Source organism: Bacteroidales bacterium, from assembly GCA_016709865.1.
GTDB lineage: Bacteria > Bacteroidota > Bacteroidia > Bacteroidales > VadinHA17 > LD21.
This window is the reverse complement of record JADJLX010000001.1, coordinates 346,029-403,699: the sequence shown is the minus strand read 5'-3', so window position 1 is coordinate 403,699 and position 57,671 is coordinate 346,029. Positions and strand designations below refer to the sequence as shown.

57 protein-coding genes (2 of these 57 cut by a window edge) are annotated in these 57,671 nt (G+C 39.5%); 22 read left to right on the top strand and 35 right to left on the bottom strand.

Going from position 1 to position 57,671, the window contains the following annotated elements; genetic code table 11:
- A protein-coding gene (locus IPJ16_01855; protein MBK7625941.1) for a peptidylprolyl isomerase crosses the window boundary here: on the bottom strand, positions 1–599 show its 5' portion. It extends 220 nt beyond the left edge of the window; 599 of the gene's 819 nt are visible here — the first part of the coding sequence; its start codon is at positions 597–599; its stop codon lies off the left edge, out of view.
- Positions 600–767: 168 nt separating this feature from the next.
- Here IPJ16_01855 and IPJ16_01850 point away from each other — a divergent pair, with 168 nt between their 5' ends.
- From IPJ16_01850 to IPJ16_01810, 9 genes are all read left to right on the top strand, one after another.
- Positions 768–2,246 (top strand): oligosaccharide flippase family protein, encoded by a 1,479-nt coding sequence (locus IPJ16_01850; GenBank protein MBK7625940.1) that lies wholly within the window; start codon positions 768–770, stop codon positions 2,244–2,246.
- 2 nt (positions 2,247–2,248) lie between these two features.
- A complete protein-coding gene (locus IPJ16_01845; GenBank protein ID MBK7625939.1) occupies positions 2,249–3,967 on the top strand; it encodes a tetratricopeptide repeat protein in 1,719 nt (572 codons plus the stop codon).
- Entirely contained in the window at positions 3,955–4,710 is a 756-nt protein-coding gene (locus IPJ16_01840; protein ID MBK7625938.1) for a DUF4292 domain-containing protein, read from the top strand. The genes IPJ16_01845 and IPJ16_01840 overlap by 13 nt, the downstream gene beginning before the upstream one ends.
- On the top strand, positions 4,707–5,882 hold the full coding sequence (locus tag IPJ16_01835; protein MBK7625937.1) for a peptidoglycan DD-metalloendopeptidase family protein: 1,176 nt from the start codon (positions 4,707–4,709) through the stop codon (positions 5,880–5,882). Before IPJ16_01840 ends, IPJ16_01835 begins: the two co-directional genes overlap by 4 nt.
- Before the next feature lie 76 nt (positions 5,883–5,958).
- A complete protein-coding gene (locus IPJ16_01830) occupies positions 5,959–6,345 on the top strand; it encodes an ATP-binding protein (GenBank protein MBK7625936.1) in 387 nt (128 codons plus the stop codon).
- Positions 6,342–6,776 (top strand): rRNA maturation RNase YbeY, encoded by a 435-nt coding sequence (ybeY, locus tag IPJ16_01825; protein ID MBK7625935.1) that lies wholly within the window; start codon positions 6,342–6,344, stop codon positions 6,774–6,776. The genes IPJ16_01830 and ybeY overlap by 4 nt, the downstream gene beginning before the upstream one ends.
- A complete protein-coding gene (mnmG, locus tag IPJ16_01820) occupies positions 6,766–8,640 on the top strand; it encodes a tRNA uridine-5-carboxymethylaminomethyl(34) synthesis enzyme MnmG (GenBank protein ID MBK7625934.1) in 1,875 nt (624 codons plus the stop codon). Before ybeY ends, mnmG begins: the two co-directional genes overlap by 11 nt.
- Positions 8,641–8,687: 47 nt before the next feature.
- The gene (gene ade / locus IPJ16_01815) at positions 8,688–10,304 is read left to right on the top strand and encodes an adenine deaminase (protein MBK7625933.1); all 1,617 of its coding nucleotides are present in this window, start codon (positions 8,688–8,690) and stop codon (positions 10,302–10,304) included.
- A gap of 231 nt (positions 10,305–10,535) precedes the next feature.
- The gene (locus IPJ16_01810; GenBank protein MBK7625932.1) at positions 10,536–12,329 is read left to right on the top strand and encodes an excinuclease ABC subunit C; all 1,794 of its coding nucleotides are present in this window, start codon (positions 10,536–10,538) and stop codon (positions 12,327–12,329) included.
- A gap of 280 nt (positions 12,330–12,609) precedes the next feature.
- Here IPJ16_01810 and IPJ16_01805 read toward each other — a convergent pair whose 3' ends face one another.
- The 8 genes from IPJ16_01805 to IPJ16_01770 all read right to left on the bottom strand — a co-directional run bounded on the left by IPJ16_01805 (position 12,610) and on the right by IPJ16_01770 (position 20,142).
- The gene (locus IPJ16_01805; GenBank protein MBK7625931.1) at positions 12,610–14,982 is read right to left on the bottom strand and encodes a TonB-dependent receptor; all 2,373 of its coding nucleotides are present in this window, start codon (positions 14,980–14,982) and stop codon (positions 12,610–12,612) included.
- A 47-nt stretch (positions 14,983–15,029) separates the two neighbouring features.
- Positions 15,030–15,641: an HAD family phosphatase gene (locus IPJ16_01800; protein ID MBK7625930.1), complete on the bottom strand. Its 612-nt coding sequence runs from the start codon at positions 15,639–15,641 to the stop codon at positions 15,030–15,032.
- A gap of 1 nt (position 15,642) precedes the next feature.
- The gene (locus IPJ16_01795; GenBank protein MBK7625929.1) at positions 15,643–16,968 is read right to left on the bottom strand and encodes an ATP-dependent 6-phosphofructokinase; all 1,326 of its coding nucleotides are present in this window, start codon (positions 16,966–16,968) and stop codon (positions 15,643–15,645) included.
- Positions 16,969–17,071: 103 nt separating this feature from the next.
- Positions 17,072–17,263 (bottom strand): YwbE family protein, encoded by a 192-nt coding sequence (locus tag IPJ16_01790; protein MBK7625928.1) that lies wholly within the window; start codon positions 17,261–17,263, stop codon positions 17,072–17,074.
- An 85-nt stretch (positions 17,264–17,348) separates the two neighbouring features.
- The gene (locus IPJ16_01785) at positions 17,349–18,251 is read right to left on the bottom strand and encodes an SMP-30/gluconolactonase/LRE family protein (protein ID MBK7625927.1); all 903 of its coding nucleotides are present in this window, start codon (positions 18,249–18,251) and stop codon (positions 17,349–17,351) included.
- A gap of 21 nt (positions 18,252–18,272) precedes the next feature.
- Entirely contained in the window at positions 18,273–19,184 is a 912-nt protein-coding gene (locus IPJ16_01780) for an aldo/keto reductase (protein ID MBK7625926.1), read from the bottom strand.
- 78 nt (positions 19,185–19,262) lie between these two features.
- Positions 19,263–19,682, bottom strand: coding sequence for an acyl-CoA thioesterase (locus tag IPJ16_01775; protein ID MBK7625925.1), 420 nt, complete (start codon positions 19,680–19,682; stop codon positions 19,263–19,265).
- 10 nt (positions 19,683–19,692) lie between these two features.
- Complete coding sequence (locus tag IPJ16_01770) at positions 19,693–20,142, bottom strand: CoA-binding protein (protein MBK7625924.1); 450 nt, start codon at positions 20,140–20,142, stop codon at positions 19,693–19,695.
- Positions 20,143–20,357: 215 nt separating this feature from the next.
- On the opposite strand from IPJ16_01770, the gene IPJ16_01765 reads away from it, so the two are divergent.
- Positions 20,358–21,644 (top strand): MFS transporter, encoded by a 1,287-nt coding sequence (locus IPJ16_01765; GenBank protein MBK7625923.1) that lies wholly within the window; start codon positions 20,358–20,360, stop codon positions 21,642–21,644.
- A gap of 5 nt (positions 21,645–21,649) precedes the next feature.
- Here IPJ16_01765 and IPJ16_01760 read toward each other — a convergent pair whose 3' ends face one another.
- Entirely contained in the window at positions 21,650–22,624 is a 975-nt protein-coding gene (locus IPJ16_01760; protein ID MBK7625922.1) for a polyprenyl synthetase family protein, read from the bottom strand.
- A 134-nt stretch (positions 22,625–22,758) separates the two neighbouring features.
- Here IPJ16_01760 and IPJ16_01755 point away from each other — a divergent pair, with 134 nt between their 5' ends.
- Positions 22,759–23,058, top strand: a complete 300-nt coding sequence (locus IPJ16_01755; GenBank protein MBK7625921.1) for a helix-turn-helix transcriptional regulator — start codon at positions 22,759–22,761, stop codon at positions 23,056–23,058.
- A gap of 3 nt (positions 23,059–23,061) precedes the next feature.
- On the opposite strand, the gene IPJ16_01750 is transcribed toward IPJ16_01755, so the two are convergent.
- From IPJ16_01750 to IPJ16_01675, 16 genes are all read right to left on the bottom strand, one after another.
- Positions 23,062–23,670, bottom strand: coding sequence for a lipoprotein signal peptidase (locus IPJ16_01750; protein ID MBK7625920.1), 609 nt, complete (start codon positions 23,668–23,670; stop codon positions 23,062–23,064).
- Positions 23,671–23,724: 54 nt separating this feature from the next.
- Positions 23,725–25,023, bottom strand: coding sequence for a cell envelope integrity protein CreD (gene creD, locus IPJ16_01745; protein ID MBK7625919.1), 1,299 nt, complete (start codon positions 25,021–25,023; stop codon positions 23,725–23,727).
- A 56-nt stretch (positions 25,024–25,079) separates the two neighbouring features.
- Complete coding sequence (locus tag IPJ16_01740; protein ID MBK7625918.1) at positions 25,080–25,376, bottom strand: transcriptional regulator; 297 nt, start codon at positions 25,374–25,376, stop codon at positions 25,080–25,082.
- Entirely contained in the window at positions 25,373–26,008 is a 636-nt protein-coding gene (locus tag IPJ16_01735; GenBank protein ID MBK7625917.1) for a hypothetical protein, read from the bottom strand. The genes IPJ16_01740 and IPJ16_01735 overlap by 4 nt, the downstream gene beginning before the upstream one ends.
- A gap of 147 nt (positions 26,009–26,155) precedes the next feature.
- Positions 26,156–26,959 (bottom strand): hypothetical protein, encoded by an 804-nt coding sequence (locus IPJ16_01730; protein ID MBK7625916.1) that lies wholly within the window; start codon positions 26,957–26,959, stop codon positions 26,156–26,158.
- Between the two features lie 111 nt (positions 26,960–27,070).
- Complete coding sequence (locus tag IPJ16_01725) at positions 27,071–27,934, bottom strand: UbiA family prenyltransferase (protein ID MBK7625915.1); 864 nt, start codon at positions 27,932–27,934, stop codon at positions 27,071–27,073.
- A 1-nt stretch (position 27,935) separates the two neighbouring features.
- On the bottom strand, positions 27,936–28,862 hold the full coding sequence (gene coxB / locus IPJ16_01720) for a cytochrome c oxidase subunit II (GenBank protein MBK7625914.1): 927 nt from the start codon (positions 28,860–28,862) through the stop codon (positions 27,936–27,938).
- Positions 28,863–28,870: 8 nt separating this feature from the next.
- A complete protein-coding gene (locus tag IPJ16_01715) occupies positions 28,871–29,155 on the bottom strand; it encodes a cytochrome C oxidase subunit IV family protein (GenBank protein MBK7625913.1) in 285 nt (94 codons plus the stop codon).
- Positions 29,156–29,170: 15 nt separating this feature from the next.
- Positions 29,171–29,785: a cytochrome c oxidase subunit 3 family protein gene (locus IPJ16_01710; protein MBK7625912.1), complete on the bottom strand. Its 615-nt coding sequence runs from the start codon at positions 29,783–29,785 to the stop codon at positions 29,171–29,173.
- Positions 29,786–29,790: 5 nt separating this feature from the next.
- On the bottom strand, positions 29,791–31,422 hold the full coding sequence (locus IPJ16_01705; GenBank protein MBK7625911.1) for a cbb3-type cytochrome c oxidase subunit I: 1,632 nt from the start codon (positions 31,420–31,422) through the stop codon (positions 29,791–29,793).
- A gap of 13 nt (positions 31,423–31,435) precedes the next feature.
- Positions 31,436–32,212: an SCO family protein gene (locus IPJ16_01700; protein ID MBK7625910.1), complete on the bottom strand. Its 777-nt coding sequence runs from the start codon at positions 32,210–32,212 to the stop codon at positions 31,436–31,438.
- Between the two features lie 5 nt (positions 32,213–32,217).
- Positions 32,218–32,601: a DoxX family protein gene (locus IPJ16_01695; protein MBK7625909.1), complete on the bottom strand. Its 384-nt coding sequence runs from the start codon at positions 32,599–32,601 to the stop codon at positions 32,218–32,220.
- A 36-nt stretch (positions 32,602–32,637) separates the two neighbouring features.
- Complete coding sequence (locus tag IPJ16_01690) at positions 32,638–33,555, bottom strand: c-type cytochrome (protein MBK7625908.1); 918 nt, start codon at positions 33,553–33,555, stop codon at positions 32,638–32,640.
- A gap of 4 nt (positions 33,556–33,559) precedes the next feature.
- On the bottom strand, positions 33,560–34,912 hold the full coding sequence (nrfD, locus tag IPJ16_01685) for a polysulfide reductase NrfD (protein ID MBK7625907.1): 1,353 nt from the start codon (positions 34,910–34,912) through the stop codon (positions 33,560–33,562).
- An 11-nt stretch (positions 34,913–34,923) separates the two neighbouring features.
- Positions 34,924–35,898, bottom strand: coding sequence for a 4Fe-4S dicluster domain-containing protein (locus IPJ16_01680; protein MBK7625906.1), 975 nt, complete (start codon positions 35,896–35,898; stop codon positions 34,924–34,926).
- Positions 35,899–35,940: 42 nt separating this feature from the next.
- Positions 35,941–36,297 (bottom strand): heavy-metal-associated domain-containing protein, encoded by a 357-nt coding sequence (locus tag IPJ16_01675; GenBank protein MBK7625905.1) that lies wholly within the window; start codon positions 36,295–36,297, stop codon positions 35,941–35,943.
- A gap of 171 nt (positions 36,298–36,468) precedes the next feature.
- On the opposite strand from IPJ16_01675, the gene IPJ16_01670 reads away from it, so the two are divergent.
- The gene (locus IPJ16_01670) at positions 36,469–37,194 is read left to right on the top strand and encodes a superoxide dismutase (GenBank protein MBK7625904.1); all 726 of its coding nucleotides are present in this window, start codon (positions 36,469–36,471) and stop codon (positions 37,192–37,194) included.
- Between the two features lie 143 nt (positions 37,195–37,337).
- On the opposite strand, the gene IPJ16_01665 is transcribed toward IPJ16_01670, so the two are convergent.
- On the bottom strand, positions 37,338–38,963 hold the full coding sequence (locus IPJ16_01665; protein MBK7625903.1) for an AMP-binding protein: 1,626 nt from the start codon (positions 38,961–38,963) through the stop codon (positions 37,338–37,340).
- A 187-nt stretch (positions 38,964–39,150) separates the two neighbouring features.
- Between IPJ16_01665 and IPJ16_01660 the strand changes: the two genes are divergently transcribed.
- From IPJ16_01660 to IPJ16_01645, 4 genes are all read left to right on the top strand, one after another.
- Positions 39,151–39,630 carry a 6-carboxytetrahydropterin synthase gene (locus IPJ16_01660; protein ID MBK7625902.1) on the top strand — a complete coding sequence of 160 codons (480 nt, stop codon included), beginning with the start codon at positions 39,151–39,153 and terminating at the stop codon, positions 39,628–39,630.
- A gap of 101 nt (positions 39,631–39,731) precedes the next feature.
- Positions 39,732–42,533, top strand: a complete 2,802-nt coding sequence (gene polA, locus IPJ16_01655) for a DNA polymerase I (protein MBK7625901.1) — start codon at positions 39,732–39,734, stop codon at positions 42,531–42,533.
- Between the two features lie 62 nt (positions 42,534–42,595).
- Positions 42,596–42,829: a MoaD/ThiS family protein gene (locus IPJ16_01650; protein ID MBK7625900.1), complete on the top strand. Its 234-nt coding sequence runs from the start codon at positions 42,596–42,598 to the stop codon at positions 42,827–42,829.
- 27 nt (positions 42,830–42,856) lie between these two features.
- Entirely contained in the window at positions 42,857–43,291 is a 435-nt protein-coding gene (locus IPJ16_01645) for a molybdenum cofactor biosynthesis protein MoaE (protein ID MBK7625899.1), read from the top strand.
- A 2-nt stretch (positions 43,292–43,293) separates the two neighbouring features.
- Here the strand turns inward: IPJ16_01645 and IPJ16_01640 are convergent, their stop codons facing one another.
- From IPJ16_01640 to deoC, 5 genes are all read right to left on the bottom strand, one after another.
- A complete protein-coding gene (locus IPJ16_01640) occupies positions 43,294–45,039 on the bottom strand; it encodes a S41 family peptidase (protein MBK7625898.1) in 1,746 nt (581 codons plus the stop codon).
- Positions 45,040–45,183: 144 nt separating this feature from the next.
- Complete coding sequence (rnpA, locus tag IPJ16_01635) at positions 45,184–45,606, bottom strand: ribonuclease P protein component (GenBank protein MBK7625897.1); 423 nt, start codon at positions 45,604–45,606, stop codon at positions 45,184–45,186.
- 73 nt (positions 45,607–45,679) lie between these two features.
- Positions 45,680–46,432 (bottom strand): uroporphyrinogen-III synthase, encoded by a 753-nt coding sequence (locus tag IPJ16_01630; protein ID MBK7625896.1) that lies wholly within the window; start codon positions 46,430–46,432, stop codon positions 45,680–45,682.
- A gap of 44 nt (positions 46,433–46,476) precedes the next feature.
- Positions 46,477–47,355, bottom strand: a complete 879-nt coding sequence (locus tag IPJ16_01625) for a DUF4271 domain-containing protein (protein ID MBK7625895.1) — start codon at positions 47,353–47,355, stop codon at positions 46,477–46,479.
- Between the two features lie 37 nt (positions 47,356–47,392).
- Positions 47,393–48,265: a deoxyribose-phosphate aldolase gene (gene deoC, locus IPJ16_01620; protein ID MBK7625894.1), complete on the bottom strand. Its 873-nt coding sequence runs from the start codon at positions 48,263–48,265 to the stop codon at positions 47,393–47,395.
- Between the two features lie 36 nt (positions 48,266–48,301).
- Between deoC and IPJ16_01615 the strand changes: the two genes are divergently transcribed.
- On the top strand, positions 48,302–48,769 hold the full coding sequence (locus tag IPJ16_01615; GenBank protein ID MBK7625893.1) for a DUF4440 domain-containing protein: 468 nt from the start codon (positions 48,302–48,304) through the stop codon (positions 48,767–48,769).
- Here IPJ16_01615 and IPJ16_01610 read toward each other — a convergent pair.
- Positions 48,766–50,172: an MFS transporter gene (locus IPJ16_01610; protein ID MBK7625892.1), complete on the bottom strand. Its 1,407-nt coding sequence runs from the start codon at positions 50,170–50,172 to the stop codon at positions 48,766–48,768. The genes IPJ16_01615 and IPJ16_01610 overlap by 4 nt on opposite strands.
- A gap of 143 nt (positions 50,173–50,315) precedes the next feature.
- Complete coding sequence (locus IPJ16_01605; GenBank protein MBK7625891.1) at positions 50,316–50,768, bottom strand: D-tyrosyl-tRNA(Tyr) deacylase; 453 nt, start codon at positions 50,766–50,768, stop codon at positions 50,316–50,318.
- Between the two features lie 59 nt (positions 50,769–50,827).
- On the opposite strand from IPJ16_01605, the gene IPJ16_01600 reads away from it, so the two are divergent.
- On the top strand, positions 50,828–51,388 hold the full coding sequence (locus IPJ16_01600; protein MBK7625890.1) for a manganese efflux pump: 561 nt from the start codon (positions 50,828–50,830) through the stop codon (positions 51,386–51,388).
- A 180-nt stretch (positions 51,389–51,568) separates the two neighbouring features.
- On the opposite strand, the gene IPJ16_01595 is transcribed toward IPJ16_01600, so the two are convergent.
- Positions 51,569–52,354, bottom strand: coding sequence for a histidinol-phosphatase (locus IPJ16_01595; protein MBK7625889.1), 786 nt, complete (start codon positions 52,352–52,354; stop codon positions 51,569–51,571).
- 107 nt (positions 52,355–52,461) lie between these two features.
- Here IPJ16_01595 and IPJ16_01590 point away from each other — a divergent pair, with 107 nt between their 5' ends.
- The 4 genes in view from IPJ16_01590 to IPJ16_01575 are tightly spaced (at most 58 nt apart) and all read left to right on the top strand, a layout consistent with a single transcriptional unit that may run on beyond the window.
- On the top strand, positions 52,462–53,172 hold the full coding sequence (locus IPJ16_01590) for a Crp/Fnr family transcriptional regulator (protein ID MBK7625888.1): 711 nt from the start codon (positions 52,462–52,464) through the stop codon (positions 53,170–53,172).
- Positions 53,173–53,230: 58 nt separating this feature from the next.
- Entirely contained in the window at positions 53,231–55,156 is a 1,926-nt protein-coding gene (locus IPJ16_01585) for a peptidase (protein MBK7625887.1), read from the top strand.
- 39 nt (positions 55,157–55,195) lie between these two features.
- On the top strand, positions 55,196–56,728 hold the full coding sequence (locus IPJ16_01580) for a TldD/PmbA family protein (GenBank protein ID MBK7625886.1): 1,533 nt from the start codon (positions 55,196–55,198) through the stop codon (positions 56,726–56,728).
- A 23-nt stretch (positions 56,729–56,751) separates the two neighbouring features.
- On the top strand, positions 56,752–57,671 hold the 5' portion of the coding sequence (locus IPJ16_01575) for a TldD/PmbA family protein (GenBank protein ID MBK7625885.1). The gene runs 415 nt beyond the window's last position; only the first 920 of its 1,335 coding nucleotides appear in the window; the start codon lies at positions 56,752–56,754; its stop codon lies beyond the right edge, outside the window.

Genomic DNA, 57,671 nt, shown 5'->3' with positions numbered 1-57,671 from the left:
TCAAACATTTTAACCGAAGCAATTTCCTGAATTTCTCCTTCTGTTACAATTTTTCCTGCCGATTTAAGGCTGTCTGATGTTGCCCTTAACAGTCTGTTGAATAGTCCCTGTTTAATATTATTATTAATTCTTTGTTCGGCAGCATTAAGTTCATCATCAGTGAATTTTACACCCTGAACAATATAAAACTGAGTACCGGAGGATCTCATTTCAGGATTTACATCGTTGCCTTCTCTTGCTGCAGCAAGTGCCCCTTTTTTATGAAAATACTGTGTTGTGAATTCTGCCGGAATACTATATTCCTTGAGAGAATCAGGTAGTGCCGTAGAATTGGCTGGTCTTGTTTCCGGATCACCTGCCTGTATCATAAAATCTTTAATTACCCTGTGAAAAGAAATTCCTTCATATACACCGCTGTTTATCAGCTTTATGAAATTGTCACGGTGAATAGGTGTTCCGTCATATAGCCTTATTTTAATGTTCCCAAGGGTTGTCTGCATAACGAACACAGTGTTTTCATTACTGCCCCCTGGCGCATTGCATGATAGAAGAAAAGCTAGTATACTGAAGAGTATTGTTTTCTTAAATAATCTGTTCATGAAATTAATATTTTGGTTAATAACGTTCTGCAAATGTGAATGCAAAGATATTTAACTTTGCCCGATACACGAAAATATTGGTTTTCAAATTGCAATATTTTAACCAAAACAAGTTATGAGATTAGAGGATTAACCCTTTAGCGGTATATTTGTCAGCAAAATTAAGAGGTGAAGGAAGTCAGGAAACTAGCGGGTCAGACTGTAATTTATGGAATGGGTACCATTGTGCCCAGGTTCCTGCATTATGCTGTCTTAACACCATTTTATACCCGTATTTTTATTGAAAAGAGTGATTATGGAATAGTCACTGAACTTTATGCCTGGATGGTACTTCTCCTGGTCATTCTTACATACGGAATGGAGACTGGTTTTTTCAGGTTTGTTCAGAAGAAGGAGGAAGCTGATAAGGTCTATAGTACTTCATTGATAAGTCTTTTTATAACATCAGCTTTGTTTGTTGTTCTTGTTAACGTTTTTATTGTACCGGTCTCTGCTGCAATGAATTATAGTAATAATCATGACTATATCAGAATGTTTGCAGCTATTCTTGCAGTTGACGCTTTTACTGCAATACCATTTGCAAGATTAAGGAAGGAAAACAGACCGATTCTTTTTAGTGCAATTAAGATTATAAACGTATTTGTTACTCTTGGTCTTGTAATTTTTCTGCTAAAAATAGCTCCGGGAATTTATGAGAGAAGTACCGGCTGGTTTAGAACTGTATATAATCCTGATTATAAAGTCGGTTATATTTTCGTGGCAAACCTTATTTCAAGCCTCACCACCCTCCTGATGCTAACTCCATATATATTCAGGATTAAGTTTGTATTTGATACTGCTATTTGGAAGAAGATGATTTTATATTCATTTCCTCTTCTGCTGGCAGGAGTGAGCGGCTCGATAAACGATGCTCTTGATAAAGTTCTTCTGCGAAGGCTGATTGGAGGAGATGAAGGATTGTCTGTTGTCGGAGAATATGGCGCTGCTTACAAAATTGCAGTACTTATGGCTTTGTTTATTCAGATGTTCCGGTTCGCTGCAGAACCCTTTTTCTTTGAGAGAGCCAGACATACAGATGCGAAAGAAACTTATGCTTTCGTGATGAAATACTTTATTATAATAATGCTGATAGTTTATCTCGGTATTAATTTGTATATATCAGGTATACAGTATATTGTGGGAAGAAACTATCGTGATGCAATGAATATTGTACCGATAATCAGTATGGCATATTTGTTTTATGGTATATATATAAATCATAGCATCTGGTATAAACTTACCGACATGACCCGTTTTGCTGTTTATATAACACTCATTGGTGCAGTAATAACTGTAGCAATGAATGTACTGCTTATTCCAAAGTTTGGATATATGGCTTCAGCATGGGCACATATTGGTTCTTATGGGACAATGATTATTATGTCTTTTGTATTTGCTGAAAAAAGGTACAAGGTAAATTACAATATGGCTGGCTTTATTCCGTATTTCATTATTGCGGTAGGGATGGTTCTTTTCAGTTGCTTTTTTAATTATCCCAATCTTATTACAGAACTTTCAGTAAATACGGTTTTGTTATTGTTTTTTATTGCGTTTGCTGAATATAAGGACAAAGTATTAACGATATTCTTTAGAAGGCAGAAGGTGTGAATATGAAAAGGTTACTATTATATATCGTACTGATTGCAACAGTTCTCATACCTGGTACTTCCTGTAGCAGGAAGATTTTACCTGTTGATGTTTCCGGGAAAAAGTATGATGAGGCCGCATTTAATTTTGTTTTTGTGGAAGCCTTAAAGCAGAAATTGCTGGGTAACGGAGGAGACGCATTAAAATATCTTGAACAATGCGTCAAGATTAATCCGGAAAGTGATGCCGCTTATTATCAGATGGCTCAGATAGTAGTTGCCGGAGGCGACCTGACAAACGGTAAAAAGTATGCCTTAAAAGCTATTAATATTGATGATAAGAATCTATGGTATCTTATGATGATGGCAGGGATGTATTATCAGGAGAAGAAGATAGATAGTGCTATAATTTATTATGAAAAGGCAGTTAAAACATTCCCGGATAATGATAAACTGCAACTGACACTGGGCAACCTGTATTCGGAGAACAATAATTTTGATAAGGCTATTTCTATTTTCGACAGTTTTGATGAAAAGTACGGTGTAAATGATGCATCAACTATTTCAGCTATAAGAAACCTTATGTCATCAGGCAGGTTTGATGAAGCATTGGTAAAGGCCAGAAAAATGCTTGAACAGAAGCCCGATGAATTGCTTTATAACGGACTTCTTGCTGAGATTTACAGAGGCAAAGGTGACAAAAAAGAGGCTCTGGATGTTTACAACAGTCTGATAGAGCGAAACCCGGATAATGCAGCCACACAATTGTCACTATGTGATTTTCTGATCACGGAGAAAAGCTATGATGAGTTGTTCGTTTTTCTGAGTACTGTAATTCTTAATGCTAATGTGGTCAAAGAAGATAAAATTTCCCTGCTGGCACGTATTGTGGAACTGCCCGATCTTAATAATGATCAACAGGGTAAGCTGATGTTATCTTTAATGATACTGGAAGCAAATTATAAGGATGATGATATAATACCGTTGTTACGTCCGGAGTTGCTTATTAGTCAGGAAAGACTTAATGAAGCCGCAACCCGCCTCGAAGAAATCATTAAAGTAAGAAAAGAGAATTATTATGCCTGGGAGAAGCTTCTGCTTGTCTATTTACAATTAAATGATTATGAGAAACTAACACGCAGGGGAGAGGAATGTGCATCTTTGTTTAATATGTCATTTCTGGCTAAAATTCTATACGCAACAGGGGCTATCGAAACAAAAAAATATGAGATTGCTCTTGAAGAGTTAAGAAAGGCTGAAATTCTGGCGGGGGATAACAATGAATACCTTTTGCAGGTGCTCACGCTCAGGGCAGACCTGTATTATAAAATGAAAGATTATACTAAATCGTTCGCTGTATTTGATCAGGCCATTGGTATGAATAGTGAGGACCTTACAATACTGAATAACTATGCATATTATCTGGCTGAGCAGAATTTAAAGCTTAAGGAAGCTGAAGAAATGGCAAGGAGAGTGATCGAAAAAGAGAGTACAAACAATACTTTTCTTGATACATATGCCTGGGTCCTTTATAAGCGTGGAAAGCTGAAAGAAGCAGCTAGGATTATGGAGACTATTATTGGCAGCGGTGATAAGCCAAGTGCAGAATGGTATGAGCATTATGGTTATATTTTGAAGAAGCAAGATAAATGTAAAGATGCTGTTCTAAACTGGAATATTGCAATAAAGCTCGATGCTGGAAAGAATGATTTGAATAATGAAATAGCGAATTGTATAAAGTAATATTCATATTATCAGTCGTATTTGTCTCAACCGGTTGTTCTGTATTTCAAAAGGCAGAAAGATCGGATTTCAAAGTTTCAGGAGAAACAAACTGGAAAGCAATTGAAAAATTAGTTGTAAATCAAAACCTTACAGCACATAATTTTTTTATTAATAAAGCACGGATTGATGTTGTCACGAATGGTGCAAAAGAGAGCTTTCTGGCCACAATTAAGTTTATATATCCAGATACATTTCTTATTAGCTTAAGAAGTAAAACAGGAATAGAAGCTGCACGAATTTATTTTACCAACGACACAATTCTTATTAATGACAGGATTAACAGAAAACTATTTTTCGGGAGACCGGGTAACGCGGGAAGAAAGTATGGAATTGTACCGGAAATACTGCCTGTTATGCTGGGAGATTTTATAGATAAAAACGGCAATCAGCTTGATAATGAATGCATTAAGGGAGAGACAGTTATTAATACCGCAATAGCAGGAAATAAGATCAGATATGTAATTGATTGTAAAAATGCAAAGGTTATTGCTGTTTCAAGGGAAAGCAGTAATAGCAATAATCCTGCAGTAATTAAATTTGGAAAGTTTCTCAGTGTGGCGGGTATTTTCTTTCCTTCAATTATCAATATTGATTATTCAGAGATGAATGTTAACATTAGGATTGATAAGATGGAATATCCCTGGAATGGCAATATTGAATTTATTCATGGAAATAACTATGAACTTGTAGAACTGTTATGAAGCATTTTAGGCTGATTCTTTTTTTGACACTCATCTCAACAGGTCTTTCTGGTCAGACAAAGGCTGAATTGGAATCTACGAGAAAGAAAACTCTTGAAGAGATTGCCTACGTCGATAATCTCCTTCAGACTACTGCCAGGGAGAAAAGTGAAAGCATGAATGCTGTTAAGATTATTGGTAGTAAAGTTATACTTCGTGAATCAGTAATTAGCGGCATGCGGCAGGAGATTTCCCTGGTGAATGAAAGAATTTCCTTAAACACCCTTGCTATCGAAATGATGGAGAAGGATCTAATAGCTTTGAAAGAGGATTATGCCAGAGCGGTTACTAATTCATACAGACAGAAAAAAGGAAATCCTGATCTGGTTTACATACTTTCTGCCAGGGATTTTAATCAGGGATATAAACGCTTAAAATATTTACAGCAGGTTACAAAGTTCAGAAGAAGGGAATCGGAAATAATCCTGGAACTGAAATCACAAATAGAAAGTTCAAAACTTAAGTTGCAAAACGACCTTTACAGGTTATCAGATCTGAAGTCAAAGGAAGAACAACAGAAGTCTTTGCTGTTAAGTGAGCAGCAGAAGAAGCAGAGAATGGTAAAATCTTTATCAAATAGGGAAAAGCAGCTAAGAAAAGATCTGGATGAAAAGAAAAGAATAGCTCAAAAAATAGAAAAGGAAATAGCCAGATTAATTGAGGAAGAAAGAAAAAAAGCAGTTAAGACGGATATCACACCTGAGCAAAAGCTGATAGGTGAGAATTTTGCTGAAAATAAAGGGCGCTTGCCATGGCCGGTAGAAAAAGGAATCATTACAAGTTCTTTCGGAGTACATCAAAATGCTGTATTAAAGAATGTTACAGAAGAAAATATAGGAATAGAAATAACTAGTTCAGGAAAAACATCAGCAAGGTCTGTTTTCCAGGGCGAAGTTGCGAGAATTTTTGCGATCACAGGAGCTAACATGACGGTAATTATCCGTCATGGCAAATATTATTCGGTTTATACAAATCTGGTAAATGTAAAGGTTAAAACTGGTGACAAAGTTGCAACAAAGCAGGAGATAGGAGATGTATATGCTGATCCGGGAAACAGTAATAATGCTATACTTAAGTTCATGATAGTAGAAACAAAGTATCAGGATCCTGAAAGCTGGATTGCAAAAAAATAGCACCTATTTTGTAACAATTAGAACTTTATTCAGTATAAAGGAGTGCATAAACAGGAGTATGTATAAAAAGTTGAAATTGGAATCAAAGCTGGGAAGCCTTAGAATTGTTGAAAAAGCAATTGATGAGGTAACTTCTGACCTCGGGATTTCTCAGGAGAACTATGGCAAAATACTTGTTTCTACACTTGAAGGTGTTAACAATGCAATTCTTCATGGAAACCAGTCTGATCCTATGAAAATGGTACATGTTGAAATTGCGTTTGTAAAAAATCAATTAAAGATTAAAATCTCCGACGAGGGAAAAGGATTCATACCGGAAAATGTACCGGATCCGACAATACCGGAAAACAGGGAAGAACTTAACGGACGTGGTGTTTTTCTTATGTCCAGGCTTGCAGATAAAATAAAGTTTAGTAAAAAGGGCAGTACCGTTACAATGATATTTATAAACATTGTCTCTTGAGCATAAAGATTTATTACGACAATACTGGTTTCAGAATTAGAAACTGGCGAAAAGTTACAAGGATACTGCATGAGGTCATCGCGAAAGAAGGAAAAATTTCAGGTGACCTTAATTTTATTGTAACGAACGATGAAGATCTTAGAAAAATTAATGTTCAGTTTCTTGAACATGATTATTACACAGATGTTATAACATTTAACTATAATGAAGATCAACTGATAAACGGAGAGGTTTATATAAGTCTTGATTCAGTTAAAGAGAATGCCATGAACTATAATGTTAGTTTGAATGAAGAGATAAAGAGGGTGATAATACATGGAGTGCTTCACCTGATTGGATATGATGATAAGACTGAAGATTTGAGGGAAGAAATGAGAAGTCAGGAAGATTTCTGGTTGGAAATGTTGAGAAGTAAGTATAATGGATTATAAATACGATATTATTGTTGTTGGCGGTGGACATGCCGGTTGTGAGGCTGCTCATGCGGCAGCTGTGATGGGGGCAAGGACGCTGCTTATAACTATGGACATGACTAAACTTGCACAGATGTCATGTAATCCTGCTATGGGCGGAATAGCAAAGGGCCAGATTGTACGGGAAATTGATGCGTTGGGGGGGATGAGCGGATTGGTAACCGACCGCAGCATGATCCAGTTCAGAATGCTGAACCGGTCAAAAGGTCCTGCTATGTGGAGTCCTAGAGCACAATGCGACCGACAGAAATTTACTGTCGAATGGAGAAGGGTTCTGGAACAGACAGAAAATCTGGGTATCTGGCAGGAGCAGGCTAAAAAGCTGATTATAGAAGATGATAAAGTCATTGGGGTTGAAACATCGTTTGGGACGAAGTTTTATGCTTCAGCTGTGATCCTTACTAATGGCACATTCCTGAACGGATTGATGCATATTGGTTTTTCAAAGATTAAAGGAGGAAGATCCGGGGATCAGGAATCGACAGGTTTAAGCGAGCAACTGGAGCAATTAGGTTTTACTGTCGAGAGAATGAAAACTGGAACCAGTGCCAGGATTGATGGAAGAAGTGTTGATTTTTCTGTTATGACTGAGCAAAAAGGAGATGAAGAAGGAAGAACATTTTCATATCTTGATGATGAGAGCAAAATTCCCGAGCAGCGAAGTTGTTTCCTGACTCATACTAATGAAGAGGTACATGATGAATTAAGGAAAGGATTGGAATTTAGTCCTCTTTTCACGGGAAGGATAAAAGGACGTGGTCCAAGATATTGTCCAAGCGTGGAAGACAAAATTGTTACGTTTAAAGATAAAACCTCACATCAGTTGTTCATAGAACCGGAAGGTCTTGATACTATAGAATATTATATTAATGGATTTTCCAGCAGCCTTCCTCTCGAAGTACAGCTGAAAGCGCTGAGAAAAGTAAAGGGGATGGAAAAAGTTGAGATGTTCAGGCCGGGATATGCCATCGAGTATGACTTCTTTCAGCCAACTCAGTTGAAGCACACACTCGAAACAAAAAGGATCTCAAATCTATATTTCGCCGGACAAATAAACGGAACTACCGGTTATGAAGAGGCCGCAGCTCAGGGTATAATGGCAGGCATAAATTCAGTATTAAAATTAAGAAATAAGGAACCGTTTGTACTTGGAAGGGAAGAATCATATATTGGAGTACTTATTGACGATCTTGTTACGAAAGGTGTTGATGAACCATACAGAATGTTTACATCAAGAGCAGAATACAGGATTTTGCTGAGACAGGACAATGCGGATGAAAGATTAACAAGAAAGGCGTTTGAACTTGGAACTGCTTCAGCTGAAAGGGTTGAACGGCTGAATGAAAAGGAAGAAATGATATCAGAGATCATTGAGTTCTTAAATACAACAAGTGTAAGTCCGCATGATGTTAATGATTTTTTGAATAGTGTTGAAACAAACACTATTTCTCAAAAAGTAAAAGCAGTTAATCTTGCTGCTCGTCCGCAGATACAAATAGGTTCTTTGCTAAAGGTTTTGGAAGGAGGAACAGAACTTAAAGCATACAGATCGAAGAGGTTTCAGGAGATTGCAGAATCGGCTGAGATAAAGATCAAGTATGAGGGCTATATAGTTAGAGAAAAAATTGTAGCAGATAAAATTAAAAGACTCGAAGATTTGAAAATTCCGGATGATCTAGACTATACAGAGCTTGTTTCAATTTCTACAGAAGGCAGGCAAAAGCTTAAGAAGATAAAGCCTGCAAATATTGGACAGGCAGGAAGGATCAGTGGAGTTTCACCATCTGATGTCAATATTTTATTAATGTATCTCGGTCGATAAAATGTTCCACGTGGAACAATATTTTATAAAATCAAAAATATTATTTTATGAAAATCCAGGGAATGCTGGTTGATATTCATTTAAGGAATATTTATCCGGCAATTTTAGATGTGTCAGGAGGAATAATAAATAGTATTACCAGGACCGAAAGTGCACCCTCAGTTTATATTTTACCGGGACTGATAGATTCTCATATACATATTGAAAGCTCAATGATCACTCCCGGTGCATTTGCAGTAGCAGCGGTAAGGCATGGGACAACAAGCGTTGTTTCAGATCCGCATGAGATCGCAAACGTTCTTGGAATTGATGGGGTAAAGTTTATGATTGAGGATGGTAAGAAGGTCCCACTCAAGTTCAACTTCGGAGCACCATCTTGTGTGCCAGCTACAGAATTTGAGAGGAGTGGAGCATCTTTACATAGTAAGGAAATTGAAGCCTTGCTTGAACTTGATGAGATAAAATATTTATCTGAAATGATGAATTTTCCGGGAGTTATTTACGGAGATCCTGAAGTGAAGGAGAAGCTTGAAATTGCAAAGCGCATGGGGAAGCCGGTTGATGGACATGCTCCTGGCCTGACAGGTGATAATCTGAAAAAATATATTTCAGCAGGAATTTCCACCGATCACGAATGCAGCAGCATGGATGAAGCGATGGAGAAAATATCTTTAGGAATGAAGGTTCTGATCAGGGAAGGAAGCGCCGCAAGAAACCTTAATTCTTTGAAAGATCTTTTTAATAGAAGACCTGAAATGATTATGTTATGCAGTGATGACCTTCATCCGGAAATGCTGCGGGAAAGACACATAAATAAGATCATTGCAAAGCTCATATTATCCGGGTATAATGCATACGATGTAATAAGAAGTGCTACTATAAATCCTGTTCTGCATTATAAGATTAAAGGAGGCTTGCTGAGAGAGGGAGACCCTGCAGACATTGTAATTGTTGACTCACTGGAAACAATGAATGTGCTCGAAACCTGGATCGATGGTGTATTGGTTTTCGGCAGTGGTGAGGTTCAATTCTCATATAACTCGGGAAAGGCAGTTAATAAGTTTAATTGTTCGGAACCAAGAGTAGAAGATATTTGCATTAAAAACAACGGAGGCATGATCCGCGTGATAGAGGCATTTGAAGGGGAACTTCTTACAAAAGAGATAAGAATTAAGCCTGATGTTTCTGATTTTATCGGGAGCAATGTTTCAGATGATATACTTAAAATTGTTGTAAAAGACAGGTATAACGATGGTATACCTTCTGTAGGATTTATTAAAGGATTTGGTTTGAAAAGGGGCGCATTCGCCAGCTCAATCGCTCATGATAGTCATAATATTATTGCTGTAGGAACGAATGATGAAGATATCGTTAGTGCAATTAATCAGATTGTTTCTGTAAAAGGCGGACTGGCTGTTTCCTGCGGGGGAATAACTGACTCGCTTACCCTGAACATTGGCGGCATCATGACTACCAGATCGTGCGATGAGGTGGCAGATGATTATGAAAGACTGAATAAGCTTGCCGGCGAATACGGATGCACAATGAAAGCCCCTTTTATGACACTCTCATTCATGGCCCTGCTTGTAATTCCGGAATTAAAGATTGGAGATAGAGGACTATTCGACGGAAAGAAATTTGAGCTGGTTGATTTATTTGTATAGCTATTATTGCCAAACCCCTCTGCCGCTGCGCGGCATCTCCCCTGGGAGGGGAGAAAATTCCTGCAATTAATTGAAATACAATTACATTCAGAGATTCCTCCCCCCTCCGGGGGGAGTGGCCGAAGGCCGAGGGGGTTTATGAATTATGCAGAATTTCCCGGGGGAACACCCGAACCCCAGGGGGAATAATATGTTTTCACAATGATTATCTTTAATGTCTGATTCTACCTTATGCCAGCCGAAGCAAATCTTAAACCACTGCTCTCTCTGCTTCCTGATAAACCGGGGATTTATCAGTTCCTCGACACATACGGGACTATAATCTATGTCGGTAAAGCTAAGAATCTTAAGAAGCGCGTAACTTCATATTTCTCTAAGAATCAGTCTGGCAAAACAGTTGTACTGCTGCGAAAAGCTGCTGATATTAAGCACATTGTTGTGGATAATGAGTCAGATGCCCTGCTGCTGGAGAACAATCTTATCAAAAAGCATCAGCCCCGGTACAATATCCTCCTGAAGGATGACAAAACATTTCCCTGGATCTGCATAAAGAAAGAACCATATCCCCGTATTTTCAGCACAAGGAATACCATCAGAGACGGATCTGCATATTTTGGACCATATACCTCAGGGCTAATGGTGAAAACACTTATCGGACTCATCAGGCAGCTTTATAAATTACGCACGTGCACTCTGAATCTTTCAGAATCAAATATCTCTGCGGGGAAATTCAAGGTGTGTCTAGAATATCATATCGGTAATTGCAAGGCTCCGTGCATTGGTCTTCAGGCTGAAAGCGACTATCAGGAAAATATTGTGCAGATTAAAGACATCCTGAAAGGAAACATTTCAACTGTTTTGGATCATCTTAAAAACCTGATGGGAAAATATTCTGCCGAACTGAAATTTGAGGACGCCCAGCTGGTAAAGGACAAAATTGAGATCTTATCCCGCTTCAGAAGCAAATCCACAGTGGTCAGCAACACTATCAAGAATGTTGAGGTCTTTGGTTTTGCACAGGAGTCAGATAATGCCTATGTTAACTTCCTGAAAGTGGTCCAGGGAGCTGTAATTCAGGCATATACACTTGAAATTAAGATAAGGATAGATGAAGAAAAGGAGTCGATTCTTGGGATTGCTATAACTGAAATACGTCAGAGATTATCAAGCGATTCATCTGAAATTATTCTTCCATTTAAGCCTGATATACTGATAGATAAGGTTAAATATACTGTTCCGCAGGCTGGTGAAAAACTTAAGCTTCTTGAGCTTGCAGAAAGGAATGCTATCTACTATAAGCTGGAACAAAAGAAAAAAAGACTTGAACACTCCCCGCAGGCAAGAACAGGTAAAAACCTTGAGAAATTAAAAAACGACCTCCACATGCCTAACCTGCCGGTACATATAGAATGTTTCGATAATTCAAACATTATGGGAACGAATCCGGTTGCTGCCTGTGTTGTTTTTAAGAATGCCAAACCCAGTAAAAGTGATTACCGACACTTCAATATTAAAACAGTAACCGGACCGGATGATTTTTCTTCAATGGAGGAAATTGTTTTCAGACGCTACAAGCGTATGATGGAAGAGGAGCAGAGCCTGCCGCAGCTTGTTATTATTGACGGAGGAAAAGGTCAGCTCTCTTCGGCAATGAAAAGTATTGACAAACTGGGATTGCGTCAGAAAATTACTGTGATAGGAATCGCAAAAAAACTTGAAGAGATTTATTTTCCCGGCGACTCGGTTCCGATTTATCTCGACAAAAACACAATCAGCCTGAAAATTATTCAGCAGCTCAGAAATGAAGCTCACCGTTTCGGAATTAATTTCCATCGCGATAAACGTTCGGCAGATATGATCAAGTCAGATCTCGATCAGATAAAAGGAATCGGACCAAAGACAAAAGAGATTTTGCTTAAACATTTCGGGTCTGTGGAAAAAATCAAAAGCTCATCGAGGGAGGAACTTGAAAATACAATCGGCTCTGCGAAAACAGCGGTTTTACTGGAATATTTCACAAATTGACTCTGGTTTCCACGTGGAACAATCCAATACTAAATGTTTGATAAATATCAGATATAGAGCTGATTAATATCAATTATCTTATCTCTTAAGTCCGGCAGGATTGAAAATTTTGTCATGCTAAGCCTTCCGGCCATGAATTTTAAAACCATGAAGCGTCATTGCGAGACCGACGCAGGAGGACAAAGCAATCCTTCTGTCTAACCGAAATCTAACTTACCATATTTTTCTAAATTTCAGAGATTGCTTCGTCGTTCCTCCTCGCAATGACGGACTCAAAATCTTAAAACTCCACCCTAAAGTTGAAAACCGGAATTATTCCAAGACTTAAAACATCACTCGACACAATTCCTCCGTTTTCCCAGTTAAACCTTCTTCTGAAAACATTTTTATGATTTGCAGCATTCTGAATGTCGAGCATAATTATCCAGGAGTAATGATTATGATTCCTTCTGAAATTTATTCCGGCATCGAGTCTCCAGAAGTCGGGAAGCTGGCCTTCATAATATGAAGTGTTATCATAAATAATTCTTTTCGATTTTAGCGATTTCTTTTCATCCACTGGTGTAAATCTGTAACCACCTCTGAAAACATATTTTGCATTTATTCCAATAGAGTTCCGTTTGTTTTTACCTACGTAAAAATCTTTACCTGCCAGAAGGTTGGAAACATATTTCGTATTATAATAAGTACTGTACCTCCTCTTGTCTCCAGCCTGATACCATGAATCAAACAAAGAACCGGTAAAAAGGAAATAGTAATTTCTGGTAAATGCCTTTTCCACTGTTAGTTCAACACCATTATTCATTCCTGTTCCTTCGTTTTCAAGCAGTGCTTCCGGCAGCCGTTCAGAACTGTTAATTGTGGAGTACTGACTTGTTATTTTATTAACAATGGGGATGTTATACAAGTATTGAATATATCCTTCAACTCTTAATCTTATATCTTTTGTAACCGAAATATCGAATCCTGCCACCCAGTGCAGGGCTTTGGAAAAATCCATCTCACTGTTAAGAGCAGACCGTGCTCCGGTATTATCTTTGATTAGAGCATTATATACCGCAAGCGATTCGATTCTTGAATGCATGCCAAATCCTGCCATAAATGAACCCTGCGGAGTTACCTGCCACCGTAATCCGAATCGGGGCTCGATACTTACCTGTTTGTTTAAAGATGATTCAAGAATGTGTACTCCGGAGTTCAGTTCAAGGTCAGGGGCCGGACGATATTTCCACTGAACATAACCCTGTATAAGATCTCCGGAGGCAGATGGTGCTACTAGCGTATCATATTGTCCTGTGGTATTTAACTTGAAATTTTTCATTTCAGCCGACAGGAAATTAAGATTTATTCCTGCCCTCACAGTGTTCTCCGGATTAAACTTGTGATTAACAAGAATTGAACTCCGCAGCGAGGGGTATAAGTAACTATAGGTATAACTGTTTGATGTTACAAGTAAAGAATCTATATAGCCTTCTCTGTATCTGCTTGTGAATGATGAATATGCCAGTACTGTTTTAATATATGTTTTTGAGTTTTTAAAGGCATACAGATGTTTAAGTCCGGTTGTTCCCGAGCCCTGTTCCTCCATCTCCTCCCATCGGTCTGATAAAGTCTGCCATTCTGATATGTTATGAGAAGGGATCCTGCCCAGAGAGCTTGCTCCGTAAATTCCGAATATGTTAAGGGTTCCTGCTTTTTTGGCGGGAATGTTGATATTAAACCCCAGATCTTTAGTTCGGGGAGCAAAATTAGTTTCGCCAAGATCAATAAGCTCCAGATCGCTCAGAATTTTAAAATTAGTGTATCGCGCGTTAAGAAGAAAAGAAGCTCCCGACCGGGCAGAGAATGGTCCCTCCATTGAGACCTCTGCTCCAATCATTCCGGTCTGAAAAGCAAATTCATGTTTATCAGCATTGCCTTTTCTGAGGTTTAAATCCATTACTCCTGAAAAGGCGTTACCGAATTCAGCAGGAAATGCGCCGGTGAAGAAATCAAAATTGGAAATAATATTTGATGTTATCGCTGAAAAAGCGCCACCGCTGCCGCCCTGACCGTCGCTGAAGTGATTGGGATTCGGAATCTCAATACCTTCCACCCTCCAGAGCAGTCCACGGGAGGAATTACCCCTTATCACGATATCGTTACTCTGGTCACTGTTAGCAGTAACAACACCTGCAAATGCATTAACAATACGGGATGGATCATAAAAACCTCCTGCATATCTGAGTGCGTCATCGGTCCTGATAGTGTTTGTGCTGATAGTTGCCATCTGGTTGATGTTCTTTCTTCCGCTTTTATCAGATCTGATAATAACATCAGAGGTTTGAACAACCTTTTCTGTCAGGGCAATTTCAAGATCCACCTCTTTCCCGGATGCTACAAGAATATCCCTGATTATCATTTCCTCATATCCCAGGAAGGTTACTTTTATTGTGATCCTTCCGATTCCGGTTGTAATTCTGAATTTCCCGAATGAATCTGTCACAGCTCCGTTGGGAGGAGAGGAGTTGAGTTCAATAATATTTGCTCCGGGAAGAGCAATTCTGGTGTCATTGTCGATGACAATTCCTTTTATAACCTGAGTAATTGCCTGAGAATGAGAGTCAAGAGCTCCTGCGAGAAAGAAGATAAATATAACAACACCTTTTCCCATAGAAATATCTGTCTGACACCGGGGTGCGCGAAAAAAGTATATAAATACTATATAGCGGCGGAGGCAAGAGCGGTTTCTATTTCCCTTGATAAGCCCAGTGCCCCAAATGTAACAAGACCATTCATACCGGCAGCCTCAGCTGCTCTCACGTTTACTTCAAGATCATCGATAAACAGGCACTCGTTGGGAACCAGATTATATTTTTCAAGCAGAATATTATATATTTTCAGGTCCGGCTTGGATGCTTTTGCTTCAGCCGAAATAACGCCGCCATCGAAATATTTGAAGAAATAATAACCTGTTTTAACCTCTTCAAAAAGATCAATAGGAAAGTTTGAAAGAAAATATAGCCTGTAACCCTGGTTTTTTAAGCCAGGAAGAAGCCTGACGTTCTGGTCGAGGGGAAATATCAATTCTGATCTTAAATTGAAAATATGGGCTATTTCTTCCTTATTGAGGGTCGACTTTGAAGCGATTAAGTCAATTGCCTGACGGGTATTGATATCTCCGTTATCAAGCATTAACCATTCATTACTTCCGAATATATCGGACAGGATTTTAGCTTTTACACTTTCCGGGTAGTCTTTTTTATCGAAAAACTCAGCCGGTTTAAAGCTTATAAGTACATTACCAAGGTCAAAAACAAGATTCTTAATCATACTATGGATTCTTCATACTAATGGGCTGGCCGGTTGCCTCAAGCACGTTCCACCACAATTCACCTTCAACATCAATTTTTTTCCGTTTCGCCACAACCATCGGTATTGGTATCAGTGTAAACTGGTTGTTCCAGAATCCTACCACAAAATCTGTTTTTCCCGAGAGAACAGCATGTACAGCATTCTGAGCGAGAAGATTACAGAATTTGCTGTCGTTTGCATTGGCGGGAGCACTTCTGATTATATAACTTGGATCGATATATTTTATTCCATGGGGAAACTGTTTGGCGCTGAACTCCTCCTTTATTTTTTCCTTGAGATACACTCCTATGTCTTTGTGCCTGATGTTTCCGGAAGCATCTTTCTCATGGCTTCCTGTCTCAAAAAAGTCCTGCCCGGCACCTTCCGCTACTACAACCACAGCATGATGTTTCTCTTCAAGTCTGTTTCTCAGGATCTTTAAAAAGCCGCGCTGACCATAGAGATCAAATGAAATTTCAGGAATCAGAACAAAATTTACCTCCTGAACAGACAATGCTGCGCTGGCGGCAATAAAACCTGAATCCCGGCCCATTACTTTAATAAGAGCGATTCCGTTATGTGCTCCTTCTGCTTCATTATGAGCATTTCTGATTATATCATTCGCAATTGAAAATGCCGTTTCAAAGCCAAAAGATTTTTGTATAAGGTCGATATCATTATCAATAGTTTTAGGGATTCCGGCAACACCAATTTTAAGATTGCGCTTCGTAATCTCCTCCTGTATTGCATGAGCTCCTCGTAATGTTCCATCGCCCCCGATACAGAACAGGACATTGATGTTCATAATTTCGAGGGTGTCTACCATCTGTCCCACATCCTGGTTACCCCTTGATGAGCCAAGAAAAGTTCCTCCTGTCAGATGTATATCGCTTACCATCTGCGGAGTGAGTTCCACAACCGGATGATTAAATTTTGAAACAAGGCCTTCATAACCATATTTGAATCCTATAATCCGGTTTATCCCATACCGGTAATGAAGCTCGTTTACAAGGCTCCGGATAACGTTATTTAGTCCGGGGCACAAGCCTCCGCAAGTGACTATTCCAACCTTCGTTTTAGCCGGTTCGAAGAAAAGATTCTCTTTTGGACCAGCTTTTTCAAAAGATACCGGATTCTCGCCGGTCTCTTTGCATTTATGAAAATAAGAGACTGAGACATCGTATAGAATCCTTTCGGAATCGTCAACAAATTTATAAACGGGGCTATCTTCTCTTTGTTTGTTTTTAAGAGGCGATACTACGTTTCCCTTTCCTAATGAACGGACCAGAAAATCCTCGTATATCATTTCGTAAGAATTAGTAAAATATAAAAATGACATATGAAAAACCATAAGTTTTTCACAGGCCCAAATTTATATAAAATTTTGATTGATTGTCAAATAACCGGAATCAGATTATCTGTTTAATCCTTCCAACCTGACCGTTTTCGAGCATAACTTTTATTCCGTGGGGATGATTTGGAGACGAAGTAAGGATCTCTTTTACTTTACCACCGGTGAGACGTCCGGTACGTTTATCTTCTGCTAATTCAACCATAACAGCAATTCCCGGCCTGATATCAGCTCTTCTAGTTCCTTCCATAGCTATTATTAAAAAGTGAAGTGCAATAATATGAAATTTTCCTGTTTGAATGTTTTAAACTGATATTTGTTATCAACATTCATTGTTAGCCGTTTGTCCCCTTAACTTTTACCCTGATTCTGTAAAGTCCTTTGCTGGCTGTTATGAACAGACTTTTCATATCCGGTCCGCCGAAACAAACGTTAGCAGTCCAGCTTTCAGGAACAGCAATGTTTCCGATCTGTTTCCCGGTTTTGTCAAATACGGTTACTCCTTTTCCTGTCAGATAAATATTCCCTTTACTGTCAATTGTCATTCCGTCTGAACCAAGTTCGCAGAAGAGGGTTTTGTTGCTCAGGCTGCCATCTTTGTTAATTGCATATGACCATGTCTTATTTGCCCCAATATCTGCAACAAACAACTTTTTCCCGTCGGGTGTGCCGACAATTCCATTTGGCTGTACAAGATCATCTGCGAGCTTAATTATAGTCTTGTGATCAGGTGAAAGCATATAAACACACTGCTTTTCCTGGGGCTTATCGCTGTGATCCCACCATGCTCTTTTGTAAAAAGGATCAGTAAAATAGATGGCTCCGCTTTTATGGATCCATAAATCGTTTGGCCCATTCAGTACTTTATCCTCATACTTTGAAGGAATTACCAGAATCTTCTTATCGGGTGCAATTTTCCATAACTCATTTTTCTCATCAGCGCACGACCAGAGAAATCCTTCCTTGTCGAACGATAGTCCGTTTGATCTTCCGCTTGGCTGCATAAATGTTGACAGCTCATCGGTGAGGCTCCACATCATAATACGGTCGTTTGGCTGATCGGTGAAATAGACGTTTCCTTTCGCATCTGCAGAAGGACCTTCGGTAAACCTGAAATCTCCGGCCAGCTTTTCAAGCTTTGCACCTGATTCAATAATATCTTTTAATCCGTCTTCCTGATAAAAAGCAAAACCAATCCAAACTAACAGGATAGCAAAAATGAAACGAAAAAATCTCATAGTTATTTATAATTAAAGAAGTTAGGCTTTTCTTACTTTTTCAATTCTTCCGATATAATTATCTATCTGTTCCGGCAATTCAAATCCAACAATGATCATGTCAACAGTACCCAGATCGAGTACATATTTAAGTGAAGCATCTATTTTGTCAGAATCATTTCTGAATTTTCCGTTTCCGATCAGTTTCATTCCAATTACACCTTTTCCTGCTTTGTGGAGTTTCTCAATTACAGGGGTTACCTCTGCAGGATCTTTTCTGTCCATAGATTCTCCATAGGGATTTATCCTGACATGAATTACATCAACCCAATCACTTTCTGCTGCTGCCTGCAGCGCTTCCAGCGAATGAACTGATACCCCGTGTGCCCTAATTATCTTTTTTGCTTTCAGGGTTTCAAGAACATCCATTTGCCTTTTCTGCTTATCGGTCCACAGAGCATCTGTCATACAGTGTATCTGTACTATATCCAGATAATCGGTATTCAGTTCTTTACGGAACCTGTCAATTAGGACATCAGCATCAGGCCTTTCAGGTTCAGGTATTCCTCCCTGGCTGACCCATATTTTTGAGCTGAGCACATAGCTTTCCCGGGGAATTCCCTTAAGGGCAGCTGCAGTAAAAGGATGCGTACCATAACTATCTGCACAGTCGAAAAATCTGATTCCCTTATTAAATGCTTGTTTTATAAGCGGTTCTGCAACACCGGCGCGAGTGATATTTGAAGAGCGGTTATAGCCGCTGAAGCCTGTACCCATCCCCAGAAGGGTCGTCTTGATTCCTGTTTTCCCGAGGGTAATCTGCATAAAAGGATCTGCCGGGGGAGGAGAAACAGATCGCGGAAGAGTAAATGCTGCACTCCCAAGGAGAACTGCTCCGGTTCCGGCCGACACTGTTGTTACAAACTGGCGGCGGGTTATTTTGTTCTTCTTCATATGTAAAAAATTTAAATATTTCACGGTCATTGCGAGCCCGACGAAGGAGGGCGCGGCAATCTTTTTGTCTTTTGTCTATTATCTTTTATCCTGACCCAACCCAAGTTGGTCCACAATCTTCCCCGGCGCTACCGGCCTTCCATTCCTGGTTGCCACACCGGTTACCCTGGCTTTTACAATTAATTTTTTGTCATGGAGCCTGCAGATTTCCTGAACGAATACAAGCCGGGCATTTCCTTCTCTTTCAATACTGATATTAACAATAAATCTATCCCTGCTTCTCAGCGGATATTTATAGTCAATCTCCACCTTTGTAACAATCAGATCAATACCCTCATTATGCAGATCAACAAAACTTATACCCTTCGATATCAGAAACTCATGCCTGGCATGTTCAAGGTAATGCTGGTAGTTTGCATTATTAACAACCCCCTGAAGATCACATTCATAATCTCTGACCATAAACTCTAAACCATATATCTCCTTTTCTTCTGACATCTGCTTGAACTTATTTCGGAAAACTACCGAAAAACTTTTTAATGTTCCCGTGAAACTTGTGAATACTATGAGGTTTATAGTGCATCAGTATGCACTGGCCGGTAATATAACTGATATCAGACCCTTTTAGTTCATCAAGAGCCTCTTTTGAATCGGATGACTGCTGTATCCAGATCTGCTTAATCCCCTTTTCTTTTGCCTCTCTCACTACTGCGGCTGTTTTATCTTTCTTTGTCATAATTAGAATGCTCTTCACTTCTGCAGGTAATTTGCCGACATTCGGGAAGGATTTCTCACCGAGAATCTGATCTGCTTCAGGATTAACAGGAATAATCTTCATCCCTTTTTCTTTGAGTTCCTTGAAAGCAGCATATCCGAATTTTTTTGGATTACGTGATACACCAACCATAGCAATAGGCTGGGAATCAATAAAATCATTAATTTGTTTAAGTGTTGTCATAATTTCTGCTTATTGTGTTTTTTGAAGAATGAAAAATAGTAATTAATTCAATTCAAAATTATGCAAGTATTAATATAACTCCAGGCACTCCGGACTTTAGGCATTTTAGGCACTTCTCTCTCCACTAAGTATAAAGACTTAAAAACACAATAAAGATAACAACTGATATTAATTTTTATTTACTTGGTGATGAGGATTTACTAACCATGATCTAAATGAAAAAGCCTGAAGACCGCACCGGCTATCTCTTTACAAAGGGATACTCAAATTATGTTTTTGTACTTCTCTTCCTGTTGTATATGTTCGATTATATCGACAGGATGGTAGTAACTTCAATGTTTACATCGATTGAACAGGACTGGGGTATTACTCATACCCAGAGTGGATTACTTGTTTCAGCGGTATATTGGGCAATTGTGCTTCTCACGTTTCCAATTTCAATTCTTGTTGACAGATGGAGCAGAACAAAGACTATCGGGGTTATGGCAATAATGTGGAGTCTTGCCACCGCTCTTTGTGCCCTGACAGGAAACTTCACACAGCTTTTTTTAGCCAGACTTCTTATTGGTGTAGGTGAAGCTGGTTACGCACCGGGAGGCAGCGCAATGATTTCAGGACTTTATCCTATTGATAAAAGAGCCAAAATGATGGGCATCTGGAATGCTTCAATACCTCTGGGGTCGGCAATAGGTGTTCTTCTGGGAGGAATAATTGCAGCAAAACTCGGATGGAAACACGCATTCGGAATCGTGGCTATTCCCGGAATGATTGTTGCTGTTCTCTTTCTTTTCGTAAAGGATTATAAAACAGTCGATCTCTCATTCATCGATATCAATAAAAACAAAATTAAAATGGAGAAGAAAGACCTGGTCAAGGAATTTCTCTCCAAGCCCTCTGTCTTGTTTACTTACTTCGGCATGGCAGCTGTTGTTTTTGTTACAACCTCTCTTCTGACATGGCTGCCTACCTATTTTCAGAATACAAGAGGAGTCCCTCAGGATAAGGCAGGACAGATGGCTAGTTCGATAATGGTTCTTGCCATTGTGGGTGCTCCGCTTGGCGGATTTCTTACAGACAAATGGCGTAAGACCAGAGTAGATGCAAGACTAATGTTTCCGGTTGTTACTACAGTTCTTTCTGCCATTTCACTCTTTGTGGCTCTGGCTCTCGTTAAGGGGACAATGCAATATGCCGTTTTTCTGGTTTTTGGAGTGCTGGTGCTGGCCTTTATTTCCGGAGCAGCTGCAGTCACTCAGGATGTAATTCATCCCGGTCTAAGAGCGACCTCTTATGCAATAGCTGTTGTTGTTCAGAATCTTTTAGGGGCATCAACCGCCCCAATAGTTATGGGCAAAATTTATGATCTTACTAACATACAAACAGCCTTATCTGTTCTTCCCCTTGTACTGTTACTGGGAGCATTCCTCTTCTGGCTGGGATCAAGATCATATGTTAAAGATCTTGGGAAGGTTGCTAAGATTGAGCTTGAGGCAGCCGAATAAGACTGTTATTTTTTTCTGGATGAAGTGTAATTAACAAACTCTCTGAGAGACTCTTTAACTTCAGAATCGGGATATGAGTCAAGTACAGCAAGTGCCTTATCGCGGTACTGATTCATCTTGTTTTCTGCATATTCCAGTCCGCCGTTATCAGTTACGAAGTTTATAACCTCAGTAATCTCTGATTTGGTTTTCTTTTTGTCTTTGACAATTGCAAGGATATGTTTCTTTTTTGAGGAAGGCACCTGTTCCAAAGCATATATTAATGGCAGAGTGATCTTTCTTTCCTTGATATCGTTCCCGACAGTTTTTCCTGTTAATCCGGTACCTTCATAATCAAGAATGTCATCTCTGATCTGGAATGCAACACCTATATTCTCTCCGAACTCCTTCATTACGAGAATAGTATCAGAATCATCAGTAACTGACTTTGCTCCACAGGCAGTACATGCTGAGATCAGGGCAGCCGTTTTACACTTTATTATCCTGAAATAGTCTTCCTCTTTTATGTTTTGTTTTCTGGCTTTCTGTAGTTGAAGCAGCTCTCCCTCGCTCATCGATTTAACTGCATCAGAAACAATTTCAAGCATATCAAACCGGTTCTTTTCAACACTGATAAGCATTCCCTTTGACAAAAGGTAATCGCCGACCAGGACGGCTATTTTTGAGTTCCAGAGTGCATTAATTGATAGAGCCCCTCTTCTTTCGTGTGCATCATCAACCACATCATCATGTACAAGAGATGCTGTATGAAGCAGCTCAATGAATGTTGCTGCCTCATATGTTGGTTCTCCGATATTCCCGTTTAGTTTTGCTGTCAGGAAAACAAGCAAAGGCCTCATCTGCTTTCCTTTACGTCTTAAAATATAATTAAGTATGATATTAAGGAAGGGGATCTCACTGCGCATGGTTTTAGTGAAGTAGGCTTCAAACTGAGCCATCTCTTTTTCAACCGGTTTTTTTATTCTTGTGAGAAGAGGCATACAGAATTTATTTCGGCCAAAGATACTAAAATCAGCAGTTCGAATTTAACTAATGATTGATTTACTTTATATTATATGTCAACTTTCATCATATCAACATATTTATATATATTTGCACGACAAATGTTTATGTAATGGAGTTTAAAGAACTTAATCCGGAAAGTCTTGAAAAGGCCGCAAACATGCTCAGGGCGATTGCACATCCTGTAAGAATTTCAATTGTTGGCTGTCTTGAAGACGGGAATAAGAAAACCGTTACTGAAATTCACAAGCAGCTTGGTATTGAGCAATCAACAGCTTCTCATCATCTGGGGATACTTAAGGACAAAGGTGTACTTTCTTCAAAAAGAGAAGGAAAAAATACCTGGTATTTCCTAAAGCATGAAAACCTGAAAACAGTGTTGAATTGTGTTAGTGTCTGCTGTCAGGAATAAGAATCAGGAAAGATCCTTAAACATTCTCTTCTGAAAGAGAATTATTGATATTACACCACAGGTTATAGCTGAATCTGCGATATTGAATACAGGTCTGAAGAAGATAAAAGAGTTGCCTGCATTAATTGGAGACCAGTCGGGCCAGTAAGTGTTAATCACAGGGAAGTAGAACATATCAACCACCCTTCCGTGAAGAAATGAAGAATATCCACCTTCAGCCGGAAAGAGAGTGGCTACCTGATTATAGCTTTCATTGAATATCATCCCGTAAAAAGCGCTGTCAATTATGTTTCCGATTGCCCCTGCCATAATTGCACTTACGGCCAGGACAAGACCAAGGTTTGTTTTCTTTACGATCAGAGAATTAAGAAACCAGCCAATACCGAATATCGCAATTACCCTGAATATACTCAATATCAGCTTGCCTGGTTTCCCTCCCATTTCCATACCGAATGCCATTCCGTTGTTTTCAATGAAATGAAGCATTCCTCTGTTGCCGAAGAGATGAATCTCCTGACCGATCTCCATATGTGTCTTAACCCATATCTTCAGAATCTGATCGATGATCAGTATCAGGATAATAAACAGAACCGACTTTTTCCCTAATGACATCTTTTGCGCATTAAATATTGTGGCGCAAAATAGTAAAAATATGGATTATAGTTATTATTCTTTTCTGAAAAGCCTGAGCCTCACTGATAAAATCATTGTTACCGACAATAATATAAATAATCCGATATTCCCTGCCAGATAAGCATAATCATTAAGCGTGAGCAGGATAAATATAAATGCATAAAGAAAAACGAGAAGCCCGAATATCAGTATAACTGTTTTGGGTTTCTTCAGCAGGGCATTAAGAAATACTGAAATTAAGGTAATCGTAGATAATGCAGAAATAATATATGCCATATTAAACCCTATATGCTCACTCAGAGAATTAAGAAGAGAAAAGAATAGTACCAGCGCTAGTGCAACCAGGACATAGTGAAACACATGCAGGTTTTCACTTGTCGCCAATTCAGCAAAGATGAGAGCAAGGAATGTAAAAGCTATAAACAAAATGCCATACTTGGCACTTCGCAGAGACTTCTGATAATGATCAACCATAAGGACAAAATCAACACCGAAAGAGTCGTTTTCAGGATTGAATGATTTGCCGGTCCAGGATTGAGGGAAGTTGCGGTTAAGATTGGTTATTAACCATTTAGCATCAAATCCGGTTTCATTTATCGTTCTTTCTGCAGGAAGGAATTTTCCGTTAAATCCAGGCGAATTCCATGGCGATGCAATAGAAATCTCTGTTGTTTTTCCAAGAGGAGTGAATCCGAGACTTTCTGACCCGGAGATTGTTAGTTTTACTGAAAACGGGACCGATTGAACTTCTTTTGAAACATCAGCAGGGAATGTGATTCCTGACAAAAATAATTCGGAATCGTTTAATCCCGGTATGGCTTCTGTTTCTGAAATACCATCCTTAAGAATAACAGTGCCGGTTATCCCGCGATTGTCGCTGATGCCGATAGAATAATAGGCTTCATTCCAGAGTATTTCCTGATTCTCACCGGTATTTATTTCCGGAATTCTGAACAAGCCGGAAATATCCATATCTCCTGTATAAACAACTGCCTGGTATATGCTTCTGTGCCTTTTTTCAGTCTGAACATTTCCGGTAATTTTCAATTTTTCCGGCATAAGGTGGAAAATTGTTTTATACGGCTCTGTTTCTTTCTTAAGCGGGGTAACTTTCACAGGAATGTTTAGTACCGGACCTGAAATAATCTGTTTCCCGGCCCATTGGGTCGTTATCTCCTTCTTTACATCCTCAGAGGTTTTCTGCCTCTCCCTGATAATTTCTTTTATCATTTCCAGTGGTGCCAATAGAAATAATCCCAGAAATGCAAGCAGCATCATTTTGATTGTCAGGGATTGCTGCCACTTTTTGTTGTCGCTGATTTCGATCTTCATATTTTTCGGATTTAAAATTGTTTCACTTTGCACTGCAAAGTAATTATATAAAAAAATTATTGTGATTTAATGATTTCTTCAAGCGCCTTTAAATGAGCTCTGAAAAGGCTACTTCCCTTTTCTGTAATGGAGTAGCTTGTGTTTGGTTTCTTTCCTATAAATTGTTTGTTTACACGGAGAAGGTCATTTTCTTCCAGGGCCCTCAGATGACTTGCCAGATTGCCGTCTGTAACGCCAAGTGTCTCTTTCAGGCTGTTAAAGTCGTATGAATCATTTACAATCAGAATTGCCATGATTCCAAGCCTGACCCTGTTTTCAAAAAGTTTACTGATGCCGGAAATAATACTTTTCATCTTTCGTATTTTCTATACATGAAAAGTCCGTACCCAATATGAAGCAATCCGAATCCGAATGTCCAGAAAAGCAGCGGAGAGCCCTGAAAGATGCCAGCAAGTAATCCGGTAATAATTTCGGTTATACCCAAATAAAAGATCTCATCATATGTGAATTTACCGGCATTAACGAGTGCTAGTCCATAAAAGATCAGCATTGCAGGAACTATTAAAAGCCACTGATTCGCAGATAAAAGCAATAGGATAAAGAACCCTCCGGCAATTAGTGGTAAGAAAAGGTTAACGAGCATTCTTCTGGAAACGGGAGTCCAGACATTCAATTCTTTCTTTTTTGATTTTTTATATGAAAAGTAAAACGATCCGGCAAGTGCAAGAATGAGAACTGTTAATGCATCAGCTATAAGCAGTGTTTGCATTTTTCCTGATTCCTGAAGAGACAGGTCTATAAGTAAACCATCAATAATAGATGTCTTTGTGTTAAGAATGATAAAATGAGCTGCAACCCCTCCGGCAAGGGCTATGAGGCCGGCAAAGATACCCGACAGACCGCTTAATGAAAGAAAACGGGAAGACTCTTCCATCATCTTTTTGATGACTTTCAGATCGTCAGAATAGTTTGATTTATTATCCATTTTGATTAATTAAAAGTACTTTGAAGTGCAAAGTAAAGAATAATATTATTTAAATCAAAATGTTTTTAAATCATTCTCAGCAAAATGTAAAATGGGGTAAAAACAAAAATCCCGGCTCAGACCGGGATTTTATTTTATTTTTTATACTTAAGGACAAGTTACGTTCACTTTGTTTGCATCCCAGCAGTGCCAGTTTGTGTCTCCCAGGAAATAATCAACTGACTTAACCCTGCCATTTTTCAAAGTTGTATTCCATTCGACATCAACGTCAGAAAATTTAACTCCGTTGTAATAGTGAACTTTATAGTAAGCATTAAGAGTGTTGGATGTGAGGCCATATTCTATATAGCTTGTTTTAAGTGCATCTCCGTTCTTAACATATGTATAGGTAATTTTTCCGACAGTTGAGGCAGTTTTTGTCCAGTCGATCTGAAGAATAGGAGAAGGTACTGTAGAACTCTGATTAAGAATCCATTGTCCGCCTGTACCATCAAGTTTTGATGTTCCTTCAAACCACAGGAATTCCGCAAAGGCACCAGTTCCCTCTTTTGAAACATACATCTTCCATGCCACATCGCTGGTACGAATCTCCCCGGTTAGCCTTGCTTTATATGTTGAACCGGACACAGTTACATTATAACTCCATTGCCAGTTATTTTTAGAGAGATATGCAGGTGTTTGGTTTACTGCCAGCTGGAATGAAGTTACAGGAACAATGAGTGTAGTATTGACGACAATTCTCCAAACCGCAGCAACAGTGGCAGAGAACTCCCAGGCGCTGTTTTCGGTCCCTTTTACATCTCCTTTCTTCTGAAGCTGGAAATTGCTGAAATCAATTGTCATCGATTCTGCAGGAGGTAAAACGGGAGGATCTCCCTTATCCTTTTTACAACCGGCAAACAGGGCAGTTATCAGAATAAGGATTAAACCAAGAGATAGTAGCTTTTTCATATAATTGAAAGTTAGTATTAGTCTTATAACGATATTCGGAGATATAAATTATCCCGTTATTACAAAGATAGGAAGTCAAAAATGAATTTTCGCAATAATCGTTTTCTTTTCTTAATTCTTAAGGACAGATAAAGCTATAATCATAAACATAACAATGATACTGAATGAGTTGATCATTATAAAAGCACCCTTAATTTCCTGAGGACCTTTTTTGAAGAACAGCATTCTGTAAAAGGTTAAAATGAAAGCAGTATTAAGAATTAAAAATAAAATTATCAGGCTTCTGCTGATTGCATCTGAAAATATTCCGAAAGAGAAAAGAAGAAAGGTTGTTAGGATGACCCAGAAAAACGTAAGTTGTTTGATCTGTAATTCGTTAAGATAAGTTGATATTGAAGCAAATCCTGCTTTTTCATATTCCTTGCCATATTTTACCAGAATGAGCCAGAAATGAGGAAGCTGCCAGAGAAACATAAAAACAGAATAGACAATAATGTTAATATTACTGATGTTCCCTCCTGCAGAAGAGAAGCCAATTAGTGGAGGTACTGCTCCAACAATGGCTCCCGGGATTATTGAAAGAATACTCTTCTTTTTAAGATAAGTATACAGCAGATTATAGAGTAAAACATTTATTACTCCGAGGACAAAAGGGATTATTCCATTGATCAGAAGCAGAAGACAGCCGGCAATTAATAGGCCGGAACTGATCATTAGTGCGTTTTTTTCTGTTATCTTTTTTGACGGAATAGGTCTGTTTTTTGTCCTCTCCATTAATAAATCATATGCTCTTTCGGTATATTGGTTCAGTACCGCAGCCCCTGAGGCAAGAAAGAATACCCCGGAAGCAAGAAAAAACAGATGATGGTCAAATGAATTACTGTAAAGATAATAACCTGCTACAGATGAAAGAACTACAGCAAGTGAAAGCTTGTATTTAATAAGATCAAGAAAAGGTGCAAGATGTTTCTGCATGTCAATTTTCCTTATTTAAGGTTTTCAGATAATCAGTAATGATTTTAATATCCTCTTCCTTTAATATCTCCTTATATGATTTCATAAGGCCTTTTGAAAATCCTGTAACAATTTCAGAGTCAGGATCATAAATGGAAGTTTTTATATACTCTTCATTAGCTGTTACGGTTACCTGATCATTTCCTTTGGTTACAATCCTCTCACTTCCGTATAAACCTTTGAATGAAGGACCCACAAGCTTTGCCCCATCTAGGGAGTGGCACGCAATACACCCGGTGTTCCGGAGCAGCAGATAACCGTCGGGCTCTGCTACAACGGCTGTTGCCTTAAATTCAGTAAACCAATTGTCGTAATCTGCCTGTTCAAGGATCTTCGCTTTGGCCAGCATTGATGAGTGTAACAGGCCGCAATATTCAGTACAGAGGATTTCATATTCACCAACGAAAGTGGGAATAAACCAGAGGTAATTATCATAGCCAGGAATTACATCTTCCTTAACCCTGAATGCTGGAATAAAAAGGCTGTGATTCACATCTTCCGATTTAAGTGCAATCCTTACTGCCTTATTAACCGGAAGTACAAGATCTTTTGATTTCATTCCGTTACCATAATCAAATTCCCACTCCCACATTCTTCCAATGGCAGAAATGTTCATTGCGTCGGCCGGAACATTCCGCATAGGAGCAAAGCCTTTCCACCCATAGTAAAACATTACCATAACAAGAACTAGAGGTATGACAGTCCAGATTAACTCCAGCTTTAAACTTCCTGTAAACTGCATAGGTTCCTTCCCTTTCTTTCTTGAAAAGTGAATTACCGTAAATATCATGAAAGCAGTTATTCCAATTATGAAAATAAACGCGATCGTGAAGATCAATATGAAGGTATTGTCTACTCCCTCTGCCAGATTTGATGCTCCTGTAAACATAATTCGTCTTACCTTAAATAGTAGTCAATAAAAGTTATAATAATAACAAGTGCATATAAAACAAATACACCGAGAATCATCAGTTTAATAAAGAGACTTTCATGTTTGACATGCATGAAATTGTAGATTACAATACTAACTTTTACACTTGCTATTAGAAGAGCCAGTGCAACAGTAAATGCACCTATATGCCACCCGGTGGCGAGTACAGAAATTGATGTAAGAACAAGCAACGCAATCAATACAATCGCATTGGAGTTATAGCTTGAAATATGTGTTTCGTTGTGTTTCATAATTCGGGCTCATTATTATGTTATAAGATATAACAGAGGGAAGAGGAATATCCAGATCAGGTCGACAAGATGCCAGTATAGCCCGCTGTTTTCAAGATGCAGATAATGATCCTGGTTTACGTAACCCGATTTAATTTTGAAGAAATTGATTGTGAGCAGTATCATGCCGATGAGAACATGCACTGCGTGTAACCCGGTCATCATATAGTACAGTCCGAAGAATAGTAATTCTCCTCTTGGCAGGTTTTTAAGAACCTCTGAACCCGGAAAAAGCTGAAACTCAAACTTATGCGACCATTCAAAATATTTATTTATCATGAAGAGGGCGGCGAGTATAAGTGTCACAATTAACAGGAACATTGCCAGTTTCTTCTGGTTCTTCTGAACCGCTGTTATTGACATGGCAACGGTCATACTGCTGACAAGAAGGAAAACGGTATTGAGCGTCCCGATAAATGTATTTAGTTCGAGAGCTGCTGTGTGAAAGTCTTCAGAGTATTTTGCCCTGAAAACCGCATAAACAAGGAAAAGACCTCCGAACAGGAAGAGTTCGGTAAAAAGAAATATCCACATTCCCAGTTTTCCGGTATCGCTGTCAATGCGGGTGCTATGAGTTTCGTGAACAGTCATATATTTTAACTTGGTTTGTTTTCTGTGCTTTTCCCGAATACATATGGATCGGTGGTTATAACAGGTATCTCATCAAAATTCTCATGTGACGGAGGTGATGGTATCTGCCATTCAAGTGTAACTCCTTTCCACGGATTGGCAGGGGCTATTGCCCCCCTTTTTATATGATATACAAGGTTATACACCATCATAACCAGCCCGGTGAAAAGAACAAATGCTCCGATTGTTGAAAGCACATGACCAGTCTGGAACTGTGGCAGGTAATCAAAATACCTTCTTGGCATTCCCTGTATTCCTATTACAAACAGTGGGAAATAAAGCAGGTTGAAGCCAAAGAATACAACAGCCCATGCTATGTTTGCCCACCTGTTGCTGTACATTCGTCCGAACATCTTGGGATACCAGTAGTGGATTCCCGCAAAAAATGCAAACCCCATACCTCCGAATATGATGTAATGAAAATGAGCTACTACGAAAGCTGTATCATGAACCTGGACGTTTGCAGCTACAGCACCAAGTGTGAGCCCGGTAAAACCGCCGATCATAAAAAGGAAGATAAATGAAATGGCGTATAAAAGAGGCGGTTTAAGGTCAATTGAGCCCCCATACATTGTAGATACCCAGTTGAACACTTTTATTGCACTGGGGACGGCTACAATGAACGTAAGGAACGAGAAAAACCATCTTGAACCATAGCTGATGCCTGCAGTAAACATATGATGTCCCCAGACAAAGTATCCGACAAATGCAATTGCAAGACTCGAAATCAGAATAGCTGTATATCCGAAAACAGGTTTCTGACTAAAGGTTGGGAATATCTCGGTAACAATACCCATTCCCGGAAGAATCATAATATATACAGCCGGATGAGAATAGATCCAGAAAAGATGCTGAAACAAAACAGGATCGCCACCCAGAGCCGGATCAAAAAACCCGATTTTCAGAACCCTTTCGGCAATCACCATAAGTAGTGTTATTCCCACAATTGGTGTAGCAAGTACCTGAATCCATGCAGTAGCGTAAAGAGACCAGGGGAATAGCGGCATCCTGAACCATCCCATTCCCGGTGCGCGCATCCTGTGAATAGTAACAATAAAGTTCAATCCTGTCAGAATAGAAGAAAAGCCCAGGATAAACGCAGCAACCAGGGCATATATCACATTTGTTGAAGACTCAGCGCTGTAAGGCACATAAAAAGTCCAGCCTGTATCTGGTGCGCCTCCTCCGATAAACTGTGAAAGAACTCCAAAAATGGCTCCAATGAAAAACAGGTAAAAAGAAAATAGGTTTAGTTTGGGGAATGCAACATCTTTAGCCCCAATGAGGATCGGGAGGAAAAAGTTCCCGAATATTGCCGGCAGTGCTGGTATCACAATTACAAAAATCATTATGATTCCATGAATTGTGAACACTCCGTTGTAAGTCTGGGCATCCATAATTGTTTGTCCGGGAGCAATCAGCTCTATCCTCATCAAAACCCCGAGGATAGCTGCCACAAAGAAGAAAACAGTTATAGAGTAGAGATACAGCAACCCTATCTTTTTGTGATCTGTGGTAAGCAGCCATGAAAGTAATCCCTTGTATTTACCCTGATGATCGAGGTAACTAACGTGTGTTCCGGTTTCAGAATTGCTCATAATTGTCTGATTATCATTTTTTTCGTCTGTTAAAAAGAAGAATTACAAAAACGATTAGCGCTATAAATATTGTAATGCTTCCAATAATTCTTGTTATCTGTAAAGTGTAGGTTTTACTTCCGGGATTATACGCAAAACAATATTCAAGTACTTTATTGATAGTTGGCCTGGCCAGACCTTTCTGTGCCTCAACTATAGCCATCTTAACATCGAAAGGGAGAAACGAAAGACCATAAAGGTACCTGGTAATTTTCCCCTGGGGACTTAGAACCATAATCGCAGATGCATGGGCAAAATCAAGTCCCTGAGCTTTGTATTTGAAACCAAGAGCGTCTGTTATTGTGTTTATATTCTCCTGTATGCCTGTTAGATAGATCCAGTATTGCTGATTCTCCTTGCTTATTTTCTGCACAAAATTTACCTTTTTTTCCCTGGCTTTTTCTGGTGTGTCTTTTGTGTTGAAACTTATTGTAATTATCTGGTAATCTTTACCCAGGGTCATATCCAGCTTGCTGACCATATCAGAAACGCCATCCATCAGCGGGCTGCATAAGTTAGGGCAGTCGAAGTACACAAAGAGCATTATTGTTGGTTTGTCAATCAGCTGCCTCAGCGTTACGGTATCACTGTTTTCGTTCAAAAACCAGAGATCCATTGGAATAGTTTCTCCAAGATGTTCAACGATTCCGATTTCAACTGGTTTCCCGAGCAGGTCGCTTTTTACCATCTCCTGAGCGTTCAGGGTTCCTAAAAGGAGGATTGTAATAATCAGAGAAAATACTTTTTTCATATTTTTTATTTTGTCACAGGTTTTTCATCTTCTGCATATATACCGGCAATCATCAGCGATCCGCCCATAAGACTGATATCTTTTAGAAGCGCGATTAAGGTAGCTGTCTTGTCTGAATCAGTTATCAGGTGGGGAATATGAATAGTGATTATAAAGATAAACAGAAGGATTGCTAGTGTAATTGTTGATATTTTCACGAACTTTTTGGAGATTATGCTGATGCTTGTTGCAATAAGCATTATCCCGGTAAGAATAATTGTATATGCACCCAGAGGGATGAATGATGTGAGCATTCCCACATAGTAGTCCATCATAAGGAAATGGTTAATTCCGAAAATCGCAAAGGGTACTGCAAATAGGATTCTTCCAAGGGTTGTGATGTTTTTCATTTTTTATTTGTCTATGTTGTCCGGTGTTCAGTTAATCTATTCTTTCTTATCTGAAGAGACGATTTCGCCAACCAGATAAATATCCCTGAGTTTCATTAAGACCAGTAAAATGAAGCCCCATGCTATGAGTACTCCAAGGCCATAGGCGAGAATTATCCAGACGGGAGCTTTCCTTACATTGTTCCACATAGCCCTCTGCGCTACCAGGCTCACAGGTGTAACTTTTTGTCCGGCATTCAGCAGGGTATCTTTACCGGCACTGCCAAATACATCTTCATCTGTGAATCGGGCGCTTACAAGTACCATTCCTGCAGTATCTCCCTTAAGGTCCGCAGGAACCCTGAAGGTTGCAAGCCCTTCTTTGTCTGTTGTTTGTGGTTCGTCTACCGGGAGCATCCCGAATGTCCTTTTTACAAGCAGCTTAACTTCCGCATCAGCAACCGGTACACTTGATTTTTCAGAAGTTGCAGAAGCTTTAAGAATAATTGTGCTATCGGCAGGGTTGAATGAGACAAGTAATCCAATTACCGCACCAGGGTAGGCTGATGATGTTATGACCGGCATTACCTGTTGTTTATAGGCAGTATTGAAACTTCTAAGAAAAGAAACTACATTCCAGATTTCATTTGATGTCAGGACGCTTCTGAAAGACGGCATCTGACCACGCCCGACTGATACTTTATAGAAAATTTCCCCGTCGTTGTTTTTTTGAATCTTCTCCGTTGCCGGATCTCCTGGAGGGGGAACCAGCGGGAGATAATTTGCTTTTCCCGGGGTGCCATGACAGGACATGCAGTTTATGGAGTACAGTTTCTCTCCGGCTTTCCTTGTTTCATCATTGAATGGAAAGGTACTGAGTTTACCTTTCTTATCTGCCGGAACAATCCATTCCTGTGCGGAAAGCGTTGGAATAAGAAGCTGTATTAATAATAAACCGAAAAAATATCGCCTCATAAGTTTAATTATTATCTGTTTTGTCTATGTCAGATCCGGATTCATCTTCAGCAAGCTCCCAGATAGGAAGTATCGGAAACAATTTTGATAAAACCGTAACTATTATCAGAACAAGAATTATCGAAGCAAAAGTTACTGCTGTTTCAATTAGTGTTGGCTTATAGATAACCCACTCAACAGGAACATGCTGAACAGGAAGAAACGGATGACCCTGAGGGGGGACAACGATAATATATCTTTTAAGCCAGGCAGCAGCCAGAACAGCAATAGAAATAATAAGCATCGGGAACGGTTTTCGGAATCTTCTGAACAAAAGAAGAATCACAGGGATAACAAGTCCTAAAAGTTGTACTCCCCAGAACAGAGGTGCGTATTCACCGGCAAATAGTTCTTTGAGATGAATTGCATCAAGTGATTTCAGCTTATATCCGGGTACCATAAACTCATTCAGGTTGAAATAGAGATATACTATTGAGACCAGTACGAGTACCCGGCCTATTTTTTCAAAATGATCCTCAGTAAGATATTTCTGAAGCTTATAACTTACCCTGAAAAAATACATTGCAATAATTACTGCAGCCGTTCCTGAAACAAATGCTCCTGAAATAAAGTATGGGCCGAATATTGAGCTGTCCCAGCCCGGACGGGGAGTAACTGCAAAGAGCCACGAAGTGACGGTATGTATTGCAAAGGCAAGCGGAACAATGAGAATCAGAAGAACGCGCATTGCCTGCCTGAGAATTTCATATTGCTTCGGGTGGTGTATCCATTTTAAAGAGAGCAGTTCATATACTTTGATTAAAATACCGGGCCTCCCGTTAAGCCTTGTTTTTGCAATAGCCAGATCGGGAATAACAGGAAGAAACCAAAGAAGAAGGCTGACGAAAAAGTATGTCGTTACAACAGTTACGTCCCAGAGTATAGGCGACTGAACTCTCCCGAAAAGGAACACATACGGAAGCCTGTCGGGACGTCCCATGTCGGAAATGATAACTAATCCTGCGACAGCTGCGAACGCAACAGCAATAATTTCAGCTATACGGGCAATTGGTTTGACCCATTGTGCTCCCGAAAGACCAAGAACAGAACTGATAAGCATTCCAACCAGACTTGTTGCGACGAAAAAGACAAAGTTGGCTATATACATACCCCAGCTGGTAACATCGCGGAGCCCGGTTACTCCAAGTCCTTTCCTTAGCTGAATATAATATGCGAAAAGACAAGCAGCAAGTGCTAAAATAAGAAATCCCATCCAAAGAATAAATCCTTTGTTGAACCTTACATTTCTTAAGATATCAGAAGAGACTGTTTCAAGTCTTTCGCTGTAACCTTCAGATTTTATTTGAGATCCTGACATTTTGTAGGCCATTATGTTAATTCCTTATATTCCTGTTCTTCTCCCTTTTCAAAATCAAATATTCTGTTTTTTGGAGGAAGATAATAAACCCTTGGCTTTGTTCCAAGTTCTGCCATAAGCCTGTAGGCGCCATTCTTTTCAAGAAGCTCTTTCAGGTTAACGGTTTCCTTGGTTGTCCCGTTTGTAACTGCGTTTTCATTCTCATCACCAAAATAAAATACTCCGTTTGGACATGCAGATACACAATAAGGCAGTGCTCCTTCGCGCAGGCGGTCAGCACTGAAAAGACACTTTGAAATTGTTCCTTTTTTCTGAGGAACATTCAGTTCAATATCATATTCTTTGCCTTTATCAGCTTCTGCAGCAAGAGGTTCCTGCCAGTGAAACATACGTGCTGAATAAGGACAGGCTGCCATACAAAAACGGCAACCAATGCATCTTTCATTATCAATAAGCACAATGCCATCCTGCCTTTTAAATGTTGCATCAACAGGACAAACAGAAACACATGGAGGATTATCACAGTGCTGACATGGTTTTGGCATATGGTATGCAGGAGTGTTTACAGATTCCTGCATCTGAAGTGTATTTATGTGATATTCGTATGGCCTCAGATGGTGTGCACCCTGACATGCATTAACACATTTCCTTGCATTTCTGCACTTTGAAAGGTCAATTATCATGACCCACTTTTTCCCTTTTATTCCGTCTCTTCCTCTTAAGAGCAGGCGTTTCGGATCAGGTTTATAATCCTTCATCTGATCTTTTGGAATCAGAACAAGGCGATTATCTTCTGTTAATACCTTAACAGACTCACCGTCTGATTTGGCATGTTCATAACGATATCCTGAATAAATAGCAGCAGCTCCTGCAACAGATGCAGCACCTACTATTCCTACTTTCTTCAGAAAATCGCGACGTGATGATTCAAGTATCTCGTCTATTTTAGGATCTTCAGAACTTTTTTCCTTATCTTTTTTACTCATAAAATTCCTGTTGAAATAACGGAGACAAATATTATTTTTCGTTTACTCTTTTGTTATTTCCTCCTGTGGAGAAGGAATGAATTTTTTTACAGTATACCCGGAGCCGGTAATTGCTTCTTTTATTTTAATGGAATCAACCATTCCAGGATAATATTCTATTAATGCATTTCCTACAGTAAATGATGCTTTTACCGACTTTATTCCTTCGAGTTTAGAAACGTTTTTCTGAATCGTCTGTTCGCAACCCAGACAAGTCATTCCACCAATCGACACTTCTATAGCCTCTGCCTCCATCAGTTTTGTGTCTTTTTCTGTTTTTTTGCCACCCTCTTTACATGATGTAAAAGCCAGAACTAAGACAAAAAGAATAAATCCTGCTGTTAGGTTGTACTTCTTCATATTCAATAAATTTAATGTTAGGCGGTTACAGGTTAATAACTTTTATAAAAGTATGAAATTTTTCGCCATTTATCTTAAACGTGCCAAAAAACATACAGTTATGGCAAGATTATTAACTTTATATGAACAATCTGAGATTTCGGATGTTAAATGCATAAAACAATTATTATTATGAAAATCAGAAATTTGTTGAAGTCAGCCGGGTTGTTTTTAGCAGTGGCTTTTATTAGCCTGAATATAACTGCTTCCAATCCGGGCAGTTTGAAGTCTTCGGGGATTGAAGAATCTCCTGTTACAGAGTTTCCGGCATTACCATATGCTTATAATGCTCTGGAGCCTTATATTGACGCCAGGACAATGGAAATACATTATGACAAGCATCACCGCGCATATTTTACAAATTTTGTCAATGCAATAAAGGGCACTCCTCTCGAATCGATGACGTTGTCAGATATTTTTGCATCCATGTCGAAACAATCTGATGCTGTCAGGAATAATGGCGGCGGATTTTATAATCATGTCTTTTTCTGGAACAGTATGGGAACCGGATCAACAGCTCCATCGGCTGAACTTACAGCTGCAATAAACAAAGCATTTGGATCTTTTGATAAATTCAAAGAAGTATTCAATACAGCAGCAAAAACACGTTTTGGCAGCGGTTGGGCCTGGTTATATGTAAATGCCGATAAAAATCTTGCTGTTGGCAGCACTCCATATCAGGACAATCCTTTGATGGATAATGCAACTGTTAAAGGAACCCCCCTTCTGGCTCTTGATGTATGGGAACATGCATATTATCTCAAGTATCAGAACCGCAGACCGGAATACATTGATGCATTCTGGAATGTTGTAAACTGGAATGAAGTGAATAAGAGATTTGCTGAGGCAGGAAAATAGTATCTGCATCACCATTTAACCCCCTCGGCCTTCGGCCTCTCCCCCTGAGAGGGGGAGGGATTTCCGGATGTTATAGAAATTCGATTAATTGCAGGAATTTTCTCCCCTTCCAGGGGAGATGCCCGGAGGGCAGAGGGGTGTCTTTAAGTATATAAAAACCTCTTAATCTTCAATGTAGCCGTTTTCTGAAATGGCATAGGCTGGAGAATTATTTTCTGGATCTGGCTGAATTTATTTACCTGCGAATTGACGTATTCTTTAAGTTCTGCAAGTAATTCCTCTTTCTTTTCCTCAAACTTTTCAGTCATGTCATCTTTCATGTGCTGGTACTTTTTCTCTAACTCCTCCATGTTTATATGAACCATTGCCACCAGCTTTCCTTTTTGCTGGACAACCAGAGACTCAACAACAAACTTGAAATTGTTTATAATTGACTCTATTTCTTCAGGATATATATTCTCTCCGCTTGAGCTTAATATCATATTCTTAAGTCTGCCTTTGATGTAAAGGTTCTCGTTTTTGTCAAGCGTTCCAAGGTCGCCTGTTTTAAACCAGCCATCAGGGGTGAGAACCTCTCTTGTCATTTCCGGCTCCTTATAATAGCCCTTCATTACGTTCGGACCTTTTACCCAGATCTCACCTTCCCCGGTTTTTTTGTCAGGATTATTTATTATCAGGTCAATTCCTTCTATTTTCGGTCCTGTTGACTCAAAAACTGATTTACTCGGATTCGCGCCTGCGAGCAAAGGAGCGGTTTCAGTAAGTCCATAACCAATAGCATAAGGGAATTTTGCTTCGATAAGAAACTTTTCTACAGCCCTGTTAAGCTTAGCGCCTCCTATTCCGTAAAACTTCAAATGTCCGCCAAACGTTTTATAAAGTTTTTTACCGGCAGCTTCATTCAGTTTCTTCCTGAAAAGGGGAACTTTATAGAGTAGTCGGAGAATAAGCTTGTCCCTGAAAGTTGGCATTATCTTATTGAAGTAAATCTTTTCCATTATAAGCGGGACAGTAAGCATAACGGTAGGTTTAACTTCTTCCATAGCAGGTATAAGAACAGCAGGTGTCGGAGGTTTTCTGAGATAATAAACACAGCAGCCACACAGCATTGGCAGTATTAAGCCAAGAGTATTCTCATACGTATGCGATAACGGGAGAACAGATAAAAACTTGTCATTTTCATCCATTGGCTGTATAACTTTGCCTTTAAGGGCATTGAATGTAATGTTCTTGTGTGTAAGCATCACACCCTTTGAACGGCCCGTTGTACCTGATGTGTAGATAATTGACGCAAGATCTTCTTCTTTAACATCATATTTTCCTGTTGGAACAGCAGCAAGATCAAAAACACCGGATCCCTTTTCAGAGAAGAGAAGCGAAAAATCCTCAACAAGTATACCTGTTCTAAGTTCATCCGACTTAAATCCTTCAATTCTGGTCAGAAGAGAAGTTGAAATGAAAATAGCTTTTGCTCCCGAGTGTTCCAGAACATTTCCCACCTCGGTTGCTGAAAAATCGGGCAGAATAGGAACGATTACTGCTCCCATGAAAGTAACAGAAAAAAATGCAACGGCCCAGTTTGGCATATTGGCGCTAAGTAGCGCCACCTTATCCCCCGGACGAATCCCATTCTTCTCAAGAAATGCAATTAAAGCCAGAACTTCTGTATTAACTCTTTCGTAGCTTTTGGGCTCTTCTCCAACAAATGCATAGGCATTCTGCTTCCCGAACTTTCTCAATGTTTCATTGAACATTGCAGGAAAAGTCATCCTGATACTAGTTTCTTCCATATGCCCTATTATTAAGCAAATTATGAAATGCAAAGGTACGACTTTATTGTTTTGCATCGATTAATAATGATATAAATAACGTTAAACAGATAAAAGCAGGTGTAAACTTTAAACCTTTATCGTTCTGAATGGTTAATTTTGTAACCAATTAAATTACAAAACAATTATGGCTTCAATAATACGGGTAACCAAAGAGTTTCCATTTGAAATGGCTCATGTCCTCTGGAATTATGACGGGCCCTGCAGAAACGTTCATGGCCATTCATATCGACTTTTTGTGACAATCGCCGGGACTCCGATTGATAATCCTGAAAACCCGAAGAATGGGATGGTAATGGATTTTTCCGATCTCAAAAGTATAGTGAAAAAGGAGATTGTCAGTGTTTTCGATCACGCAGTGGTTGTTAGCAGCCGGTATGAAAAGGAGAAAAGAGACATGTTTACAAAATTATTCGGCAATACCGTTCTGGTCGATTATCAGCCTACCTGTGAAAACCTGGTTGCTGATTTTGCAGAAAAAATTTCCAGCCATTTACCGGAAGGGATTGCACTCCATAGTCTTAAACTTTATGAAACAGCCACTTCATTTGCTGAATGGTTTGCCAGTGATAATGAACGCCCCCCATCCCCCCTAAAGGGGGGCTAAATCCACACAGATATGTGAAATTCAGATAATTGCAGTAATAAACCCCCCTTTAGGGGGGCAGGGGGGCAAAATAAAAAGTAATTTGAAACTACTCAATAAATATGACAGATAACCAATCAAAAAAGCTATTCCTTTTAGATGCATATGCATTGATTTTCAGAGCTTACTATGCGTTTATTAAAAACCCGAGAGTAACTTCAAAAGGACTCAATACTTCTGCAATTTTTGGATTCTTGCTAACTCTTGAGGAAGTTCTTCAAAAACAGAAGCCGACTCACATAGCTGTCGTTTTCGATACTCCGACGCCAACATTCAGACATGTAATGTTTAAGGATTATAAGGCACATCGCGATGAGACCCCGGAGGACATCAAGAAAGCTGTGCCGTATATAAAAAGACTTATTGAGGCTTATAAAATACCTGTAATTGACTTTCCGGGATATGAAGCCGACGATGTAATAGGAACTCTTGCCAGACTGGCTTCTGACAGAGGGTTTACAACATTTATGATGACCCCTGATAAGGATTATGCGCAGCTTGTTTCAGGGAATGTATTTATGATGAAACCCTCAAGAAGCGGGAATGAATCCATTCTCTGGGGGGTTGACGATATTAAGCGCGAATTCTGTGTAGAGCGTCCGGAACAGGTAATTGATGTCCTTGCTCTAATGGGTGATACTGCCGATAATATCCCCGGCGCTCCCGGAGTGGGACCCAAAACAGCAATGAAACTGATTTCAGAATATGGAAGCGTTGAAGAACTGTTTAAGAATACTTCTAAACTTAAAGGTAAACTAAAAGAGATAATTGAGAATAACATAGAACAGATAGAATTCTCAAAAAAACTTGTTACTATTGAACAGTTTGTCCCGGTTGAATTCGATGAAAAGGCACTTATTAAAGAGGTTCCCGATGCAGATAAACTGAAGGAGCTTTTTGAAGAGCTTGAATTCAAAACAGTTGCCACCAGAATTCTTGCAGAGATCGATAAATCCGAGAAACCGCGGGTTACTCAGACAGTCTCTTCTTCACCTAAAGATTCAACCCAGGGATCTCTTTTCGATGAAGAGCCAACTTCTGTCGCTGTGGCAAAAACATCCATTGAAGACATATCCCACAACTATACTGTTATCGCGAATGAATCTGAACTTAAGAATTTTGTCAGGCAGGTTTCAGGCCTGAAAGAGTTCTGCTTTGATTCTGAGACCACAAGCATAAATGCCCTTGATGCTGAATTGGTGGCACTTTCATTCTCATGGGAGAAAAGTACTGGTTATCTTGTTCATTTCCCTGAATCACAAGTGGAGACAAAAACAATTCTGGAAATACTCAGACCAGTTTTTGAAAATCCGGATATTCGAAAAATAGGGCAGAACATGAAATTTGATATTCAGGTTCTTGCTAACTATGGAATAGAGGTAACGGGTCCGCTTTTTGATACAATGATAGCCCATTACCTGCTTGAGCCCGACATGAGGCATAATATGAACCTGTTGTCTGAAACATATCTTTCGTACAGCCCGGTTCATATAGAGTCGCTTATCGGAGATAAAGGCAATAATCAGAAAAATATGCGGTCGGTACCACTCGATAAACTAAAGGAGTACGCCGTGGAAGATGCTGATGTTACCTATCAGCTAAAAAATGTCTTTGAACCTAGAATAATTAAAGAGGGACTGGGAGACCTTTCCGGCAATATTGAGATGCCTCTTATCAGGGTTCTGGCAACTATGGAAAGGCATGGAGTCAGGTTAGATCTTGAGGATCTTAAATCAATTACTGTTAACCTTCGTGATGATATTATTTCACTTGAAAAGGAGATCTATTCCCTTGCCGGGACAGAATTTAATATTTCTTCACCAAAGCAATTGGGCGATATACTTTTTGTAAGGCTTAAGCTCGATGATAATGCAAAGGTCACAAAGACAAGGCAGTTTATTACAAATGAAGAAATCCTGCAGCGACTTGTACACAAACATCCTATTGTTGATAAAGTACTGGAATACAGGGGGCTCAGGAAACTGTTGTCGACATATGTTGAGGCACTGCCTCTGCTTGTGGATAAAAATACAGGACGGATTCATACTTCATATAATCAAGCCGTTGCCTCAACAGGCAGGCTAAGTTCAAATAATCCGAACCTGCAGAATATCCCGGTAAGAGATGCAAGGGGCAGAGAGATAAGGAAAGCATTTGTTCCGGAGCCGGGACATATTTTTCTTTCAGCCGACTATTCTCAGATCGAACTGAGGTTAATGGCACATCTGAGCAAGGACGAAGGAATGATTGCTGATTTTCTGTCAGGAAATGATATACATGCAGCTACAGCATCAAAAATATTCGGAGTTGAAATCAAAGATGTAACAAGGGAGATGCGCAGCCGTGCGAAAACCGCAAACTTTGGCATAATTTACGGAATTTCCTCTTACGGTCTTTCCGAAAGACTTACGATAGGAAGGAAGGAAGCAAAAGACCTTATCGATGGATATTTCAGTTCTTATCCGGGAGTAAAATTATACATGGATGAGAGTATTAAGAAAGCGAGGGATCTGGGTTATGTTACAACAATGTTTGGAAGAAAGCGTTATTTGCCGGATATCCATTCGAGAAATCAGGTGGTGAGAGGAAATGCTGAACGAAATGCAATTAATGCACCTATCCAGGGTTCTGCAGCTGATATAATAAAAATTGCCATGGTGAAGATCGATGAACGGCTGAAATCGGAAAAATTCAATTCAAGAATGTTACTTCAGGTACATGATGAACTTATTTTTGAGGTAGAGAAAGAAGAACTTGATAAACTCAGGGATATGGTGATTTTTGAAATGTCTAATGCTGCTTCCCTTGATGTTCCGCTTAAAGTAGACTGGGGAACAGGGAATAACTGGTTTGAGGCACATTGAAAGGCGTAAATAATAGCCCCCCAACCCCCCTTTAGGGGGGCAGGGGAGCAAAAAACATTAAAATGGTAGTTAAAGTATTGTTTTTCGGTGTATTAGCAGAAGTCACAGGAACTAATTGCAGACACTATAGTGAGGTAAAGTCACTTTCTGATTTGAGGAGGCTGATTAATGACGAATTTCCTGAGATAGTTCATTATGATTTTCTTATTTCAGTTAACAATGAGCTGATTGATAACGAGCCGGCACTTAACGATGGTGATGAGGTGGCTTTTATGCCTCCGTTTGCAGGAGGATGAGAATCACAAAATATATTCTGAATATCTATGGTTAAAAATTATCTTGTAGAGGGCCCGGTTACAATAAAAGAAATATCCGTTTCTCTTGAAAGCATTGGGAATAAACAAGGTGCCGGAGGGCATTCTGTTTTTATGGGTCAGGTCAGGGCAGACATCATTGAAGGCAAGTCAGTAAAGGCTATTCAGTACTCGGCGTATGATACTATGGTAAAAGCTGAGGCAGATAAGATTGTGAAAGAAATATTATCAGAGTTTTCAGATGCACAATCAGTTGATATTATCCATTCAACAGGAACTGTTAATGCCGGAGAACTGTCTTTGTTTGTTCTGGTATCTGCAGGCCACAGGCAACAGGCTATTAAAGCATGTGCAAAAACAGTGGAAATGATAAAAGAGAGACTCCCGGTCTGGAAAAAAGAAATCTTTGAAGATGATTCTCATATCTGGAGACAAAACCATTGAAATTAAACAGGTTCCTGATTTTTTCTTGTTCCCTGAATATTAGTTTTTGCCATATCCGCTTCATTCTTTCTGGTAATAAGAATCGATCCTGATGTGCCTTTAAGAATTGAAGTATATTTCTCTTTATTGTTCAGTATGTCAAGTGCTTTTAATACCTGTTCATCTTTCTTAATTGTCCAGGCAATAGCCCCGTCCTCATAGAAATATCTGCTTATAATCTCATCTTCTATAAGATCAGTTATCTCACTTCTGAAGGTAACAAGATCCTCGTCAATACTATGGGCCAGATCCTTTTCAAGTTCATTGAACAGATCTTTGTGTAAATCATAGTACTTCTCTTTCTTTGCGGTTGAAACCAGTTCATTAAAGGAATCCTCGGTAGCTGTTTTATAGCTGAAGTTGCGTTTTTGAAGCATTGCTTTAAAATCAGTGTAGTCTTTATCTGAAAAAGAGAATTGATCCGGAGATTTTATTTCGGGATGTGACCAGTAATACTGAGTTGCAAAATCAAAAATATAATTTCTCATGTATAGCTCTGATGATACCTGGCTTAGCTGTTCCGGCAGAACCTCTACATCAGGAGAAATCCCTCCCCCGTCTTTTACTACCCTTCCGTTTCTTGTTTTGAACTCAGATATCAGTGAATCAGGTATTATTCCAACACTTCCGTCTTCATTGGGATGAGAGAAGTCACGGGCCTGAATGCATCTGCCGCTCGGAATATAATATTTTGCAGTGGTTACCTTAAGCTGGGTGTTATAGCTTAGCGGACGGGTAATCTGTACCAGGCCCTTTCCGTAGGATCTTTGTCCGACAATGATTCCTCTGTCAAGATCCTGTATAGCACCTGCAACAATTTCTGATGCTGAAGCAGAACTTCTGTTTATGATTACAGCAAGAGGTATTTTTTCATCAAGGGCAGCTTTCGTTGTCTTGAATACTTCATCAAAATTTTTGACCTTCCCTTTTGTTGACACAACTTCATTTCCTGGTCCGACAAATAGGTTAACAATTTCGACAGCTTCAGTAAGCAGCCCTCCCGGATTTCCTCTGAGGTCCAGTATAATCTGCTGGGGATTGTTGGTTTTTAGGGAATTAAATGCAGATTTTACATCTTCAATACAGTCCTGGGTAAAGTTTGTAAAACGGATATACCCTGTTTTTGAATCAAGCATTCCAAAATAGGGGACAGGCGGAATAATGATTTTTTCTCTTTTCAGGGAATAATCAAACTCCTTTCCTTCCCTTTCTATTGTGAGTGTAATTGGAGTACCTGGATTTCCTTTAAGCTTATCGCTTACCCTGTCTGTTGAAAATCCTTTCAGAGAAACGCCATCTACTTTTTTCAATATATCACCTGCTTTAATCCCTGCCAGATCAGCCGGGAAACCTTTATAGATTTCACTTATTACAACATAGTCGCCTCCCCCTCTTACAAGCGAACCAATTCCTCCGTATTTTCCGGTTGTCATAAATGTGAACTCATCAACATCAGATTCGGGGTAATAAACGGTATAGGGATCAAGAGTTTTAAGCATATTGTCAATACCTGCTTTGACTGTTTTGTCAGGGTCTATTTCATCAACATAGAAAGTATTTATTTCCCTGAAAAGAGTGAAAAAAATATCAAGGTTTTTCGCAATGCGAAAATCTCTTGTCTCCTGACTAATAAGAAAGCCGGTGCTTAATCCGGTGATAAGAATGAGCGACACAGCTATGATTAATTTGCCGGAATGTATCTTTTTCATGACTAAAATGTCTTTGTTTTCGGGACGAAATTATAAAGAAAAATGGTTAACTGGATTGAGAAACAAACAATTAAAAGAACTTTAACATTTGGGAAAGTCTGAAGACCGTAGTCCGGAGTCCGGAGTTTGAAGAATGCAGATATCTCATACTTCGGTCTTCGGTCTTCGGTCTTCGGTCTTTTGACTTAATTCAATGAGTTTAGTTATCACATCATCGATTGCTTTTTCAACAACCGGATATTCAGGAACTTTACTGCCTCTCAAAATAATAACAAAAACCAGTTTTTTTTTGTTTGCGCTCAGGTGTTCGTATAGTACATGTTTGTTTTTCCGGTACGCTTCCCTCATCCTGCGTTTGATAAGATTTCTGGTGACAGCAAGTTTAAAGCCTCTTTTTGAAACACTCATGGCTACCTGGGCCGGGGCAGGCAAATCTCCAGAAGCGTTATTCCAGACAACCTTAAAAAGAGAATTATAAAAAATGTTTCCGGTTTCAAAAAGAGTGTTGATGACTTTAAAACTGCAAAGTCTTTCTGATTTACCGAACGTCTCCCTGGTGATATTCATAACAGAACTACTTATCCTGATATTCTTACCGGATGACTTTTAAGGAGCTTAAGGGTAAGCAGGTATGGAATAATTATCTTAAATTTTTGTTGTGTTCTTTAAGAAAGTCATCAAGCGCCATTGTCATAGACGGTGCTTTGGGATTGGGAGCATTTATATCGAGCCTCAGACCCTCGCTCTCAACAGCTGATGCTGTTGTTGGCCCGAAAGCTGCAATTTTAATTTCCCCCTGTACAAATCCGGGAAAATTTTCTTTCAGCGATTTAATTCCGGAAGGGCTGTAAAAAACGAGGATGTCATAATCAAATTCCTTCTCTTTTGAAAAGTCGGTACTTATTGTTTTGTAAAGAGTTCCGATAGTATACTTTATGCTGTTTTTGTCAAGTAAATCGGGAATTTCAGCATTGTGCGGCTCAGAAAGAGGAACAAAGAAATTGTCCTCCCGGTGTTTAACAATAACATCAATCAGATCCTGAAATTTTGCTTTCCCGTGGAAAATTTTTCTCTTCCTGTAAACTATATATTTCTGAAGATAAAAGGCAACATTTTCCGTAATACAAAAGTATTTCATTGTATCAGGAACAACTGCCCTAAGTTCATTGCATATTCTGAAGAAATGATCTATCCCGGTTTTGCTTGTAAAAATAACCGCTGTAAAATCAAGAATGTTGATTTTTTGCTGCCGGAAATCTTTAGAAGATATTCCTTCAACTTCAACAAAGGGTTTGAATTCTACTTTTAAATTATACTTTCTTGCCAGTTCGAAATATGGGGATTTCGGATTAAGAGGTTCTGGCTGCGATACTAAAATCTTCTTTATTTTCAACTCTTTACAGTTTAAATTCTACCAACTAAGTAACACTCGCCAATCTATACTAAGCCTGCAAAATATTTCACCGATATAACAACAGGCAGGATTTCCAGCGCACAAAGGTATAAAATCAAATAGAAAATTGAAATATTCCTCTTTATAAAAATTATCAGGAGCCTCAGAATACGCACCAAATACATTAAACCAAGGATAAAAATACCTGAAAATATATATACTTCAGCAGGGAAAATGCTGGTATATAAAAGAAGAATTACAATTATAAAGATGATTACGCCCCCGTATCTGTAAGACTGGTAAATACCAACAAGATACTCATGAAATTCTTCTCTTTTCCCGCTGATATTTCCGGTGATATAACATGTAATATGTCTTAGCGTAATTGCCAGAATAATAACTCCGGTCAGGATCAGCCATACCAATATTCCCGTAATCCCGGAAGGGATAATGTCCCTGATATCTGCGATGCAATATGCGAACATACTGATACTCAGGAAGGAAACCAGGTTTAAAATTGTTGACTGCCAGTGAAATATCCCGCCGATGTCTCTTGACCCCGGATCGTTTATTCCCCTGAAAAGAAAAAATCTTGATAATTCAGGAAGAAGATTTTTTGAAGTGTTTCTCAGAAGGGAGTACAAAAATGCTCCGAGAAGGATTACCAGAATAAGCCAATCCTCATCAATCGTTTTACGCGGGAGTTCTTCCCCGGATCTGAGATGTTTGACAAGAGCGGCTTTGGCCTCAGCTTCTGATTTTTTATTTTTTTCGATGAAGACAAGAGGAAATCCCTTCACGTTATCCGTTGTAATTGTTGTAATTACATTGGCGGAATCATAGAAAGTTACATTTGCAACAGGATTAGGCCTGCACAGGTTAATAGTATCCGGCTGAATGTCCGGATAAGAAATTATCATCATCTTCTGAATTCAAAATACAAAAGTAATGATAAATGAATCAGAAATGGATGCTGGGGCACCCTGATATTTCTGAAAGAATGTTATTTGCAAGCCTGCTGGCCCCGATCCTGAACATTGAATTGTTGAGCCAGTCTTCTCCAAGGAACTGTGAAACAATCTGATAGTATTGAATAGCATCAGCTGGTGTTACAATTCCTCCCGCAGCCTTGAATCCTACCCTGATCCCTGTCTCGGCATAGAAATCGGAAATTGCATGACACATTACAAATGCAGCTTCAGGAGTTGCAGAAACTGTTGTTTTGCCGGTGGAGGTCTTGATGAAGTCAGCACCTGCATCCATAGAAATCATTGATGCTCTGAAGATGAGATCATAATCAACCAGAAGGCCTGATTCAACGATAACTTTTAATATTTTATCTCCGATTGCAGCCTTTATTTCCCTTATCTCATCGGCAACCTGCGCAAAGTCATTTCCGACAAAAGCACCAACGGGAATAACTATGTCTATTTCATCAGCTCCGGCCTCAATTGCAAGTTTGCATTCAGTAACTTTTATGCTTCGGAATGTCTGAGAGGAAGGAAACCCGCCCGCAACAGAAACTATTTTTACGTTTTTAGCTTTCAGTTTTTCTTTTACAACTGATACAAAGTTCGGGTAAACACAAATGGCTGCAACATTCGGGATATTTGAAAAACGGCCGGAAAAACTGTTTACTTTTCCGGTGAAGTGGATAATCTGACTCCTGTTGTCTGTAGTATTTAGGCTTGTAAGATCTATCATGTTCAAAAGACTCATCAGCAGATGTTTATCAGGAGTAGCTTTAGCAGACTCAGATACTTTCTTCAAGCCCTTTTTAATTTCCGATTCAGAAGGGCATTTATTGATCAGTTTTTGATATAATTTTGTCATAAACTAATAGTTATGTTAAACTAAAATTAATGCACTATGAAAAAAAAGAACGGTGTCAATATAATGCTTTTTGTTTTCATAATTAATTTAATTTTCATTTTAAGTTGTTCAGATACTCCTAAAAAACCCATTCAGGGGATCCTGCTGCAAACCGACCGTGATTTCTCTGCGATGTCTGTTAATGAAGGCATGTTTAAGGCATTCCTTTTCTATATCGCAGAAGATGGCGTTATGCTTAGGGATAATTCTTATCCTGCAAAGGGGAAAGAGACTTTGGCTAAAAGGTTTGAAGGGAAGACTGATACCACATTTGTTTTAAGCTGGGAGCCTCTTTATGAAAAGATTTCAGAAAGCGGAGACCTGGGTTATACCTATGGGCTGCATACAAATACAGATAAATTGACTGGAGAAATTACCAGGGGTACATATGTAACAATCTGGCTTAAGCAGCCGGATGGCAGCTGGAAATTTGTACTGGATACCGGAACACAGGGATTGCCTTAATGGATTTCTTCTTTGTTACTGAGCTTTTTATTTCTGGCAAGGGATGCAAAAATCCCAAACACAGACAATACTGAGAATATCATAAATCCGGTTCTCATGGCAGAGATTAGTCCGGGATAAGTAGCCGGACTAATGGGCTGTTTTCCAATATACAAGGAAATCAGCATCATTGCTATACCCATACTCATCATCTGGCCAACCATCCTCATTGTTCCAACCACCCCTGAAGCGACTCCCAGATGGCGTTTTTCAACAGAACTCATAATAGCATTTGAATTAGGCGAAGAGAAAAGGCCAAACCCGATTCCCATAAGTATAAGCAGCAAGACAACTGCATATGTCGGGGTTGTTTGCCTGAAAAAGCAGAGTAAAATCAGTCCGGCCGCCGTTATTCCCATACCGGTTGAAGCAATTACACCAGGATTCTTTCTGTCAGAGAGTTTCCCTGCAACAGGCGATAACAAGGTCATAGCAATTGGCTGTGATATCATAATTAGTCCGGCAGTACGCGCATCAAATCCTTTTAAGTATTGAAGGTAAAGGCTTATGAAAAATCCTATTGCACTGGTAGCTGAATAATTAATCAGGGCTGCAATGCCTGAGAATGCAAAGACCCTGTTTCTCAAAATGAGTCTGATATCGAAAACAGGATTACTGATATTTTTTTCAAAAAGAACAAATAGAATTGCCGTTAATAACCCGGCTGCCAGACAGATCCACCCCAGCGTTGACGGCAATCTTGAAAAACCATACATAAAAGATGCAAGTGCAATACCATAAATAACAGAACCTCTCCAGTCAAATTTCTCTCCCGCCGATTCTGCCCATTCTGTTTTTATTTTCATTTTTATCAGAATCAGTGAAATGATTCCAAACGGGACAAGAAAAGCAAAAATACTTCTCCATCCGAAATACTGGGTTAGCAAACCCCCTATTACAGGGCCCAGTGAGAGACCAAGGTAAACTGCGGTAATATTTATTCCCATTGCTCTTCCTCTTTCTCCGGGCTGATATACAGAAGTAATTATTGCCAGACTGGTTCCAAAGATCATTGCGCTTGCCAGTCCCTGAAAAATCCTTAAAACAATCAGGTAGGCAATACTCTGAGAAAAAATGATCAGAAAAGTTGAAATTGTGAATAGAAGGATGCCGGTTGAAAACACTTTTTTTCTTCCGATTATATCAGCAAGTCTTCCGAAAGGAAGTAAAAAAATGGCCGATGAAAGGATGAAGCTGCTTATTACCCAACCAAGACCAATTGCAGTGGCATTAAGGTCTTTACCGATTGAAGGCAGTGCAAGATTGACTGCTGAACCAAGAAACGGTGTAAGAAATGCAGCAAATGTTGCTACAAAAAGAACGGTCTTTTTTGAAGTACTCTGTTCATCTTTTATCGAATGCATCCTGATTATTTAATTAGTTTATTATTAGTTTTTAACCACGGAGACACGAAGAACACGGAGATTCACGGAGTCCCAATTCCATTTTGAGTCATTGCGAGAAGGGACGACGAAGCAACCCCTCTCACTTCATACCTCACACCTCGTCATTCTTTCTCCTTCGTATCAATAATAATAGTAACAGGTCCGTCATTAATAAGTTCCACCTGCATCATTGCTCCGAACTCGCCTGTTGCTGTTTCTTTCCCAAGTAACCCTGATATTCTGGCAATGAAACTGTTATATAATGGTATAGCGATTTCCGGTGGTGCTGCACGTATATAGGAAGGCCTGTTCCCTTTCTTTGTTTTTGCATGAAGGGTAAATTGACTTACAACAAGTATTTCCCCACCGGTATCAAGAAGGGAAAGGTTCATTACTCCATGGCTGTCGTCGAAAACTCTTAACTGAACTATTTTATTACACAGCCATTCTGAATCCGCTTCATTATCAGATTCTTCGATCCCGATAAGGATGAGCAATCCTCTTCCTATTCTTGATTTTATCTTCCCCTGTATCGTTACCGAAGCCTGGCTTACACGTTGAATTACAACTCTCACAGGAATCATTTTTTAGGTGTTCAAATATAAGTTATATTTGCGCAATTTACATTTGCTCAATGGACTATTTCACAATTCTCGCAATTGCTCTGGGCTTATCTTTCGACACCTTTGCTGTGTCTCTATCTGTCGGAGTAGTACGTACCCGCATTATCTTTAAACAGGCAACAAGGGTTGCTATTGTATTTGCCTTATTTCAGGGGGGACTTACTGTTGCCGGTTATTTTCTGGGATCAATTATTTCCAGTGCCCTGAAAGCGATGGATCATTGGGTTGCTCTTGCTTTGCTTGCTTTCCTTGGTTTAAAAATGATTTATGAAGGATTTAAGAAACCAGGTGATGACGATACAAAAGATTTCAGCAGCACACTTGTTCTGCTTACTCTGGCACTGGGTACCAGTATTGATGCATTTGCCGTCGGTATCAGTTTCGCTCTGCTTGATGTAAAAATCTGGGAAGCCGGCATTCTTATAGGAGCAGTAACCTTCCTTGCCTCAATGACCGCGATCCGAATCGGGAAATCAGCCGGAGAGCGCCTCGGAAATAAAGTCGAAATTATAGGCGGACTGATCTTAATAGGTATTGGATTGAAGATCTTTCTGGAACATATGCTTACCTGATATAGCATCTCCCTTAATCATTAACATAGAATTAAGTGTGTTCAGTACACTTAATTTTTTTGTTACACAGAGAAACACTGAGGAGACACAGAGAACCACAGAGCAAATCAAATCAAATCTCTGTGTAGCTCTGTGATTCCTCTGTGACTCTCTGTGATAGTTCTTCAGTGTTTTTCTTATTCAGAAAGGAATCATCCTTCTCTTTCTTTTATCAAAGACAGCCATTTCGGTGAAACCGACATATCTCAGCAGATCATATGCCTCATCAAAGTATTGCCCGACCCGAGCAGGCATGTGGGCATCAGAATTAACACAAACTGGCACGTTTTCTTCGTGGAAAATATGCAGGAATTTTCTGTCGGGATAGAAATCGGCCAGCGGTCTGTTCCTTCCGTTTGTATTTAGTTCAAATGCTACATTATGGGTTTTCATTGTTTTTGCGAGCTTCCTGTAAAGAGGCTCCATGTCGGACGCTGGCTTATAGCCGTATATCCTTATTAAATCGCAATGTCCGATAATATCAAAAACGCCTGAGCCAGCGGCTGCAATAATTGAATCAAAGTAAGATTCAAATAGCCTGTCGATGCTCTTTCCCTCATAAAACTCAGGACCAAAGTCTACAGTTTTTTCACCCAGGTAATGCACCGATCCTATTACGTAATCAAGCGGGAAAGGTTTAAGAAAATTACGGATCTCTTCTTCCTTTCCTGCAAAATAATCTACTTCAAGGCCGATTTTTATTGAAATCTCACTTGTCCTGTTTCTCAACGCTTCTATATGACTGATATAGGGAGCAATATTAACAGGATTCATGTTCCAGTCTTCAAGGTCCTTAAACAAGGTAAGGTGCTCTGAAAATCCTATTTCACTTAAGCCTGCTGCAATGGCTGGTGCGACATAGTCATCGGGGATTGACCTGCCATCGCTGTAGCTTGAATGCATATGATAGTCCGTTTTATAAATCATCAGATACCAAATAAGACCTGTTATTGCATTTGACTTTCAAAATAGGCCGAAATTTGGGAATAAAACAAATTGAAATTTGACAAATTCATCAGGAAATTGATAAATTTGTGAAAAATAAGAGCGTGAACGAAAAGAAAAAAGCATGCGCCTGCGTAAGTTGCGAGTTCCGCGATGTTGTCTTCAAATTTCTGGATGACGCCTCTATTGAGGAGCTCTGCGATAACAAAGACCAACAGTTCTTCCATAAGGGAGAGGTTATTAATCATGAAGGAGAAAAAATAAGCACCTTTAAATACCTTCAGAGTGGTCTGGTAAAGCTTTACAGGAGGACCGCCACTGGTGATGAACAGGTTATTACAATAACACGTCCTTTCGAATTTGTCAGCAATATGAGTATCTTCTCCGAGGAAAAGTATCAATATTCAGTCTCTGCGCTGGAAGATTCGGTGGTCTGTACTGTCAATCTTGATTTTATAAAGGAATTATTTCTGAAGAATGGAGAATTTGCAATGGTTCTGCTTACAAAGATCTCAATGATAAATGATAAGATCATTAACCAAACACTTGACATAAGGCAGAAAAATCTTGTGGGAAGGGTTGCCTATGTTCTTCTTTACTTCACGAATGAGATCTATAAATCACGGGTTTTCGATTTGCCTGTTTCAAGAAAAGAGATAGCTGATTATATCGGAATGAGTACTGCAAATGTTATACGTACTTTGTCGGATTTCAAAAAGGAGGGTATAATCAGAGTCTTTGGTAAAACCATAGAAGTTGTTGATCTTGAAAAACTTGAGATAATATCAAAAAGGGGCTGATCTGCATTGTTCTGAATTTTTCCTGTTGCTTTTCATTACAATAAATACCTTATAAGAGATGAATAAATATCTGTTTATTTTGGGAATCGTATTGATTCCTTCCATGCTCTGTGCCCAGTCAGGAAATCAGCGCACCTCTTCAGAGAGGGGTGCAGCAAAAGTGAAAAACTATACCTTATCGGGAGCGAGACATGGAATAAATTTTTTTCCGAAAGTTGAGTTAAAATCTGTTCAGTATGTTGCCTCCGATAGTCTGAAATTCGATAAATATCATTCAGCAGATGTTATCTATGACTGGTTAAAAAGATGGGCTGCAAAATTTCCGGAACTGATTGATTTTTATGAAGTGGGAACAAGTTATGAGGGACGTCCGATTTATCAGATTACCCTTACAAACAAGAAAACAGGAAAAGACACTGACAAACCTGCCTCATTCTTTGAAGGCGGACGGCACAGCGGAGAGGTAACTGCCTCCGAATCAGTTCTGTTTCTGATTAAGTACCTTCTCGATAATTATGGTAAAGATCCCGAAATAACTCATTTGATAGATACCAAAACCTTTTATCTGAGACCGGTAAATAATCCTGACGGTCATAATCTGTACATGAATACTGCTCAGAGCAACCGGAGTACAGTAAGGCCACAGGATAATGATGGTGATGGCCTTCTCGATGAGGACGCCCCTGACGACATTGATGGAAATGGTGTTATACTGACGATGAGATGGAAGGATGAAAAGAAAGGAACAATGATTCCCGATCCGAAAGATTCAACAGGTCGCATAATGAAAAGGGTTGCTCCCGGTAAAGGTGTATATCTTACGTCCTCTGAAGGTATTGACAATGATGGAGATGGAAGAATTAATGAAGACGGAATAGGAGGGCTGGATCTGCACAGGAACTATCCTGAAAACTGGAGGCCGCTAACAGAAGAAACAGGGAGAGGTAATACACAGGGAGGTGCCGGCGAATATCCGTTGAGCGAAAACGAGACAAAGGCTGTGGTACTATTCCTGCTTTCTCATCCAAATGTTTATGTTGTTAATTCGATGGATACGAGTGTCCCTATGCATCTCCGTCCCCCATCAACATCTCCCTCGGAAGAAAGAATGTATCCTGAAGACCTGAAATGGTACAAAACTTTTGATGAGATTGGGAAAAAGATTACCGGTTATGAAAAAGCCGGGGATGTATATAATGATTATGGAAACGGAACACCATTGTTCGGTCACGGACCGGATTTCGGGTATTGGTATTATGGTGCAATCTGGTATGGAGATGAAATATGGAATGGTGCCAGAAACAAGGATTATAACGGCGACAAGACTATCGATCAGCTTGATATGATAAAATGGGACGATGAGGAGAATGACAGCCTTGGTTTTTTTGAATGGAAGCCTGCAAAACATCCGGTTTATGGTGATGTTGAGATCGGCGGATTTGATCCCAAGTTCTTCTCCCAGAATCCTCCTGCAAAACATCTGGAACCATGGATAAAAAATGAGGCATTGTTTAATCTCGAAATGGTAAAACATTTGCCAGAACTAGGCTGGGAGGCATTCGAGGTTAAGAAACTAAAATCCTTTAAAGGGGATTCTGCTGATTATCAGTTGAAAATCAGCTTCAGAAATAGCGGCAAGCTTCCGACCGCACTTAAACAAGCCCATCTCGTCAAAATTGTAAAAGAGGATAAACTTGTTCTTGATTTCGACACAACCGGAGCCTCTTCAGGAAAGATAAGCTATAAGATAATTGAAGATAAAAAACCTGCAGTAACCCGTGAAGGCAGAGGTGGTTATAATGATGATGAACGGCTATCTGTACAAACATCATTCTCAAGAAATATACCTTTTACTGATGGCGGATCAGTTACAACATCTGTTTTCACAATCAGGCTTTACAACAGATCAGAATTAAGCGGAAAAGCAAGTCTGTTATCAACAAGAGGTGGTATATTAAAGGATAAAGTGTTTGTTATTAAATAAAGGAATATTATTACATTTAGGACTCAAAAAACTGTAGCTATGAAAATGGAACAACAGACCGTAAGAGATATTCCACGCAGGAAATTCCTCGAGCTGAGCCTGAAAGGCGGATTGCTGATTGCTGCAACCCCCGCCCTTATGTCACAGCTGATATCATGTCAGAGTGGAGCAAAAGTAGCATCCGGACTGGATATGGACAGAGAAATGCTATCCCGGATCATTGCAAAAGCACTTGAAAAAGGAGGCGATTTTGCTGATGTCTATCTCGAGAATCGTGTATCGAGGCAAATCGTAATGGAGGAATCAAAATTCAAAAGCGGTTTGTATGGGATTAGTCAGGGTGCAGGAGTAAGAGTGATTTCGGGTAACAAAACCGGGTATGCATATACTGATGAAATCACTGAAGAGAAACTCTTAAGAGCAGCAGAAGTTGCATCGTACGTGGCCCGTAACGGAAACATTATCAAACCTGTAAATGTAACAGAAACCAAATTTCCTTCTTTCGTCACAGTAAATCAGCCTCTTGCTGAAATTGCAGATGAGAAGAGAATAGAGATCATCAGGAGGGCCGACCAGGCTGCAAAAGATTATGATCCAAGGATTAAAATGGCAATGGTCGACTACTATGATGAAACACGCGGAAGAGTAATCGCCACAAGTGAAGGAGTTTATCTGAGGGATGAGTTGCCGCTTCTTTTCTTCATTGTTCAGTCGATGAGTGATGATGGAAAGGCAAGGCATATGGCCCGCGAACGCTTAAGCAACCACTCGGGATTTGAGATGTTTGATAATGAGGCTGCAGAGAAAATAGCGAGAAATGCTTCCCGTGAAGCTATAGCAATGCTTGCTGCCGAAGATGCTCCTGCCGGCATGATGGATGTTGTAATGCAAAACGGATGGGGCGGTGTTCTGGTGCATGAAGCAGTGGGTCACCCGCTTGAAGCCGATAATATTGCAAAAGGAATAGGTGCTTTCACAGGTAAAGTAGGACAAAAAGTAGCAAGCGACTGTTTTACTATGGTTGACGACGGCACCCTGCCGAACTTCAGAGGAACTATAAATTACGACGACGAAGGAACTGTTGCACAACGCAATGTTCTTATTGAAAACGGTGTTCTTAAAGGCTACATGACAGATGTTCTGAGTGCAAAACAACTATCGATGGCAAGGACAGGTAACGGAAGGCGGGAATCTTTCAGATACATTCCTATCCCGAGAATGACAAATACTTTTATTGATTCGGGCAAGGATAATCCTGCAGATATTCTCGCATCAACCAAAAAAGGAATTTATGTTCAGAGTCTCAGCGGAGGAAGTGTTAATCCGATAACAGGTGTTTTTAATTTCACATGCCGCGAGGCCTACATGATAGAGAATGGGAAAAAGACCAATCCGATCAAGGGAGCAACCCTTATTGGCTCATGCATGGATGTTATCTCCAATATTGATGCTGTCGGAAACGACCTCGATTTTGGACCGGGTATTTGCGGAAAAGGTCAGGCCGCAGAGGTATCGGCCGGACAGCCAACTGTCAGGATAAGAGGTATAAATGTCGGTGGAAGTAAAGCATAGGTTTAAATTCAACAGGTAAGATTATGAACTATATAGAATTAGCAGAAAAACTGGTTAAAAAAAGTATCAGTCTGGGTGCCGGGTCGGCAGAAGTTTTTCTTGAATCAACAAGAAATCTTTCAGTTAATATTCTTAAATCTGAAATCGAAACAATTGAGGAGGCTGCCTCACAGGGGGCAGGATTCCGTGTGTTTGTTGATGGAAAAATGGGATTCAGTCACTGTAATGACTTCAGCGACAGTTCCCTTGAAAGCACTATCTCGAGGGCTATTGCTTTTGCAAAACTATCATCTCCTGATGAAAATAATGTTCTTACATCCGATAAAGGCCTCACTAGCGTTAATGATTTGTTCGATCAGAGCATTGCAGGAATTCCAATGGAAAAGAAGATCGACATGGCTCTGGAACTTGAAAAGCTTGCAATGAAGGACCCCAGGATAACAAAAAGTTCAGGTGCCGGTTATGGAGAAGGTGAATCTGAGATATTTATTGCAAACTCAAATGGTCTGCTTAAGAGCTATAAGTCTTCTGGTTGTTCTCTGGGAGTAAATGTTGTTGCTGAAAAGGGAGAACAAAAAAACACTGGAGGCGAATATTGTTCCAGAGTATTCTTTTCAGATTTGGTAACACTTGAGGAGATTGCATCTTTGGCATCGCAGAAAGCATGGGAAATGCTCGATCCGGTTATGATCAAGACTCAGAGAGCTTCTGTAATTTTTGATCCCGATGTTGCCCGCTCACTTCTTGGAGGTATACTAACCGCGGTAAACGGGGAAAGAGTCCTGCAGGGAGCAAGTTTTCTGAAAGATCAGCTGAATAAGCAATTTGCATCTGCACTGCTGACCATTATTGATGACGGAACCAGAAACAGGAGTCTCGGAAGTGCTCCATTCGATGGCGAAGGAGTGCCAACAATGAAAAATGTACTTGTTCAGAACGGAAC

What these genes read in the sequence shown, in the direction of transcription:
- IPJ16_01845 (MBK7625939.1), top strand. Translation starts at nt 2,249, where the DNA reads ATGAAAAGGTTACTATTATATATCGTACTGATTGCAACAGTTCTCATA.
- IPJ16_01835 (MBK7625937.1), top strand. Translation starts at nt 4,707, where the DNA reads ATGAAGCATTTTAGGCTGATTCTTTTTTTGACACTCATCTCAACAGGT.
- mnmG (MBK7625934.1), top strand. Translation starts at nt 6,766, where the DNA reads ATGGATTATAAATACGATATTATTGTTGTTGGCGGTGGACATGCCGGT.
- ade (MBK7625933.1), top strand. Translation starts at nt 8,688, where the DNA reads ATGAAAATCCAGGGAATGCTGGTTGATATTCATTTAAGGAATATTTAT.
- IPJ16_01810 (MBK7625932.1), top strand. Translation starts at nt 10,536, where the DNA reads ATGCCAGCCGAAGCAAATCTTAAACCACTGCTCTCTCTGCTTCCTGAT.
- IPJ16_01805 (MBK7625931.1), bottom strand. Translation starts at nt 14,982, where the DNA reads ATGGGAAAAGGTGTTGTTATATTTATCTTCTTTCTCGCAGGAGCTCTT.
- IPJ16_01800 (MBK7625930.1), bottom strand. Translation starts at nt 15,641, where the DNA reads ATGATTAAGAATCTTGTTTTTGACCTTGGTAATGTACTTATAAGCTTT.
- IPJ16_01795 (MBK7625929.1), bottom strand. Translation starts at nt 16,968, where the DNA reads ATGATATACGAGGATTTTCTGGTCCGTTCATTAGGAAAGGGAAACGTA.
- IPJ16_01790 (MBK7625928.1), bottom strand. Translation starts at nt 17,263, where the DNA reads ATGGAAGGAACTAGAAGAGCTGATATCAGGCCGGGAATTGCTGTTATG.
- IPJ16_01785 (MBK7625927.1), bottom strand. Translation starts at nt 18,251, where the DNA reads ATGAGATTTTTTCGTTTCATTTTTGCTATCCTGTTAGTTTGGATTGGT.
- IPJ16_01780 (MBK7625926.1), bottom strand. Translation starts at nt 19,184, where the DNA reads ATGAAGAAGAACAAAATAACCCGCCGCCAGTTTGTAACAACAGTGTCG.
- IPJ16_01775 (MBK7625925.1), bottom strand. Translation starts at nt 19,682, where the DNA reads ATGTCAGAAGAAAAGGAGATATATGGTTTAGAGTTTATGGTCAGAGAT.
- IPJ16_01770 (MBK7625924.1), bottom strand. Translation starts at nt 20,142, where the DNA reads ATGACAACACTTAAACAAATTAATGATTTTATTGATTCCCAGCCTATT.
- IPJ16_01765 (MBK7625923.1), top strand. Translation starts at nt 20,358, where the DNA reads ATGAAAAAGCCTGAAGACCGCACCGGCTATCTCTTTACAAAGGGATAC.
- IPJ16_01760 (MBK7625922.1), bottom strand. Translation starts at nt 22,624, where the DNA reads ATGCCTCTTCTCACAAGAATAAAAAAACCGGTTGAAAAAGAGATGGCT.
- IPJ16_01755 (MBK7625921.1), top strand. Translation starts at nt 22,759, where the DNA reads ATGGAGTTTAAAGAACTTAATCCGGAAAGTCTTGAAAAGGCCGCAAAC.
- IPJ16_01750 (MBK7625920.1), bottom strand. Translation starts at nt 23,670, where the DNA reads ATGTCATTAGGGAAAAAGTCGGTTCTGTTTATTATCCTGATACTGATC.
- creD (MBK7625919.1), bottom strand. Translation starts at nt 25,023, where the DNA reads ATGAAGATCGAAATCAGCGACAACAAAAAGTGGCAGCAATCCCTGACA.
- IPJ16_01740 (MBK7625918.1), bottom strand. Translation starts at nt 25,376, where the DNA reads ATGAAAAGTATTATTTCCGGCATCAGTAAACTTTTTGAAAACAGGGTC.
- IPJ16_01735 (MBK7625917.1), bottom strand. Translation starts at nt 26,008, where the DNA reads ATGGATAATAAATCAAACTATTCTGACGATCTGAAAGTCATCAAAAAG.
- IPJ16_01730 (MBK7625916.1), bottom strand. Translation starts at nt 26,959, where the DNA reads ATGAAAAAGCTACTATCTCTTGGTTTAATCCTTATTCTGATAACTGCC.
- IPJ16_01725 (MBK7625915.1), bottom strand. Translation starts at nt 27,934, where the DNA reads ATGCAGAAACATCTTGCACCTTTTCTTGATCTTATTAAATACAAGCTT.
- coxB (MBK7625914.1), bottom strand. Translation starts at nt 28,862, where the DNA reads ATGTTTACAGGAGCATCAAATCTGGCAGAGGGAGTAGACAATACCTTC.
- IPJ16_01715 (MBK7625913.1), bottom strand. Translation starts at nt 29,155, where the DNA reads ATGAAACACAACGAAACACATATTTCAAGCTATAACTCCAATGCGATT.
- IPJ16_01710 (MBK7625912.1), bottom strand. Translation starts at nt 29,785, where the DNA reads ATGACTGTTCACGAAACTCATAGCACCCGCATTGACAGCGATACCGGA.
- IPJ16_01705 (MBK7625911.1), bottom strand. Translation starts at nt 31,422, where the DNA reads ATGAGCAATTCTGAAACCGGAACACACGTTAGTTACCTCGATCATCAG.
- IPJ16_01700 (MBK7625910.1), bottom strand. Translation starts at nt 32,212, where the DNA reads ATGAAAAAAGTATTTTCTCTGATTATTACAATCCTCCTTTTAGGAACC.
- IPJ16_01695 (MBK7625909.1), bottom strand. Translation starts at nt 32,601, where the DNA reads ATGAAAAACATCACAACCCTTGGAAGAATCCTATTTGCAGTACCCTTT.
- IPJ16_01690 (MBK7625908.1), bottom strand. Translation starts at nt 33,555, where the DNA reads ATGAGGCGATATTTTTTCGGTTTATTATTAATACAGCTTCTTATTCCA.
- nrfD (MBK7625907.1), bottom strand. Translation starts at nt 34,912, where the DNA reads ATGTCAGGATCTCAAATAAAATCTGAAGGTTACAGCGAAAGACTTGAA.
- IPJ16_01680 (MBK7625906.1), bottom strand. Translation starts at nt 35,898, where the DNA reads ATGAGTAAAAAAGATAAGGAAAAAAGTTCTGAAGATCCTAAAATAGAC.
- IPJ16_01675 (MBK7625905.1), bottom strand. Translation starts at nt 36,297, where the DNA reads ATGAAGAAGTACAACCTAACAGCAGGATTTATTCTTTTTGTCTTAGTT.
- IPJ16_01670 (MBK7625904.1), top strand. Translation starts at nt 36,469, where the DNA reads ATGAAAATCAGAAATTTGTTGAAGTCAGCCGGGTTGTTTTTAGCAGTG.
- IPJ16_01665 (MBK7625903.1), bottom strand. Translation starts at nt 38,963, where the DNA reads ATGACTTTTCCTGCAATGTTCAATGAAACATTGAGAAAGTTCGGGAAG.
- IPJ16_01660 (MBK7625902.1), top strand. Translation starts at nt 39,151, where the DNA reads ATGGCTTCAATAATACGGGTAACCAAAGAGTTTCCATTTGAAATGGCT.
- polA (MBK7625901.1), top strand. Translation starts at nt 39,732, where the DNA reads ATGACAGATAACCAATCAAAAAAGCTATTCCTTTTAGATGCATATGCA.
- IPJ16_01650 (MBK7625900.1), top strand. Translation starts at nt 42,596, where the DNA reads ATGGTAGTTAAAGTATTGTTTTTCGGTGTATTAGCAGAAGTCACAGGA.
- IPJ16_01645 (MBK7625899.1), top strand. Translation starts at nt 42,857, where the DNA reads ATGGTTAAAAATTATCTTGTAGAGGGCCCGGTTACAATAAAAGAAATA.
- IPJ16_01640 (MBK7625898.1), bottom strand. Translation starts at nt 45,039, where the DNA reads ATGAAAAAGATACATTCCGGCAAATTAATCATAGCTGTGTCGCTCATT.
- rnpA (MBK7625897.1), bottom strand. Translation starts at nt 45,606, where the DNA reads ATGAATATCACCAGGGAGACGTTCGGTAAATCAGAAAGACTTTGCAGT.
- IPJ16_01625 (MBK7625895.1), bottom strand. Translation starts at nt 47,355, where the DNA reads ATGATGATAATTTCTTATCCGGACATTCAGCCGGATACTATTAACCTG.
- deoC (MBK7625894.1), bottom strand. Translation starts at nt 48,265, where the DNA reads ATGACAAAATTATATCAAAAACTGATCAATAAATGCCCTTCTGAATCG.
- IPJ16_01615 (MBK7625893.1), top strand. Translation starts at nt 48,302, where the DNA reads ATGAAAAAAAAGAACGGTGTCAATATAATGCTTTTTGTTTTCATAATT.
- IPJ16_01610 (MBK7625892.1), bottom strand. Translation starts at nt 50,172, where the DNA reads ATGCATTCGATAAAAGATGAACAGAGTACTTCAAAAAAGACCGTTCTT.
- IPJ16_01600 (MBK7625890.1), top strand. Translation starts at nt 50,828, where the DNA reads ATGGACTATTTCACAATTCTCGCAATTGCTCTGGGCTTATCTTTCGAC.
- IPJ16_01595 (MBK7625889.1), bottom strand. Translation starts at nt 52,354, where the DNA reads ATGATTTATAAAACGGACTATCATATGCATTCAAGCTACAGCGATGGC.
- IPJ16_01585 (MBK7625887.1), top strand. Translation starts at nt 53,231, where the DNA reads ATGAATAAATATCTGTTTATTTTGGGAATCGTATTGATTCCTTCCATG.
- IPJ16_01580 (MBK7625886.1), top strand. Translation starts at nt 55,196, where the DNA reads ATGAAAATGGAACAACAGACCGTAAGAGATATTCCACGCAGGAAATTC.